Consider the following 57671-nt stretch of genomic DNA (forward strand, 5'->3'; position numbering starts at 1 on the left):
CCTGCTGATGCGGGACGCCGTCGTCGTCCTCGACGATCACCGTGCGCAGGACCTCGTGCCGGTCGATGACATCGCGGAGCGCCGACTCCAGTGCGGCCACGCTCAGTTCACCGGTCAGCCGCAGGGCGAAAGCGCCGTTGTAGGTCGGCGACGGGCCTTCGAACCGGTCCACGAACCACAGTCGACGCTGCGCGAAGGACAACGGGATCATTGCGTCTCCAAATCGGCGGAACCACGAGGGAGCAAGTCGTCACTCAGCTCAGGTCGAGCAGGGTCAGGAGTTCGTCGTTGTAGAAGTCGTCGATGGAGCACGCCCCCGACAGCGTCGAGAAGTACCGGTCGATCTGCTCCTGGTGTCCGACCAGTTTCTGCAGCATCTCGACCCGCCCCTCGGGCTTGAGCTCGGCCACATTGAGCGCGCCCTGGTATTGGCTGAGGGCTTCGCCGCTCAGCTTGTTCTCGTAGCGCCGCAGCGCCGCCTTGAGCGCGGCGTCGTCGTGCAACTGCTCCCCGATGTACTCGGTGAGCGACTGGGCCTGGACGAAGGCTTCGGTGATACCGCGGGCGGTGATGGAGTCCTTGTGGTTCACCGCGTCACCGACCAGCACCCACCCGGGCCCGTAGGCCTTGCGGAAGTAGTTCTCCTGATGGCCCGTGCCGTACAGCTGCTCCACGCGCCGGCCGGACCGCATCCGCTCGTACAACTCGGGCACCGTGGTGCGGAAGGCTTCGAGGTAGGCGGGTTCCACCGCCTTGCGGACCTCGTTGAACTCGTCCTGCGGGAAGTAGGCCATGAGCAACGTGAGGTCGTCGTTGGTGGGGATGGCACCGATCCACCGCCCTGGCCGCTCGTACAGCTCGAAGTGCGTGGGAACGTCGGCCCAGTAGCTGTAGTAGGTGGTGGTCATCCGCGGGTGCTCGATGACGTTTTGCGCGCCGACCTTGCGGGCCACCAGCGAGCGCATGCCGTCCGCGCCGACGACGAGGCGCGCCCGGTCCGTCGCCTCGGCGCCGCCGGGCGTCGTGTACTGCACCCCGACGACCCGGTCGCCCTCATACACCAGATCGTTGACCGCGCAGCCCTCCCGGAACTCCACGCCGGCCGCCACGGCACCGTCCGCGAGGATCGGGTCGAGCACGTACCGCCTCGGCGCGTACGTCTGCCGCAGGCCGTCGATCGGCAGGGAGAAGCCGTCGACGCGGACACCGGGGCCGCCGTAGGTCTGGTGGGTGATCGGCTTGCAGCCCGCGTCGCGGAGCTTGTCGAGCAGCCCCCATCGATCGAGCAGCGCCACGCCCTGCATGTGGATGTAGTGCGAGGACAGCGTGTCCTGCGGGAACCGCGCTTTGTCCAGGAGCAGGACGCGATATCCCTGCTGAGCGAACAACATGGCCGCCGGCGAACCCGCGCAACGGGCACCTATGACAATTACGTCGTACATGGCGCCTCTCTTACCAGGTGATTTTCGGATCCCAATGCGGCCGCAGCCGGAAATGTCACTGTTCTTGCGCGCGCCATCGATGCGGCGGACGGATTATCCGCTGCCGAACGCGTATGAATTCGCCTGACGCTACCGGGCCGCCGCATTCAAGGATTCGATGTACGCAGAAATCGACGCCACCGTCGGATTGAGGAACATCTGATCCACCGGGACCTCGACGCCCAGCTCCTCGATGAAAGCACCCTGGATACCGGCCATAATCACGGATTGGCCGCCCAGGGCAAAGAAGTTGTCGTCGACCGATATGTCGTCGAGCTTGAGTTCCCGGCACCAGATGGCGCGCACCCTTTCGGCAATCATCACAGTCCTCTCGGTTGTCATCAAGGTCCGTCGACTATGCCGTCGTGCCGCGGTCGGCGTACCGCTTTTGGCACGCGTCGACCAGCGCCGCCCGGTCCACCTTGCCGTGCGGACTCAACGGAATCCGCGGGATGTTGACGAATCCGGCCGGAACCATGTTCCGCGGCAATGTCTCCAGGAGGCGGGCGCGCACGTCGTTCTCGGCGAGGTCGTCCCCGGTCGGGACGATGAACGCGATCAGCTCGGTCTCGCCGGAGTCGGTGTACCCGGTCACCACGGCGGCCTGCCGGACCCCGGCCAGCCTGCCGAGCGCGCGTTCGATGTCGGTGGGGTCGATGCGCATGCCCCGCACCTTCACCTGCGCGTCCATCCGGCCTACGACGACGAGGTCCCCGGCCTCGTTCACGTGGCCGCGGTCGCCCGTGCGGTACAGCCTGCGCGGTTCGCCGTCGACCACGATCGTGGTGAACCGCTCGGATTCGGGACCCGTGCCGTTGAGGTAGCCGGCGCCGACACTGGTCCCGGCGATGCAGATCTCGCCGTACTCCCCCGCCCCGACACCGCGCATCCGCTCGTCGAGGAGGTGGAGGTCGGTGTTGTAGGCCGGCCTGCCGACCGGTGCGATGTCGTGTTCGCCGGGCCGGTACCCGGCGAGGTCGTAGGACGACGCGACATCCGTGCACTCGGCGACGCCGTACTGGTGCAGGAGGGTGCACGTGTTCCCTTCGCGCCGCGCCCAGTCGGCGATCCGTTCGATGTGCAGCGGCTCCCCGCCGAAGAGCACGTAGTCCAGCCGGGTCAGTGCCTCACCGCCGCGTGCGGTCTCCCAGTCCACCAGCAGGTACAGCGTGCTGGAGGCGCAGTGCACCGTGCGTATCCCGTGCCGGCTCAGCATGCGGTACGCCATCGCGGCGTCGAAGTTCCGGCTCGCCATCAGGTACTGCGTGGCGCCACAGAACAACGGCATCATCAGGCTGCGCTGGGAGAGGTCGAACCCGAAAGCGCTGACGACCAGGTTGTTCGATCCGGGATGCAGGCCGTACTCGAGCATCAGCCAGTTCAGCAGGTTGAACCAGCCCTCGTGCCGCACCGCGGTCAGCTTCGGCGTACCGGTCGACCCGGACGTGAAGACCGCGTAGCACACGTCGTCCCCGGTGACCGGGACGTCGGGACCGGTCGTCGGGAGAGCGTCGAGATGATCGGCCAACTGCTCGAACACGACGACCCGGACGGCCGCCGACTCGACCAGCCCGACCGTCACCGGGGAGGCCACGATCAGGGCGAGATCGGGGACCTGCCCCAGCAGCAGCCGCAGCCGTGCCGCCGGGTAGGACGGATCCAACGGTACGTAGGCCGCGCCCGCCTTCAGCGTGCCGAGGATGGCGACGACCATGTCGATCGAGTAGTCGAGGCAGACGCCGACCTTCGCACCTCGGCCGTGGCCGCGCGCGGTGAGGAAGTGTGCGAACCGGTTGGCCTTCGCGTTCAGTTCCGCGTAGGTCACCTGATCTCCGGCGCAGCAAACGGCGACCGCGTCGGGGACGGCTTCGGCGTGTGTCTCGAACTGCTTGTGCACGACGGGCGCCGAGGGCAGGGCAACCCGCTTTCCCTGAAGGATCATCAACTGACTCCCATATGACGGGTGTGCGGTCGGGGGAACCGCCGGCGCACCACGGGAAACGGGGGTTGGTCCGGCGGCTCTAGACCTGTCGTTTCGCTTCGCTCACCCTGCTCATGTACTCCGCGGTCTCCCGCTGCGTGCCGGACCCCTCCTGGGCGAAGTGGCTGCACACCCGGTCCCGCGTCTCGCTGCTCTGCTCCTGGCTGAGCTTGAACATCGCCTCGGCCCGGGTGATCGTGAACCGGAACGCGCCCACCGCGGGCAGGATTTTGCGGAAGTAGTCGATCGACTCGGACATGTCCCAGCCGTATCCGAACCCGGACTCCAGGTCGCGCACGGTGGAACGCACCACGGACAGCGTCTCCTCGACGGATTCGATCTTGTCGATCACCCCGCGCACTTGCGCGGCCGTGAAGTTCCAGGTCGGCGCCGCAGGGGTGAACCGGTAGATCGCCGGCGATACATAGGTGTGCGGGCCCGCGAAACTCAGCACCGCGGGCATCGCGGGCCGCAACGCCTTCCACTGGGGGTTCCCCCGGTTCATGTGGCCGAGGAGCGTCGCCCCCGTCAGGTCCGCGAGCCCGTCGACGGCCGACTCGGGGTCCGGGATGACCGGCAGGTGCGTGCCGTACGGCCCTTCCGTGTCCCCGCCGTTGGTCATGAGCAGCGCCAACGGATTGCGCCGCATCAACTCGACGATCCACTGCGCATCGGGCTCTCGGTACATGCGAGGTACGAACATGGTGATCCACTCCTCCGGAGAATCCGACCGGCGTTCAGTTCGCCGCCATGGCCTCCCGCAGGCTCTTCGGGCGCAGGTCGGTCCAGTTCCGCTCGACGTACTCCAGGCACTCGGCCCTGGACGCCTCGCCGAAGACCACCCGCCAGCCCGCGGGAACCTCGGCGAACACCGGCCACAGGGAGTGCTGCTCCTCGTCGTTGACCACGACCTGGAAACGGCCGTCCTCGTCGTCGAAGGGGTTCGTGCTCACCGGCACCGTCCTTAATCGTCACGTCGTAACTCGGGATTGAAAAATGCCAGGGCCTGGCAGCCCCCGACCATCACGGGGCAACTCGGGATTGCAATTCGCCGGGGCCTGGGCGCGGGTTCGCCGTTCGGCGTCGTCCTGTCGACAGGACACCCGGCATCCGCAGCCGCCTTGGCGTGCCGACGCCTCACCGTATGACTCGACCGCCGACGCCACAATGGCGGCAGGATCGCCGACGTCCCGGTGATCCGTCCGGGCCTGTACCGCACCGACTTCTGTGCCACCATGACCGAGCATCGGCCCGTGAACGGGCCTGCTCGAATTCCGGTTTGGTCCGCGATTGCCTGCGCGTGGACACCGGTTCCGCATTCCCGCCCGTGTTCCCGCGTCCGGCCGCCGACGTGTGGCTCGCCTTCGACGGGAGGGCTCTCGGGGTGTTTCGTGCGGCACGACGACGACAAGCTCATCGACGAACCTACGACTGGTGATCAATGGTCTCGAAGTCAGAATCCGAGTACGAAACACATCCAGACGACGGCACACGACGGTTGTTGTTGCGCCACATGCTGGTGGCGAGAGGCGTCGACGAGGAGGCCCGTCAGCTCCAGAAGCAGGGCGTGCTCGACCTCTGGCTGTCCTGCCAGGGGCAGGAGGCCGCGCAGGTGGGCTCCGCGCTCGCCGTGGGCCCGACCCCGACCGTCTTTCCCAGTTACCGCGAGCACGCGGTCGCCCTGCTGCGTGGCGTGGCACCGGACGAACTGGTCGCGCAGTGGGCCGGCCGCACGTTCTGCGGATGGGATCCGCGCCGGCTGCGGTTCTTCCCCTACACGCTGGTCCTGGCCGCACAGACGCTGCACGGCGTCGGCTACTCGATCGGGCAGCGGTTGCAGGGGCGGGAGGACTTCGTCGTCGTGTACATAGGCGACGGCGCCTCCAGTGAGGGCGACATGTCGGAGGCGATGAACCTCGCCGCTGTCGAGTCGGCGTCCGTGCTGTTCGTCTGCCAGAACAACGGCTGGGCCATCTCCAAGCCGGCCGACGAGCAGATGCGCACCACGCTGGCCGAGCGCGCCCGGGGTTTCGGGATCGAGTCCGTCCGGATCCCGGGTCAGGACCCGGAAACCGTCTTTTCGGCCTGCTCCCGGGCCGCCGCCCATGTCCGCGGGAAGCGGGCGCCCTATCTCGTCGAAATCCGTGTGGGACGCATCCACGGTCACTCGACCTCCGACGCCCAGGAGGTGTACCGCAGCCGCGACGACGTCGCGCGAGCCAAGGCCGCGGACCCGGTGACCGCGTATGCGTCCCGGCTGACCGACCTGGGCCTGGTGGACGCCGCGTGGCTGGATGACGTCGACGCGGAAGTGCGGGAGTTGCGCGATCGGTTGATGAAGGAGTACGCGTGATGAACACCGTGCGACCCGCCGGCCTGGCTCAGTCGATCAACGCGACCCTCGCCGACCTGCTGGAACAGGATCCGAGAGTGCTGCTGCTCGGCGAGGACATCGGACGCCTGGGCGGCGTGTTCCGGGTGACCCGGGGCCTCGGGGAACGCTTCGGCGCGGACCGGGTGCGCGACTCGCTGCTGGCCGAGGCGACCATCATCGGCCAGGCCGTCGGCATGGCGATGAGCGGGTTGGTGCCGGTCTGCGAGATCCAGTTCGACGGGTTCACCTATCCCGCGGTGAATCAGCTGGTGACCCAGGCGGCCCGGATCGGCGACCGGTGGAACGGACAGGTCAGCCCGAGCCTGGTGGTGCGGATCCCGACCGGCGGCGGGGTCCGGGGCGTCGAGCACCACAGCGAGTCCAACGAGGCGCTCTTCGCCCGCGTTCCGGGCATCTCGGTGGCGTGTCCCTCGACGGGAGAGGACGCCGACCAGATCCTGCGGTACGCGGTGACGCTCGGTTCACCCGTGGTGATGTACGAGCCGATCCGCCTGTACTGGCGGCGGAACACCCCCGCCCGGGACCCCGAGCCGGCGAGGTCGCCGACTGCGGCCCGGGTCGTGCGGCGTGGCACGGACCTGACGATCGCCACGTTCGGCGCGGTCACCCACGAGGTGCTGGAAGCGGCGCACGCGCTCGGCTCCGATGTCGACGTCGAGGTGGTGGACCTGCGCTGGGTGGCCCCGCTCGACATGGACACGGTCCTGGAGTCCGTCGCCCGCACCGGGCGGCTGCTGATCGTGCACGAAGGGTCGAAGGACGTCGGCATCGGTGCCGAGATCGCCGCGTCGGTGGCCGAGCACGGCTTCGACGCGCTTCGGGGGCCGGTCCGCCGACTGGCGCCCGACCGCCGCGCCTATCCCCCGGCGGACTTCGAGAAGGACTACCTGATCGGTGTGCAGGAGATCAAGAACGAGGTGCTGGTGATGACGAAGTGAGTGACTCCGCGGTGGACATGCGCGTTCCCGGCTTCGGACACGGCCTCGGCGAGGCCCTGTTGATCGAGTGGGTCGCCGGTGTCGGCGACCGCGTCGAGCGGGGGGACGTCATCGCGGTCGTCGAGACCGACAAGGCCGGCACGGAGATCGTGGCGGAGCGGAGCGGTCGGGTCGCGGCCCACTCCGCGACGGTCGGCACGATCCTCGAGTCCGGTGCGGTGCTGTACCGGTTGGCGGCCGACTAGCTTCCCACGCCCCGAGATCCACGGATCCGGTCACTTGAACGGAGAAGGAACATGAGCGACATCGAAAGCCGTATCGCGGACACCATGCTGGCCAAACTGCGCGAGCGCGACCCGGCGTTGGGCCCCGACGACCTCACCCGGCCGGTCGCCGACCTCGACCTCGACTCCCTCGACCTGGTCGAGCTGCACCAACAGTTGGAGCGCGATCTCCAGGTCAAGGGCGACCTGAAGGAGACCGCCGGCTTCGCCTTCCTGGAGGAGTTCACCACCTACTTCGTGAAACTGGCGAGCCGGGGATGAGCGCGGGCATCGTCGACATCGCCACCGCGAAGCCGGGCCGCACCATCGACAACGAGCACTTCGCGTCGATCGGTCTCACGGACGAGTGGATCCGGCGCCGCAGCGGCATCGCGGCCCGCTCCTGGCTGCCGGACGAGACCCCGCTGACGGAGGTGGCGGCGGAGGCCTGCGCGCCGATCGTGACCAGGATGCACGACCCCTCCTCGATCGGCGCCCTGATCGTCGTCAGCACCTCGGTGCGGCAGCGGGTCCCGGGTATCGCGCAGAAGGTGGCGCAACTGGCCGGACTGGGGCCCTCGGTGCTGGCCTTCGACATGAACGCGGCCTGCTGCGGCTTCGTCTACGGGCTGGTCACCGGGCTTTCGCTGTGCGACGCCGGACAGGCGCGGTCGGTGCTGGTGTGCTCGGTGGAGGCCATGTCCCGGCTGGTGGACCGCGCGGACCGGCAGACCGCGTGCATTTTCGCGGACGGCTGCGCGGCCGTCCTGTTGGAGGACCGCGCGGACTTCGCGGGCTTTCGCCAGGTCGCCGGCTGCGACGGCGCGCAGGAGGCGCTCATGCGGGAGACCGACGCCGGTGGTATCCATCTCGACGGGATGCAGGTGTACGACCGCGCCGTGCGCCGGATGTCGGAGTCGGCGCAGTACCTCTTCGACCACGGCCCCGCGCCGACCGTCCTGGTCGGCCACCAGGCGAACGGCCGCATCCTGGAACAGGTTCGCAGCTTCAGCGCCCATCTCGACGTGCCCTTCGTGAACCGGATCCAACACTGCGGGAACACGTCGTCCGCCTCGATCCCGCTGGCGTTCGCCGAGGAGTTGCACTCCGGTTCCCTCCCCGCCGCGGGCCGGCTCGGGGCCGTGGCCTACGGCGCCGGTGAGGCGTGGGGCGGTGTCTCGGTGGACTACCGGACGCCGTCCGTCACGACTCCCTGACCGCGCCGGCGACCCGGGAAATACTCGATCACAGGAGGTTGTCATCTACTCGCCAGAAGCCTGGGTCCTGCACTCGGGGGCGGTGGCCGGTCGGCAGGACGCCGGACCCGGCGGCGCGCTGCGACGCGATCGGTTCGCCTTCGGCCCGCTGGAGGAGGGCGAGGCCCTGGTGGAGCCGATCCTCGGCTCCTGGGAGGCCAACGTCGACCACGCGCTGGCCCGTTCCCCGATCGACGTGTGCAGCAGCCGCGGCGAGGACACGGTGGTCCTCGGCAATCTGGGCGTGGTGCGCGTGCTCGACGTGAACGCGGGGAGCCGCGAGGTCCGGGTCCGTGAAGGGGACCTGTGTCTGCTCCTGCCGTTCGGCAGACTCGACCGCTTCGGCTACGCCGAACTCGCCTACGCCTACGACGCCCCCGGCACGATCGGCCTGCTGGCCAAGCGGTCGAAGATGGACGTACGGCTGCTCCTGCCGATCCCGGACGGCACGGCCTACTCGCTGCCCCAGTGGGCCACGTACGGGCGGTACTTCACCGCCTGGGACAACTGGCGGAAGGCGTACGGGTGTTGGCGGACGCAGGTGGTCGACGACGATCCGGCGAACCACCTGGTTTTCGGCTGGGGCGGCGGTGTGGCCTACGCCGAGCTGATGCTGGCCAAGCGGGCCGGGTTCCGGGTGGCGATGACGGCAGGCTCGGACGAGCGGGTCGCCTTCCTGCGGGAGAACGGCATCACTGCGGTGGACCGCCGCCGATTCCCCGACCTCTCGCTGCCCACTCGGCACGAACGCGCGGACCGGAACCGGCACCAGCGGCGCCGGAGGTCGGTCGAGGACTTCCTGAGCGTTGTCGAGGGCCTCAGCGACGGCCACGGGGTGGCGATCTTCGTGGACAACATCGGCGAGCCCCTGTACGACGTCACCCTGACGGCGCTGGCCCGCGAGGGGGTCGTCACCACGTGTGGCTGGAAGGCGGGGATGCGCCTGTCGCATCTGCGCGGGGCCGAGTGCATCAGCCGGCACATCCACGTGAACACGCACGTATGGCGGCTCCAGGACTCACCGGGCATCCGGGACTTCCAGGAGGCCGAGGGCTGGATGGCGCCCAAGGAATCGCACGTGATCTACGACTTCGACCGGGTGCCGGAACTGGCCGACGACTACGCGAACAACAGGATCGGGTCGTACTTCCCGATGTACCGCGTAAACCCGCTCTGACCGGCCCGAACGGCGATGTGACGACGTCAAAAGCGCAGTGACACGAGGGGGAAGCGACGTGGGACACACCGACTCCGACACGGACGTGGTGATCGCGGGCGCCGGGCCGACGGGCTTGATGCTCGCCTGCGAACTACGGCTGGCGGGCGTCGATGTGGTGGTGGTCGAGCGGCTCGCGGAGCGGACGGGCGAGTCGCGAGCCGGCGGCATGCACGCCCGCACCCTGGAGGTGCTGGACCAGCGCGGCGTCCTGGACCGCTTCCTGGCGGTCGGCGAACTACAGTCGGTGGGCCACTTCTCCGGGCTCTGGCTGGACTTCGACGAGTTCGAGTCCCGGCACTCCCGCCCGCTGATGATCCTGCAGTCCGCCATCGAGCGGCTGCTGGAGGAGTGGGCCGCCGAGCTCGGCGTGCGGGTGCGCTGGTCGTCCGAGGTGAACGGGATCCACCAGGACGAGGCCGGCGTGACGGTCGAGCTGCGGACGGCGGAGGCGGCATCCGCGACGGTGCGCGCCCGCTATCTGGTGGGCTGCGACGGCGGGCGCAGTTCGGTGCGCAAGCTGTCGGGCATCGACTTCCCCGGCACGCCGGCGACGATGACCGCGCTGATCGGTGACGTCGAACTCCCCGATCTGCCCGAGGACTACATCTGGGTGCGGCGCCGCCCGGGCGGCGACTTCTCGGTGATCGCCTTCGAGCCGGGTTGGTATCGGGTGATCACATCCGATTACGGCCGCGTCGCGGACCGCGACGAACCCGCGACGTTCGAGCAGCTCCGGGAATCGCTGGTCAGGCTCGCGGGCACCGACTTCGGCATGCACAGCCCCAGGTGGATCTCCCGGTTCGGCGACGCGGCGCGGCAGGCCTCCCGATACCGGGAGGGCCGGGTGCTGCTCGCGGGCGACGCGGCACACATCCACTTCCCGGCCGGCGGGCAAGGGCTGAACGTGGGAGTGCAGGACGCGGTCAACCTCGGCTGGAAGCTCGCCTCGGTGGTGCGCGGCCAGGCGCCGGAGGGCCTGCTGGACAGCTACCACGCCGAGCGCCACCCCGTCGCTGAGCGCGTTCTGCACAACACCCGGGCGCAGGCGGCCCTGGCCCGCCCCGGCGTCGAGACGGACGCGCTGCGTGAGGTGTTCGGCTCGCTCATCGCGCTCGACGACGTCAACCGGTATCTGTGCGGCATGCTCACCGCACTGGACGTCCGGTATCCGATCGAGGGCGACCACCCGCTGGCGGGCCGCCGGGTCCCCGACGCCGACCTCAAGACGTCCGACGGCGCCACCCGCGTCCACGAGCTGCTCCACGCCGCCCGCCCCGTACTGCTCGACCTGCGCGGCAGCGCCAAGGTGGCGGCGGCGGCCGAGGGCTGGGCCGATCGCGTCGACCTGGTCGAGGCGCGGAGCGAGGACGACCACTGGCCCGTTCCGGGTGGCCGGGAGATCCCCGCTCCCGCCGCGCTGCTGATCCGCCCGGACGGTCATGTCGCCTGGGCGTCCGCCGGCGGGGCGCCCGACATCTCCGCGCTCCGGACCGCCCTCGGCACCTGGTTCGGCCCGGCCCGGCCGGAGTGAGACGCCGCACGGCCACCGCGCTCGTGTCCCGACTCGTCCCCGCCCGTGCCCTCGCCACGGCCGACGGACGACGCACGGACGGGCGACCTGCGCCGCCGCCGACGAACCGCACAAGAACGACGTACCGCCGAATACAGACGACTCTCGGGAGCGAGAAATGACGATACGCAAGAGATCGAGGGCCGGCGTGGTCGTTCTGGCCGCGGTCGCGATGGCGGCCACCGCCTTCACGGGACCCGCCCAGGCGTCGCGGGACACGGCCGCCGCGGCGGCCGACCACGAGGCGACGCAGCGCGCGATGGACGCGGCCGTGACGGCGGGTGTCCCCGGCATCACCGCCCAGGCACGAGACGCCGGCGGAGTCTGGAAGTCGGCATCGGGCGTGGGCGACCTGAGAACGGGTGCGCCGCGCGGCAGGAACGACCGGTTCCGCGTCGGCAACCTCACCAATACGTTCGTGGCGACCGTCCTGCTCCAGATGGAGGCGGAGAAGAGACTCGATCTCGACGACACCGTGGAGCACCGGCTGCCCGGCGTGGTGAGAGGCAACGGCAACGACGGCCGCAAGATCACCGTACGGCAGCTTCTCAACCACAGCAGCGGCCTGTTCGACTACCTCGCCGACAAGGAGTACGGCGAGACGTATCTGGAGGGCGACGGCTACCTCCGACACCGGTACGACACCCTGCGGCCCGAGCAGCGCGTAAAGGTGGCTCTCTCCCACGACCCGCTGTTCGAGCCCGGCGCCAGGCACTCGTTCTCCAACACCAACGACGTCCTGGCCGCGCTGATCATCGAGAGGACCGGCGGCAGGCGGTACGAGGACGAGGTGCGTAACCGCATCATCAAACCGCTGGGGCTCAAGGCGACGTCCAACCCCGGCAAGAACATCCACCTGCCCGAGCCGAGCAGCCGCGGCTACTCGAAGTTGTTCCCGTCGGCACCGGACCGGATCGACGACGTCACCGAGATGAACGCTTCACAGGGCTGGGGCAACGGCGACATCATCTCCAGCGCGGACGATCTGAACCGGTTCTACGGGGCCCTGGTGCGCGGGAAGCTGCTGCCGGCGGCGCAGTTGAAGGCGATGTTGACGACCATCGACAACCCCGACTTCCCGGGCGCGAGCTACGGGCTCGGCATCGAGCGGTTCACGCTGGGCTGCGGCACCACCCTGTGGTATCACGACGGGGGCACCATGGGGTCGATCGCCTTCGCCGCCACCACCGAGGACGGCCGCCACCAACTCGCGTTCGACTACAACGGCACCTGGGGGGCGGAGACCATCCTCCCCATCCTGAACGCCGAGTTCTGCGGCGCACCTGCCGGCTCGCGCTGAGGCAGCCACGAAAACGCCTTACCCGCGCGAGGCGTCCGGCTCTCGATCCACCGGACCCGGCAGCCGGGGCGGCCATCCTCACTTGTTGCGGTAGCGGGCCACGGCGAGGGGGGCGCAGATGGTCGCGATGCCCACCGTCCAGGCCAGGGATTGCCAGGCGGCCCAGCCCGCGTCGGTGCCGCCCAGCCAGGCACGCAGGGTGTCCACCACCACCGTCACCGGGCTGTGCTCGGCGTACGGCCGGAGCCAACCCGGCATGGAGGAGACGGGTACGAAGACCGAGCTGATGAAGGTGAAGGGGAAGAGCCATGCGGTGCCGCCGGCCTGGGCGGCCTCGGGGCCACTGACCGCCATGCCGATCAGGGCGGCGAGCCAGGAGAAGGCGTAGCCGAAGGCGAACAGCAGCAGGAACGCGCCCGCCATCGGCATGGGTTCGCCGTCGAAGCGGAACCCGACCAGCAGTCCGACCACGATCATCACCACGACGGCCACGAGGGTGCGGGCCAGTTCGGAGAACGTCCGGCCGGCCAGTACGGCCGATCGGCTCACCGGCATCGACCGGAAGCGGTCCATGATGCCCTTGCTCATGTCGTCGGCGACTCCGACGGCGGTGCCCGCGACCGAGCCGAACAGGACCATCTGCACGAAGATGCCGGGCAGCAGGAACTGTCCGTAGTCGCCGCCCGGAACGTCGATCGCGCCACCGAGCACGTAGCGGAACAGCAGGATGAACATCACCGGCTGGATGAGCGCGTACATCATCAGGTCGGGCGTGCGTCGAAGGTGCTTGAGGTTGCGCAGCGCCATTTCCCCGGCGTCGGAGAACCACCAGGAGATGCCGCCGCCGGGGTTCCCCTCGCGTACGGCGGGCCCCGCCGCGGGCGCCTTCGTGGTGCTCGTGGTCGCCGTCTTGGCGGTCTTCGTGGTGTTCGTGGGCTTGGCGGTCGACATGCCGCTCATCGCTGGTCCGTCCTTCCGGCCGTCACCGCGTCGACGTGTTCGGCTTCCGGGGGCGCCGGCGCCGGGTCGGCGTCGGAGGACGGGCTCTCGCCCGGCTCGGTCAGCGCGAAGAAGGCGTCGTCGAGGGTGGGGCGGCGCACCGCCAGATCCGCCACGATCACCTCCGCCGCGTGCAACTCCCGTGCCAGCTCGGGCATCAGCAGCGCCCCGCCGGCGATCGCCACGGTCATCCGTCCCTCGCCGTCGTGGCTGCAGAGGCTGTCCCGGACAACCCCTCGGATCACCCGCTCGGCTCGGTCGTACTGGCCGGCGTCCTGCAATCGGATCTCCAGTCGCTCGCCGCCCACCCGGTCCTTGAGTTCCTCCGGGGTTCCCCGGCCGATCACCGTGCCGCGGTCCACGACCACGACCATGTCGGCGAGTCGATCCGCCTCCTCCAGGTACTGCGTGGTCAGCAGCACGGTGGTGCCGGCGGCGGACAGGTCGGCGACCACCTTCCAGATCGCCGTCCTGCTCCTGGGATCGAGGCCCGTGGTCGGCTCGTCCAGGAAGATCACCTCGGGGCGGGCGATCAGGCCGGCCGCGAGGTCGAGCCGGCGGCGCATGCCGCCCGAGTAGGTGCGGACCAGGCGCCCGGCGGCGTCGGCGAGGCCGAATTCCGCCAGCAATTCGTCGGCCCGGGAGCGGGATTCGGCCCGGCCGCGCCGAGCGAGTCGGGCGAGCATGCGCAGGTTCTCGAAGCCGGTCAGCTTCTCGTCGACCGCCGCGTACTGGCCGGTGAGACCGATCAGAGGTCGTACACGTTCGGGCTCGCGCAACACGTCGACGCCGCACACCCGCACCGATCCGGAGTCGGGTCGCAGCAGCGTCGCCAGGATCCGCACAACCGTCGTCTTGCCGGCTCCGTTGGGACCCAACAGGCCCATCACGGTGCCCTGTTCGACGGTGAGGTCGAGGCCGTCCAGGGCCCGCACGTCGCCGTATCCCTTGTGCAGCGCCTCGACGGCGATCGCGTCCGGCATGGCTCCACGGTCCTTTCCAGTGCGTCGACGCCGTGGACGACGTCGATGGGTGCGGGCGGGTCAGGGGGAACCGGCAACGATCGCGGTCGCGCCGGCCACATCGGTGACCAGCGTGGCCAGCAGGGCGCGGCGGGCGCTGTGCAGGAAGAAGTGGTCACCGGGCAGTACGTGCAGCGCGAAGTCGGCCGCGGTCTGCTCGCGCCAGCCGGCCGCGGACTCCGCGTCGGCCTCCGGATCGGCGTCGCCCACGAAGGCGCTGATCGGGTGGGTCAGCGGGGCCTGCGGCGTGTAGTCGTAGTCGTCGACCATGGTGAAGTCCGAGCGCAGCACCGGAACAACCAGCTCGCGCAGTTCGGGATCGGCGAGCACCTCGGCCGGGAGTCCGCCCATGCCCTCCACGCGGGCGATGAACTCGTCGTCGGGCAGGTCCGAGTCGCGGATCGGCGCGGGTGGCCACTGCGGCGCCGGACACCCGGACGCGAACAGCCGCAGTGGGGTTGGGCAACCCAGGACACGCAACCTGCGGCACAGCTCGAAGGCCAGCCGGCCGCCGATGCTGTGGCCGAAGACCGCGTAGGGCCGATCGACGCTCGCGGCGACCTCGGCGGCCATCGCGTCGACGTCGATGAACGGGTGCTCGCGCAGCCGGTTCTCCCGTCCCGGGTACTGGATCGGGGCGACCTCGTAGGACCCGATCGCGGCGAGCGCCTGGGGCCAGTCGCGGAAGGCGGACGCGCCCGCGCCCGCGTACGGCAGGCAGTACAGCCGAATCTCGGCGTCGGGGCGTGGCTGGGGCAGGGTCACCCACAGTCCGCGGCGTGCCTTGGTCCTCACGTGGTCCTCCCATCCGCGAAAGCCCGGGCGGTCGAGCCGTCGGCGCGATCCGAACCGTCGGCGCGGTCGCACGCACCGGCGCGATCGCATCGACCGGCCCTCTCGGTACGGCCCCCGCCGCCCGCTCGGCCGCCGCCGCTCCCGGGCGAGCCTTCGTCGCCGCCCGCGCGCCGCACCGCGGCCACCGCCGCGTCGAGAGCGGGTTCGTAGCCGTTCCAGCGCTGCCGCAGGGCGCGCAGCAGGCCCAGTTGCTCGCCCAGCCGGCGTCGGGTCGTGCGCAGGCAGTCGTCGAGCGCTCGCGGCCCCGGGCCCCCGCCGTACTCGGCGGTCTCGGCCACGGTGCGTGCCGAGGCCGTCAGGTCGGTCCGGCCGCCCGCCTCGGGCAGTCGGGCCAGCGCGTCGGCCAGCGGTTCCCCGCCGTTCGCCATCGATTCGCGCACCGCCCCCGCGACCGCGGCGTGCGCGGCGCGGAAGCCGAGGCCGGTGTCGAGCGCGAGCCGATTGGCGGCCTCGGTCGCCGCCGTGTAGCCCGCCTCCGCGCGGGCCGTCATCCGCTCGGCATCCGGCTGCGCGGCCCCCACCACCAGGCGCAACAGCTCGGCGGCCTGCGCCAGTTGGCGCGCCGCGTCCTCGACCGGACGCATGCCCTCGGTGTGCACCGCGATGGAGTTGCTGAACGGGGTTTTATGCATCGCGGTCGCGGCCGTGACGAAGGCGCCCAGGGGGGCCGCCGCCTTGCCCGCGACGTGTTCCAGGACGAAGACGTTGCGCTTTTGCGGCATCATCGAGCTGCCGCTGGTCAGGTTGTCGGGCACGGTCAACAGTGCGCTGTCCGAGGTGGTCCACACCGACAGGTCGGTGGCCACCCGGCCGAGCAGCACCCCCAGGACGGCGCCGGCCGCCGACAGCCGCAACCCGGCGTCCCGGGCGGCGACCGCCTCGACCGAATTGGCGCGCGCCCCGGCGAAGCCGAGCAGCGCGGCGGTGCGGGCCGCGTCGATGGGCACCGTGGTGCCACCCACGCCGCCCGCGCCCAGCGGACTGCGGTCGAGGTCCTCCGCGACCCGGGCCAGCGCCTCGATGTCGGCCGCCAGCGCCACCGCGACGCCGCTCAGGTAGTGGCCGTAGGTGATCGGCACGGCGGGCTGGTGGTGGGTGAACGCGGGCATCACGGTGCGGGCGTGCCGCCGGGCCGTGCGGGTGAGTGTGCCGAGCAACCGCAGGGCCTCCCACATCAGGTCCAAGTACGGTTCGCGCAGCTTGAGTTGCTGGAGCGTCGCGGTGAGGTCGTTGCGGGAGCGTCCCAGTTGCAGTTGGCCGCCGACGTCGGGGCCCAGCCGCTCGGTCAGGAACAGTTCGTACATCAGGTACCAGCCGCGCGGGGCCGGGCGTTCGCGCAGCGACGCGAAGTTCTCGGCGCGCAGCGCGTCCACGGCGCCGAGCAGCCGGGCGGCGGCGGCCGGCGGCAGGATGCCGCGCTCGGCGAGCATCACCACGTGGGCTCGGTCGATCTGCGTGGTCAGCGCGAGGTCGCCGGCGAAGGCCGCGTCCACGCCCGGCTGTTGGGTCAGCGCCTGGACCCGCGGATGCAGCGGGACACGCCCACCCGTATGCGCCCGGCCGTCGTTCGTCGCCGCAACCGCCGCGGTGGTCCGCGCGGGTTCCCCGGTCACCGCGTCCTCCCGTCCGCCGTCGTGCGCACGGTGAGCGTGCGCAGCGCCCGGTCGGCCAGGGCCGCGGCGGTCGCCGTGTCGCGTGCCGTGGTCAGGACCGAGCCGATCCGGTCGCGGAAGTCGCCGTGTCGCGTCAACGGGGTGCCCGCCACGACGCCGACCTCGACTCGTCGCACGCCGGGCAGCCGGGCCGCGTCCGCGGTGCCGTCGACGCCGGCGAGCACACCGCTCGCGGGCGCGAGGAGGAAGCGTACGGCCGCCGCGCCCGCGACTCCCGCCGGACGCGGCGGCACCGGGCGGCCCAGGGCCGCAGCCAGGAGACCGTCGATCAGGTCCACGCCCCGGGCCGCGAGCACCAGTTCGGGAATGTGGCCGCCCGCGAGGCGCGGGTTGACCTCGATCACGACCGGTCCGGCCGGTCCCACCCGCAGTTCGACATGCGCCGGCCGACCGGCCAACCCCAGGGCCGTGACGGCGGCCACGGCCCCGGCCCGCAGCGCACCGAGCAGGTCGGGGTCGGCGACGGCCGGAAAGTCGTGTCCGGTCTCCACGAAACGCGGCAGGGCGCCCAGGTGCTTGGCGGTGACGCCCACGACCCGACCGCCGACCAACTCGACGGAGAACTCGGGGCCGGGCACGTACTCCTGAAGCAACACCCCGGTCGGTACCGCGAGTCCGCGCTCGTTGACCGCCTCGGCCAGGAGCGGGCCCGCGTGTCGGCGTACCTCGTCCGCGTCGGAGCACAGTCGCACCCCCACGCTGCCGCTTCCGGTGACCGGCTTGACCAGGAACGGTCCCGTGCCCAGCCGACGCCGAGCGGCGTCGACGCACGAGAGTTCGGTGACGGTGACACCCTTGGGCACGGCCACCCCGGCCGCCGTCAGGACACGGCGCTGCCGGCCCTTGTCCCGGCACATCGCGACCGCCTGCGGGTCGGGCCCGGGCAGGCCGAGTCGGCCGGCGAGCGTGGCGGCGGGCTCGATGTAGTGGTCGGAGGTGCTCGCCACGCCCACCACCGGGTCGCGGAGCAGCCGCACGGCCTCCAGCAGCGCTTCCGGCGAGCCGGTGTCGGTGACCACGACGGGCACGTCGTCCGCGCGGACGTAGTCGTAGCGGTCCGGGCGGGCGCACAGCAGCACCGGCCGCAGACCCGCGCGGCGGGCGGCTCGTACCAGGGCTCGTCCGTTGCCGGTGGTGTTGCTCTCCACCAGGACCAGGGTCGCGGTCATCCGACGCGCCTCCGCTCGTCCGCGGGCCGGGTGCAATCGGGCACGGGGCGCCGGCACCACGCCATGTGGTCCCAGTGGCCGCGTACTTGGTCGGGGTCGGTGACGGTGTGCGGTGCGGTGGGCAACGTGGGCAGGTACAGCCCGTGTTCGCGCCGCCAGTTCGGGTCCCCCGAGGTGGACTGGTAGCGGTGCCCCTCGTCGGCGAACAGGGCCAGCACGGTGCGGTCGGGGTGACGCCGGGCCTCCCATCGGGCCACCAGGTAGGCCGCGCCGCTGGTCGGGCCCATGAACAGGGCGTGTTCGCGGTGCAGCCGGTCGGTGGCCTCGAACGCCTCGGCAGCGCCCAGCCAGTGCACGTCGTCGAAGGTGTCGTGTTCGACGTTGGCCGGCATCAGGCTGTTGCCGAGTCCGCGCAGTGTCCTGGGGCCGTCGGGCAGCCCGAACAGCACGCTGTGGTGCGTGTCCACGGCCACCGCGCGGGTCTGCGGACGGTGGCGGCGCAGGCCGTGCGCGGTGCCGCACATCGAGCCGCCGGAGCCGACACAACCCACCAGGGTGTCCACGGGGCCGATCCGCTGCCGGACCAGCTCGGCGACACTCGCATAGGCGGCGGGGTTGAGCGGGTTGTCGTATTGGGAGGGCACGAAGGCGGGTTCGCACTCCTTGCGGATCGTGTCGAGCCGGTCGAGGCGGGCGCGTTGGTGGCCGCCGACGGCGGCCGGTTCGGTGACGATCTCCACGCGTGCGCCCAAATCCTCCAGCCTGGCCTTGAGCGGTGCGTCCAGGACCGGGTCGCTGACCAGGACCAGGGGGTATCCGCGCAGCGCGGTCACCATGGCCAGGCCGAGTCCGAACGTGCCCGAACTGGTCTCCACCACGGTCATCCCCGGGCGCAGTTCGCCGCGTCGGATGGCGGTGTCGAGGATGTAGCGGGCCGGAAGCAGCTTCATCACGGTGAAGCAGGCCGCGTAGAGGTTGTGGTCGAGTCGGACCAGGCGGGGCATCTCGGTGGCGGCCACCGCGTCGCCGACGGTCCTCGTCCGGCGGCTCGCGGCTTGCTCGTTCGCCGCCTGTGCGATCGCCGCCTGTCCGATCGCCGCCTTCCCGGTCGGCATCCGCTCGTTCATCGCCTTCCCGTTCGTCGCACGCCCGTGCATCGCCCGCCCGTCCGCCTCCCGCTCGTTCACCGCTCGCTCGTTCACCGGCTGCTCCGGCGGCGGTGGAATCGCATCGGCATGGACGTGATCCCGTTGATCCAGTTGGATCGCAGGTGGGTGATCGGTCCGGCCGGTTCGACGCCTTCCAGGGCGCTGCCGAGTTCGTCGAAGAGCATCCCGAGTGCCATCCGGCTCGACGGTGCGCCGATGCAGTAGTGCGGTCCGCCGCCGAAGGCCAGGTGCGGGTTGGGGGATCGGGTCGGATCGAAGGTGTACGGGTCGGTGAACACGCTCTCGTCCCGGTTCGCCGAGGCCACCCACGCGCACACCCAGTCGCCCTTGCGCAGCGTGGTGCCGGCGATATCGGTGTCCTCCCTGACTCGCCGCACCAGGTGGTTCGTGGGCGTCGTCCAGCGCGCGCCCTCCTCCACCAGCAGCGTGGTGCTGCTCGGGTCGGCCAGCGCGGTGTCCCACAGGTGCGGGCGTTCGGCGAGCGCGAGCAGGGTGTGCGAGGCGACGTGCGGCGTGGTGGAGTTGGCGCCGAGCAGGAAGCTGTAGCAGTTCAGCGCCACCCGCAGGTCGTCCAGCGGGGCGCCCTCGGTCTCCAGCGTGATCAGCGCGCTGACCAGGTCCTCGCCCGGGTGGGCCCGCTTCGCGTCGATGATCTCGGCGAAGCAGGCGAAGAGTTCGTGGTGGGCGCGGCGCAGCGTCTGGTGGCTGCTCTCGCCGCTGACGTATTCGGGATCGTCGGGAGCGATGCTCGCGGTGGTGTAGTGGGCGATGGTCTCCCAGTAGTCGTCCGGGATGCCCATGAGTTCGCCGATCACGACCATCGGCAGCAGTCGCACCAGCTTCGCGAAGTCGTGGTCGCCGCCGTCGAGGCAGGGTTGCGCGAGGGTGCGGACCCGCTCGCGGATCCCGGCGGCGCGTTTGCGCACGACCGAGTGGCCGAGCGTGCGCATGGTGGGGCGACGGATGTCGCCGTGCAGTGGCGGGTCCATCAGCGTGATGGTCCGGCCACCGGCGCTGTCACCGACGCCGACGGAGGCCAGGATCGTGCCGTCCTCGGAGCCGAAGACCCGGTGGTCCTTGACGATGCGGTCGCATTCGGCGTACCGGGGGAAGCCCCAGAAGACCTCTCCCGTGGCGGGCGCGGTGTGTCTGGTGACCGCCGTGTCCGCGCGCATCGCCCGCCACCTGGCGTGTTGGCATCCCTCGTAGACGCCGGGGTCGGTGACGTCGACGTCGTCGAAGCGCACGGGCGGGCCGGGTGGCGGTGCGGTGATCTCCATCAGCTCGCGCCGTTTCGCTCGCCGCCGGTCGCCTCGGCCAGTTCCGCGATCGTCTGGTGGCGGAAGAACGCTCCGGCCGAGCAGGCGATCCCCAGCAGGCGCAGCCGCTCGATGGTGTCCACGCTGAGGATGGAGTCGCCGCCGAGCTCGTAGAAGTTGTCGTCGACGCCGACCCGGTCCAGGCCGAGCACCTCGGCCCAGACGTCGGCCATCAGCGACTGGGCCTCGCTCTGCGGCGCCCGGTATTCGGGCAGTTCGCCGAGTCGGTCGCGGCCGGACCACGGGGCGGTCAACGCGCCTCGGTCGGGCTTGCCATTGGGGTCGTGCGGCATCTCCTCCAGCACCAGGCAGGTGCCGGGCACCATGTGCGCGGGCAGCCGCTCACGCAGCCACGTGCGCATCGTGGAGGCCGTCACCCGGGCGTCTCCGGCCGGTACCGCGTAGCCGACCAGTCGCTTGCCGTCCGCCTCGGTGCCGAACACGGCGACCACGGCCTCGGCCACCTCGGGGCGGGCGTTGAGCACCGCCTCGATCTCGCCCGGTTCGATCCGGAAGCCGCGGATCTTGACCTGACGGTCGGTGCGACCGTGGAACTCGAGCGCGCCGTCCGCGCGGCGCCGAGCCAGGTCGCCGGTGCGATACATCCGGCTCGACCGGCCGGCCGCGAAGGGGTCGGGCAGGAAGCGTTCGGCGGTGAGCGCGGAACGCCGCAGATAGCCACGGGCGACCCCGGCGCCGCCGAGGTACAGCTCGCCGCTCTCGCCGGGCGCGACCTCGCGCAGGTCCTCGTCGAGGACGTACATCGTGCGGCCGCGCAGCGGGGTGCCGATCGGTACCCGGTCGCAGGTCTCGTCCGGATCGACGGCGTGCAACGACGCGAACGTGGTGGTCTCCGTGGGGCCGTAGGCCGCCAGGACCCGAAGTCCCGGCACGGCGGCGGCCGTTCGGACATGCTGTGGGGACAGCACGTCGCCCCCGGTGATCAAGGTGCCAACCGGTTCCAGTGCGTGCGGCGCGTGGTCGGCCACGACGTGGAACAGGCCCGTGGTCAGGAACAGCCAGTCCGGGCGCCGCTTGGCGAGCTCGGCGGACAGATCCTCGACCGCGACGGGACCGCCGCGCAGGATCTCCACCCGACCGCCTCGGCACAACGCGGCCCAGATCTCGAACGTCGAGGCGTCGAAGGCCATCGGGGCATACTGGGCCACCGACTGGCCGGGCCGCACCGCGATGCGGTCGTCGTCCAGGGCGAGCGCCACCACGGCGGCGTGTTCGACCACGACGCCCTTGGGCACACCGGTGGAGCCGGAGGTGTAGATCACGTAGGCCGCCTGGTCGGGTGCCACTCGGCCGGCCGCGAGTCCCGCGAGCGGATCACTTTCGGCGGGGTCGGCGGCGGCCTCGGTGTCCGCGAACAGCACCGGCACACCGTCGTCCACGAAGTCGGGTATGCCGCCGCGTTCGGCGACCACGGCGGCCACCCGGCAGTCGCGAACCATGAAGCGTTGTCGCTCCAGCGGGAAATCCGGGTCGATCGGCACGTACGCGGCACCCGCGCCCAGGACACCCAGGAAGGCCACGATCGCCGTGGGAGAGCGCGGCACGGTCACCGCGACGCGATCTTCGTGCCCTACCCCGGCCGCGCGCAGACGGGTCGTCAAGTCCCTTGCACGTGCCTGGAGTTCACCGTAGGTGAGGGTATCGCCCTCGATCGAGACGACCGCGGTCGCGTGGGGGTCGCGCAGCGCCTGATCCTCGACCAGCTCGTGCAGTACGACCGACTCGCGCTCGATCGCCTTCGCCTCGGAGGCCGTCGTATTCGTCGTTGTCATCGCCTTCCGCTCCGCTCCGCCTCGCCGAACAGCCAAAGGAATGGCTTTTCGACAATCGACCGGATGCGGTGTCCGGTCAATGCCGGCGAAGGAATTCGGAAGGTAGTCGGGATGGTCGGCGAGAAGGTTTCACGCGACGGGAAACATCCGGGAAAGAATCATGGCGCCGCGGCATTTCACCGATAGACATGACGGCACCGTGGACGGGTGGAGTGGATACGACTCCTACGACACCCATGACTCCTACGACACTTACGACACCGTGGATGGCACTGTGGATTCGGCCACGTGGGAAATCTCGAAGACGCCGGCGGACAGGGCGGTTCTGGTCACGGGTGCCGGCTCCGGTATCGGCGCGGCGGTCGCGGTGCGGGCCGCTTCGGCCGGGGCGTCGGTGGCCCTCGTGGGCCGGCGCGTCGAGGCACTCCAGGAGACCGCGGCACTGGTCCGACGGGCCGTCGGCGCGCGGGCCCGCGTCGCCGTTCTGCCCGGGGACGTGCGCACCGATGCCGGTGCGGATGCCCTCGTCGGCGCCGCGATCGATCGGCTGGGCCATATCGACGGTCTGGTCAACAACGCCGGAGTGGCCCGCTTCGCGCCGTTGGAGACTGCCACGAGTGAGGATCTGGACGCCATGCTCGACACCCACGTGCGCGGCCCGGTCGCGCTGATCCAGGCCTGCCTGCCCACGCTGCGCGCGCACCGCGGCAGCGTGGTCAACGTCTCCTCCGTAGGTGGCGCCCTGGCCATGCCGGGGCGCTCCCTGTACGGCGCGAGCAAGGCCGCGCTCAACAGTCTGACCCGTTCCCTGGCCCGGGAGCTGGCACCCGACGTGCGGGTGAACGCGGTGCTGCCCGGGCCGGTGGAGACCCCGATGTACGACGACCTCGGCCTGGACGGGCCCGCAACGGCGGCTTTGCGCGCGGGCCTGCTCGCCGGCACACCCATGGGGCGCTTCGGTACTGCGGACGAGGTCGCGTACTGGGTGTGCGCGCTCCTGGACGCCGAGAGATCCGGATGGGTCACCGGCGTCCTGCTGCCGATCGACGGCGGCCGCACCGCATAGCACGGCCCCGCCCGCCGCCCCCGCCGGCGCTCGGCACGCGTATACCGCGCACCGCACACCCGACACCCGAGTCCCCCACCGAGGCCCCAAGATCCCTGGACCCGACACCCACCGCACCACGGACCGCACCTCACCGACAGCGCAGGAGGACCGACCGTGACCACCACCGAGGACACCACGACCGTTTACGGGCGACCCGAGTTCGCCGACATCGACATCGGCGACACGATGCGCCACGGCCACCCCGACATCACCGACGGCGACCACCTGATCGTGGACCTGGTCGCCCGCCGCGCCCGGACCCTGGGCCGCCCGCTGACAGTGATGGACGTCGGCTCCGGTTCCGGCGTGGTCTCCGCGATGCTGGCCCATCGCCTGCCGGGACACCGCGTGATCGCCAACGAGATCGAGCCGCGGTTGATCGGCCAGGCCCGCTCGCGGCTCGCCGACTTCGCCAACGGCGAGGTCTTCGACCGGCCGTTCCAAGAGTGGAAGGAGCCGCTGGACGTGATCATCTCCTGGGGCTCGCACCACCACCTGCCGAACACCTATCTCGACCATGTACGCACCCTGCTCGTCGACGACGGCGTGCTGATCATCGGCGACGAGTTCTGCCCGGAGTACTGCGACGACGGCGACGCCGCCCGGGTGACCACCGCCGAGGTGATCCACCTGGCCGACGGCCTGGTGCTGACCACGCGGCGCGAGGTCGACGCCTATCGCGCGGAGGGCGTCGTCCCGCAGTGGTCGCGCGACCTGGAGGCCAAGCGCCGCCGCGCGCTGTGGCACTGGTACAAGTTCGTCGTCGACTACGCGATGGCCAAGGACAACTGGACCGTGGTTCTGGCCGAGTTGCAGATCACCCGCGACGACCTGACCACCTCGTTCGACGAGGAGCACAAGCTCTCGCCGCTGATCGTGCGCCGCGACCTCGAACTCAACGGGTTCCGGCCGCTGTCCACGAACGTGATCGGCAACCGGTCTGCGGACCTACAGAGTTTCCACCTCTACGAGTTCGCGCCCCGGCCGAGGTCCTGACCCCGGTCCCGAGCCCGCCCCCTCGCACCGACGCGACCCGTGGGGGGCGCCGAGGACTCGTCCGATCGCCGTGGCCACAGCCGTATCGGCGGAAAGAGAGCCATCATGTCGACCTTCGAGGTGAGCGCCGCGCCGGTGGCGCTCTCCCGCGCGGCGTCCATCCCCCCGTCGTGTCTGCACGACGTGTTTCGCTCCGCCCAGGCGTGGGAGCTGGTCCATCGTCGTGCCCCCATCCGACTGCACGTGGGCGAACCGGCGTTCGGGCCGCCGATCGAGGCGGTCGAGGCGCTGGGCGCGGCGGCTCGCGAAGGGCGCGCCGCGTACACCTCGGCCGAGGGCATGACCGAGCTGCGCGAGGCGCTGGCCGCGAAGCTGGCGAGCGAGAACGGCCACGCCACCCGGCCCGACCGGGTGTTCGTCGCGCCCGGCTCGTGTCAGGGCCTCGCGGCGTTGATGCAGTCGATGGCCGAGCCCGGCGACGAGATCCTGCTGCCGGAGATCCACTGGCCCATCCATCTCCAACAGGCCCTGCTGGCCGGGCTGCGACCGAGGTTCTATCCCCTGGACCGCGACTTCCGCCCCGACCCGGACTCGCTGGCCGCCGCCGGCGGCGAGCGGACCCGGCTGATCCTGGTCAACTCCCCCGCCAATCCCGCCGGTGTGGTGCTCGACGAGCCGTTCCTGCGCGCGGTGTTGCACATCGCCCGACGGCGGGGCTGGCGGATCATCAGCGACGAGGCGTACGAGCACTTCGTGTTCGAGGGCGAGCACGTGTCCATGGCCTCACTGGAGCGCGATGTGCCGGAGCGGGAACGGCTGGTGCATTCGGCGTTCAGCTTCTCCAAGAGTTACGCGATGACCGGCTACCGACTCGGCTACATCGCCGTCCCGGACGCCCGGGCGGCGAGCGCGCTGCGCGTGGTCCAGGAGGCGAGCATCGTGGCGCCGCCGACCCCCGTGCAGTACGCGGCACTTGCCGCGCTGGGCGTGCCGCAGGCGGCGCTGCGCAACCGCGAGGCGGTGCGCGCGAACCGGGACCGGTCGCTGCCGAGCCTGGTGGCGGCGGGCCTGTTGGGACGGGTTCCGCCGGGCGGGTGGTACGCGCTGCTCGACCTGGCCTCGGTGGGCCTGGACGCCGACGTGTTCGCGGCCGAGTTGCTCGCCGAGCACGGCACCGCGGTGGCGCCGGGCCGGGGCTTCGCGCTGCGGCCGACCGTCGACGCGCAGTGCCGGGTGACCGCCATCGAACCGTCGCCCCGGTCGCACGGGCTGCTGCGGATCGCCTTCTGCGGCGACGGCGACCTGCTGGCGGCCGGCGTCGAACGACTGCTGGCCGCGGCCTGCGGCGGCCGGGCGTGAACGGCTCCGCGGCCCCCACCTCGGCCCCGCACGAAAGCACGGCCGACGGCGCCGCCGAGCCGACCTATGACGGATACCTGCGCCTGCCGACGATTTTGACCGCACAGGCGCCGACCACGGCGGAGAGCGACCGGTACACGCACGCCGCCGAGCACTTCTTCATCGTGGCGCACCAAAGCTGCGAGTTGTGGCTCAAACAGGCGCTCTTGGACCTGAACCTGGCCGCCGACGCGGTCCGCTCCCGGCCGCGCGACCTGGGGCTGTGTCTGGAGCAGGTCCGGCGTGTGACGCACGTACTGACCATGATCGCCGAGCACTTCACCGTCCTGGAGCGGCTGACCGTCGCCTCTTTCGCCCGATTTCGCGGTGCGCTCGGCCGGGCCAGCGGGGCCCAGTCCGGGCAGTTCCGCGCGCTCTACCGCGCGTTGGGCCTGTACGGCGCGGACAGCGAGCTGTTCCGGGGGTTCCTGAGCGCCCTGGCCGAGCGCGATCTGACGGTGGCCGAGGTGTACCGGCGGGCGCCGCATTCCGGGCTGTCGTATCTGCTGGCCGAGGGTCTGGTCGATCTGTCGCAGGCGGTTCGCCGCTGCCAGTTGGCGCACGTCGAGGTCGTGGTCCGCCAGATCGGCGCCCGACCGGGCACGGGCCGCACCACGGGCGCCGACTTCCTGGCCCGGCGACTCGCGGTGCCCTTCCCCGAACTCTGGGAGGCACGGACGGCGTTGCACACCCCCGGCGGGGTCGACTCAGTCGGCGTCGGCGTCCAGTACGACCGGTAGGTCCACCAGACCGCGGAAGAACGGCGCGGGCCGCCAGCGCAGATCGCTCGCCGGCACGGCCAACCGCATCCGGGGGAACCGGCCGAGGATCCCGCCCAGCGCCAGGCGCGCCTCCATGACCGCCAGCGGCGCGCCGATACAGCGGTGGATGCCGTGGCCGAAGCCCAGATGCGAACGCTCGGCCCGGTCGATGCGGAAGGTGTCGGGATCCGGGAAACGCTCCGGGTCCCGATTCGCCGCGTGCCACAGCGCCGCGGTGACCGCCCCGGCCGGCACCACGCCGCCGGGCAGTTCGACATCGCGCCGGGCCACCATGAACGCGATGCCGGCCGGCCCGTCGTAGCGCAGGATCTCGTCGAGCGCCGCCGGCAACAGCGAGGGCTCGGCGGCCAGTCGGGCGCGCTCACCCGGGTGGGTCAGCAATAGCATGATGCCGGTCGCGATCAGGTTCACCGTGGTCTCGTGGCCGGCCACCAGCAACATAAAGGCCATACCGACCAGTTCGGCCTCGGACAACCCTTCGTCGCCGTCTCGGGCCTCGACCAGGGCGCTGAGCAGGTCCCTGCCGGGCCGGGCGCGCTTGCGCCGGATCAGGTCGAGGAAGTACGCCAGCAGGTCCTCCTGAGCCTGCCGCAGCAGCCGCTGCGAGTCCGGACGCGCGCTGGAGACCATGCCGTCCGTCCACGCGCGAAAGTCGTCGCGGTCGGTCACGGGCACCCCGAGCAGCTCGCAGATGACGGTGATCGGCAGCGGATGGGCCACGGCCGTGATCAGGTCGAACGGCCGGGTACGCGGGGCCGCGTCGAGCAGTCCCGCGAGGATGCTCTCGACTCGTTCGGCCAGCAGGTTGACCCGGCGGGTGCTGAACGCGCTCTGCACGAGCTTGCGCACCCTGGTGTGGTCGGGTGGGTCGAGGGTGAGCAGGTTCCGGTTCATCGCGCTGTCCGGATCACCGGTCAGCGCGGTCGCCTCCGGCGGGGCCAGGTGCAGGTCACGGCTGAACCCGGGGTCGGTCAGGCCGGCGCGGACGTCCTCGTACCGGGTCAGCAGCCACATGTCGAAGCCCTGCGGCGTCGCGATGCGGTGCACCGGCGTGGTCCGCCGCAGATGCGCGTAGGTGGGATAGGGGTCGGCCAGGAAGGCCGGGCTGAACAGCGGTGGTACGAGGGGTGCTTCCTGTTTCATCGCTTACCCGTTCCGGTGTCTGCACGGGGGCATGGGGGCATGGGGGCATGGGAGGCATCGGGTCCGTGGACCCGCGGGTCCGCAGGCCCACGGGCCCACGGGCCCACGGGCGCCCGCAGGCTCACGCTCAGGAGGCGGCGGCGTCCGGCGGCGCGGCCGGCGCGGGCAACGTGCAACTCGCCCCCCGATCGGGCAGGCGGCCGGACCCGAGGTAGGCCGCGATCGCACCGTCGACGCACGCACTGCCCCGGCCGAACGCGGTGTGCCCGTCGCCCTTGACGCTCAACAGCCGCGCTCGGCCCATGGTTTCGGTGACGTCGCGAGCCCAGGCGAGCGGAGCGAGCGGGTCGCCCTCGACGCCGATCACCAGCGCCCGGTCCCGGCCGGTGTAGCGCCACGGGCCCTGGAACCGGTGGTCGGCCCGGACCGGCCACAGCGCGCACTTGAGTTCGCCGTAGCCGTACAGCCGGCCGAAGTGCGGCGACACCGCGGCCGCCGCCGTGAAGTGCCGGTCGTGTGCGCGCAGGTCGGTGGGGACGTCCCGGTCCAGGCAGGAGTTCGCGAGCTGCTGGGCGGTCACCTCGTCCGGGCCGGTGGGCGGCTCCGTCGTGGGCACGTCCTGGGCGGCCGTCGCGGACAGGTACGCGGCGAAGCGGGGCCAATCGGCGGAGTTGATCAATCCGCCGATGACCTGGGTGAGCAGCAGGCCACCGGTGAGGATGTCGTGCCGACCCGGGTACGCGAGCCGGTTGCGCTCCAGCTTGTCCACCAGGGCGTCGAAGGCGCCCGCCGGGTCGCCGGCGCCGAACGAGCACATCGCCGGCGTGGCCCGGCACCAGTCGAGGAAGCGGCCCAGCGCGAACTCGCTCGCGGCGAGCTGCTCCCGGTCGAAGCGCAGCGGATCCGAGACGTACCCGCGGCCGTCGATCGCCCCGTCCAGGACCATCGAGCCGACCCGGCGCGGATAGCGCGCGGCGTAGATCTGTCCGAGCACCGTCCCGTACGACTGGCCCAGGTAGTTGAGCCGGTCGTCGCCCACCGCCCGGCGCAGCAGGTCCAGGTCGGCGGCCGAGTCGGCGGTGCTCATGGTGCGCAGCAGGGCCGGGTCGGTGTTGCGCCCGCACGCGCTGGTCAGCGCCTTGGCCTCGGCCAGTTTGGCCGGGCGGTCGGCGAGCGTGGGGTAGGCGGGCAGCGGCTCCTCGATCTCCCGCTCCTGCTCGTAGGTCATGCAGTGCGCGCTCGGCGAGCTGTTCGACTGGCCGCGCTGGTCGAAGCCGACCACGTCGAACCGGTCCGCGAGCGCGGCGAAGGGCGCCGTGCGGGTGCGCAGCAGGGCCACGCCGTTGCCGCCCTGGAGCCCTCCGTTGACGAAGAGCGAGCCGATCCGGTGCGCCCGGTCCCGGGCCGGGATGCGGATCAGGGCCAGGTCGGTGGTCCGGCCGTCGGCCGTCGCGCCCGGTTGCATGGGCACGGTGGCGGTCGCGCACTCGAAGCCGCCGCCGCAACCGACCCAGGTCAGCTTCGGCACCTTGGGCGTGGGGGCCGCGACGGCCGAGGACGGTACGGCGAGCATGGTCGCCACGGCGGCCAGGACGGTGACCGTGGACACGAGCCACGAGCGGCGGCGGGACGTGGTCGGTGGTCGCGACTGCGACTGCACGGTGGTCTCCTCGCGATCGGGCGCGCCTCGCCCGACTGGTGGGCGCGCGGTACGACGGGCGCCACCACATGCTCGAACATCACCCGCCCGGCCGCGCGAGATCTTTGCCGGATCTGTCGCGATCGGCGCGCGGTACCGGCGGGCCGGGCGGGCGAGTCGGTTGCGGCGGGCGATCGACTCCGCCCCTCGGCTCCCGGCTCAGTCCGCGAACGCCGTCTCGGCCTTCGCGCAGCCCCGGAACGGCGCGATGTCGGCCGCGAGCTTCTCGATGCCCTCGCGATCCGCCTTGCGCAGTGCGCGCACCGCCTCCACGGTCAGCCGCAGCGTCCGGCCCTTCTTCTGCGCGCGCCAAAGCGCCGCGAGTTCGCCGTCACGCAGGACCACGCCGGGGTTCCCGGTGTGCTTCCACACCTGCTTGTGCAGCTTGCGGTCGGGGACGGCGGTGGCGCGGTCGCGCAGGTGCAGCCATGGGTCATAGGCCGGCAGCACGCGCAGTCCGCGCACTTCGGGCGGCGCGATGAGCGCCTCGTGGTCGTCGCGGTGGATCCACGTCGTGCGCCCGTCGAAGCGCACCTCACGCAGTTCGTCGGCCGCCGCCTGCCACGCCTTGGCCGCGACGGTTTGCGCGGTGCCCGCCCACTCCGCGAGGTGTTCGGGCGTGGAGGGCCCGTACGCACGCAGGTATCGGCGGACGAACTCCTTGCGGGCGGCCGCCGCCGACCGGTGCGGCGGCTTCTTGCCCAGCCACTGGTCGGTACGCACGAACGATGCCTCGCGGCCCTCGCGCGGCGCGATCACGAACAGGCCGGTGAGCGAGACGGCCCGGGCCAGGATGGCGGTGAAGCTGCTGAAGGTGTCCGGCTCGAACCAACCGGAGAACTCGTCGGGCATCCGCTTCCCCAGCGCGACACCGAGCTCGCGCTTGGTCAACACCTGTCCGTCCAAGGCGTCTTCGATCGCCACCCGGGTCAGCTCCACGACCTCCACCGCCGAGCGCTTGGTCCCGTCGAGCATCGGGACGAAACCCTGCACGGCCACCCGCCAGGACTCCTCGTCCTCGGGCAACATCGGCCGGGTGAACACGGGCAGGTCGCGGGTGGGGAACAGGTACGGCGACTGGCGCACCGCCCACGCCTGGAGCAGCGACTTGTCCTCGGCCAGCGCCCGATCCACCTCGGCCGCGGTCAGCCCCGGGGATCGGGCCAGGAGCGCGAGCGGGCCGTTGCCGGGTGGGGTGTTCTGCGCCCCGGCTGCGGCCGCCGCGGCCGACAGGTCGGGGGCCGGTTCCGCGTCGGTCAGATGGTGGCCGGCCGCGCGGAACGCGAGCACCTGTTCCCGGTCCACCTGTTCGCTGTCGACTTCGCTCACGAGCGCACCTCTTCGTTCGATCGCCTTCTCGGACGGTCGGGTTCTCGGACGGTCGGTCGCCTTCGGGTCGATCGCCTTCTCGGACGTTCGGGAATGCACCACGATGCTACGCGGATATCCGTCGGCGCCCGGAATTTCAACGGATTCCGTACAGAGACGCGACAGAATCTTTGCGGCCTTCGCCGATCCGAGGTAATCGTGCAGTAATGCGATTGCCCCGGGAAATGAGGCGCGTGCCGAGTCGCCTCGGAACGGATGACGATGCCTGTTCCTGATCGCGAGAGCAAAACGAGTATCACCTGCGCCGAGCCGCCGATCGTGTCCCTTCCGGATTCGGTGGCCATGGTCGCCCGCCGTTCGCCGGACCTGACGGCCGTCTTCGACGCCGGCGGCGAGACCTCGTTCGCCGCACTGGACGCGGCCGCGGACCGCTGGGCGGCGGCGGTGGCCGATCGGGTCGCCCCCGGGGGGTGGGTGGCGGTGTGCGGACGGCGCGGGTCGGCCCTGGTGGCGGCGGCGTTGGGCTGTCTGCGGGCCGGCCGGGTGTATGTCCCGCTGGATCCCGCCCACCCCGGCGAGCGGATCGCGCTGACCCTGTCGGATGCGCGCCCCGAACTCGTGCTGGTGGACCGGCATGCGCCGGCGGCGGTCGTCGACGCGGCCCCGGCGCTGCGCCTGGACGCGGAGCCGCCGGGCGGCACGGCGCGTCCGGTGCGGCTGTTCCGTTCGGATCCGGCGTATGTGATCTACACGTCGGGCTCGACCGGCACGCCCAAGGGCGTGGTGGCCACGCACGGCGGACTGGCGACCCTGGTCCGGGCGTTGTCCGCCCGGGGGCCGGCGATGGCCGAGGGCGACGTCGTGTTGTCGGTGGCCTCGATCGCGTTCGACATGTCCATCACCGACGTGTTCGTTCCGTTGGCGGCGGGCGCGTCCGTCGTACTGCCGGCCGATGATCGCACCCGCGACCCCGACGTGCTGCTCGACCTGATCGACCGGCACCGGGTGTCCACGGTCCTGGCCACGCCGTCGCTGTGGCGGATGCTGGTGCTCGCGGGGCTGGGGACGGACGGCCGGCATCGGGTGCGGGCGTTCGGCGGCGGCGAGAAGCTGACCGAACGTCTCGCCCGCGAACTCTTGGCACGAACCCGGTCGTTGCACAACGGCTACGGCCCGACGGAGACCACGGTCTACGCCACGTTCGCGCCGATCTCGGACCCGACCCGGCTGCCGCTGGGTGATGCCATCCCGGGCACTCGGCTCTACGTCCTGGACCAGGACGGCGAGTTGCTCCCGCCGGGGCCGCGCGGCGAGTTGTACGTGGGCGGCCTCCAGGTGTCCTGTGGCTACCATCGGCGACCGGCGCTGACCGCCGAGAAGTTCGTCCCGGACCCGTTCTCCGGCGTGCTCGGCGCGCGCATGTACCGCACCGGTGACGTGGTCCGGCTGTCCGCGGACGGCGATCTGCATTTCCTCGGGCGCACCGACGACCAGGTCAAGATCCGCGGCCATCGGGTCGAACCCGGCGAGGTGGTGGCCGTGTTGGAGAAGGCGGCCTCGATCCGCCAGGCGGCGGTGCTGGTACACGCGGACACGCTCGCCGCCTATCTGGTGGCCGAGCCGGGGCACGCGCCGAGCGTGGCCGACGTCCGCGCTCATGCCCGCCTGTTCCTGCCGGAGCCGATGGTGCCCGATCGGCTGGCGTTCCTGCCCGCGCTGCCGATGACGGGCAACGGGAAGGTGGATCACGCGGCGCTGCTCGCGTGGCAGGAACCCGGCGTCCCGGGCGAGGGCGAAGAGGGGGACGAACGTGGAGCCGGCGCCGACGACGGCGAGGCCCCACAGGGTCCGACCGAGACGGCGGTGGCCAAGGTCTGGGGCGAGGTACTGGGCCTGACCGAGATCGACGCCCGGACCAGCTTCTTCGACTTGGGCGGACACTCCCTGCTCGCCATGGAGGTGGTCTCCCGGCTGCGCACCGAGTACGAACTCGAACTTCCGGTGTGGGAGTTGTTCGCCGAGCCGACGGTGCGCGCCTGGGCCGCGGTGGTCGATCGCGCGGCGGCTTCGCCGGCGACCGGCGAGGCCGCCGACCACAGGGTCGCCCTGTCGCCCGAGCAGCGTGCGCTGTGCCACGCCGAACGACTGGTGCCCGGGATCACCTCTCCCGGTCTGACGGTTCGGGCCAGGCTGACGGGCGCGGTGGACACCGGCCGGGTGGCCGAGGCGCTGACGGCGGTGGTGCGACGCCAGGAGTGTCTGCGTACCCGGTTCGAACCGGTCGCCGAGTACGGCAGCCAACTGATCTCGCGCTACGTGGAGTTCGATCTGTTCGAGGAGGATCTGCGAGGCGCCGCGGCGACCGGCGCGACCGGGCTCGACGAGGCGATGGAGGCCCCGTTCGACCTGGCCGAGGGGCCGCTGTTGCGGGCGGCACTGCGCCAGTTCGAGGACGAGCGGTTCGAGTTGGAGATCCGCGTACACGACGCGGTGGCCGACGCGGCATCGCTCGCGGTGATCGTGTCGGAGTTCGCGGACGCCTATGCCGGCGAGGTCGCGGCCGAACCCGTCGGGGGGCGCTTCGCCACGCTTGCCCAGGCTCGGCGCGAGGCATCGTCCGGGGTGGCCCTGGCGGACGCGGTCACCGCGTTCCGGGCCTCGCTTGCCGACACCGTGCCGGTCCCCGAGGGCGGGTACGACACGGGCCTGGTGCCCGTTCGGCTCGACGCGGCGGCAGTTCGTGTGTTGTCCGACCTGGCGCCGGCGCGCGGCGTCTCGGTGGAGTACGCGCTGACGCGGGCGCTGCTGCGGGTGCTGCCCCGGGAGTGGGGATCGTCCGTCGTGGTCGGCAGGGTCGAGCCGGGCCGTTCGGCGGATACGCGCGATCTGGTCGCCCCGCTGTCGACCCTGACGTTGTCGGCGGTGCGTCGGGCCGAGGACGCCGAGGACGCCGAGGACGCCGACGGTGTCGAACCGGCCGATCCGGTCTCGGCGGTGGGCGTGACCGGACGGGCGGCGAACGGCTCGGCGATACCCGCACAGGCCCTCCTGGACGCGGGCGTGCGCAGCGGGGCGCCGGAACTGCGCCGGGCCCTGCCGTGGGTGGCCCTGACCCTGCGCAAGTCGTTGCCGGCGCCGCGTGAACTCGCCCGCGGGGTGTGGCTGGAGCCGGTGTCGCCGGAGTCGGGGGCCGTGCCGGCCGAGGGCGCCCAACGCACCGCGCTGCCGGTGTCGATGGACCTGTGGGCGGACGGCGAGGACGTGGTGGGTCTGCTTCAGCACCGCGTCGACCTGCTCGACGCGGACGCCGCGGGTGAGCTGGTACGGCGCTTCGCCGAAGCCGTCGGGGCCAAGCGGTCGACCCTGGCCTGACCGCACCCCGGAAGACCGACACGTGCCGAGTGCTCTTGGCCGTGAACGGCTCGCCCGCCCAGCCGCCATCTCGGTGGACCAGTTCGAGCCCGGCCAGTTGTGCCATCAGGTCCAACTCGCTGGGCCACACGTACCGGATCTGGCTGGGGTAGAGGCGGATGCCGCTCTCGCTTACGATCACCACCTGGGTCCGGATCCGCTGACGCAGCGTGTCGTGCATCGTGGCCTCCAGGAAGACCCGGTCACGCTCCACGCTGCCGGTGGCCAGCCGCTGGCCGTCGGCGTCGGTGCGCCGGGGGTCGGGCACGTACATCTCGGACACCAGCGTGCCGTCCGGCTCCAGGTGCTCGGCCGCGTTGCGCAGGCAGCGCACCTGGTCGCGCTGGTCGAGCAGGCACAGGAAGGTGTTGAAGACGATGTAGATCAGCGAGAACGTGCGGTCCACGGCGACGTCGGCCATGTCCCCGAGAATGACCGGGAACGCGTCGCCGCCGGGGCGCAGTTTGAGCTTGTCGATCATCTTGTCGGCGCCCTCGATGCCGATCACCTCCAGGCCCTTGGCGGCCAGCGGCAGGGCCACCCGTCCGGTGCCGACGCCCAGCTCAAGGACCGCACCGCCGCCCGCGCGCCGGGCCAGGAACTCCACGGTGGCGGGAGTGTCGGGCAGCGGGCCCGTCCATTCGTCGTACACCTCGGCGACGGCGTTGTACGCACTGGCGCTCGATGGGGCCATGGTCCTCTCCTCGACGCTCATCGTGGTCCGGCGATCCGATCCGGCGCGGGCAACTCCGCCCGGGAGAGCCCGACTTCGAAGTATCTGCGGGCGAGCTGCTCGTCCAGGACCGGGCAGCGCACGTCGAGTTCGGCCAACTCGGCGTCGGTGCGGTCGGAGGCCACCTCGGGGATCACGGCTGCGGTGCCGGCCGAGGCGTCGGGCAGGGTCGCGGCGATCTGCCGCAGTTCGTCCCGGGCCGAGGTCACCGACGCGTCCAGGACCCGCTGCCGCCAGAGCGTGAAGTCGACGGGTCGCAGCCGGTAGCCGAAGCGGCGCAGCCAGGAGAACAGCGTGGTGTAGCGGGTGTGTTCGGGGGCGATCAGGTGGTAGGCGGGCGGCGCCGATCCCCCGCTCGCCCGGGTCAGCCGCACCACGGCGCGCGCCGCGTAGTCGACGGGCGCCCACTGGAGCGGGGAACCCGCCAGTGGGGCCGCCCCCATCGCGGCGCACGTGCGCAGGAACAGCCACGCGTAGTCGTTGGGGTTGGACACTCCGGTGCGGGTGTGCCCGGCGAGGGTGCCGGAGCGGAACACCAGGGCGTCCACGCCGCGTTCGCGGGCCTGGGCGACCAGGCGTTCGGCCACCCACTTGCTCAGTCCGTAGCCGCCGAGCGCACCGGCCGGCCCCAGTTCGGTGAAGTCGGCGACCGCACCGGGCCCTTCCTCTCCCTCGGGACGGTTTCCGTAGAGCACCGAGACCGTGGACACGTGCGCGAGCCGTTTGGGTCGGCCCTCGCACACCAGGCGCAGCACCTCCACGGTGCCCGCGACGTTGGGACCGCGCAGCGCCTCGTAGGGGTAGCTGACGTTCACGCCCGCGCCGCAGTGGTGGATCGTGTCGACCTCCTCGTGCACGAGCCGCCGGTCGGCGTCCCGCAGGCCGCATCCCGGTCGGGCCAGGTCGCCCGCGAGGGCGATCACCCGGCCCGACCACGCCTGGCTCCACAGGTCGAACCCGCGCAGCGCGGCCTCGATGCGTTCCTGCGCGGTGCCGTCCTCGGGGCGCACCAGGCAGTACACCCGTTGCTCGGTGTGCTCCAGCAGTTCGGCGATCACGGCGGCGCCGAGGAACCCGGTCCCGCCGGTCACCAGGGCGGCGCCGGGTTCGACGAAGGGCACGGGCGTGTTGTGCGGCACCACGTCGGCGGGCAGCAGCGCGTCCTGCTCGACGGCGCTCATCGCCAGCTCCACAACGGCGAGGGCCCGTCGTCGTCCCAGCCGTCGCCCTCGGCGGCCCGGGCGGGCGCGTCGCCCACCGGGCCCGCCGCATGGGGCTCGTCGGGCGCGGGTCCGGCGGGGCGCGCCGGTGCTGCCGGCTGCTCCGGGGCCAGGATCCGTAGGTCGTCCTGCGTCAGCAGGATCGGGATCGATGTCCTCACCACCGCTCCTCACGGTTGTCCGCGTCGCGCGGCTCGACCGGCCCCCCGGTCGCCGCGGAATCGGTACGAAACGACCACACGCGCTGTATTCCGACAGCTCGCAGCCGCCGGCGGGCGTCGGCCACCCGCGCGGCGAGCCCGGCGCTCGCCGGGTCGAACAGGACGGCCATCACCCGGCCGCTGTGCGCGACCTGCACGCCGACGCCGGCGCCGGCGCGGCAGATCCGTTCGGCCAGCGGCAGCGCGGCCTGGGGCAGGAAACGCTGGTTGAGCCGGGCACTGGCGGTGGCCGTGCGCGCCAGCAGCGCGCAGTCCTCCTCGGCCACCGCTCGGCGCACCATCACCCGCAGTTGCCGCAGTTGCTCGATCTCGCTCGGACGGTACTCGCGCGGGGGCTGGGCGATCGTGTCCACGTCCGGGCCGCCGACGTCGAAGCCGAGCACTTCCAATGCCGGGAGCGGGCCGCCGAGGTCCTCCAGGACGTAGCCCGCCCGGTTGGCGTACAACACCGCGCGGGGTCCGAACATCACGCCGTCCGAGGCACCTTCGGCGCGCACGGCGAGGGCCGCGACGTCCGCCTCGGTCGGCGTCCTGCCGTACGCGCGGGCCACCGCCCGGATCGCGCCGACCACGTCGGCAGTGGAGGAGCCCATGCCGCGTTCGACGGGAATCGAGCTGTGCACGCTCAGCCGCCCGCCCTCGCGTACGCCCAGCCAGCGCAGCGTCTCCCGGGCGGCCCCCGCGGCCTTGGTCTTCCACGCCGGGCTGACCGTGACGCCGAGGGCGCGGACGGGCACGAAGGTGGCGTGGGCGTGCAGTGCGGGCAGCGGCAGCGAGACGACGGCATGGGCCAGTGCCCCGTCCTCGCGTTCGAAGACGCCCTGGAGGATCTCGCCGTGATGGGCCATGGCGCTGCCTCGGGCCGGGCCGGGCCGAGCGGGCGCCCCGAACACGGTGAGTCGGCCCGCACGGCCTCGGTCGAAGGCGTCGGGATCGACGGCGGCCGCCATGTCAGGCGACTCCCGTGGGGCGCGCCGGCAGGGCGCCGTCCGGATGCTCGATCAGCGCGACCAGGGCCGCTTCGCAGGCCCCCACGAATCGCTCCACCGAGGCGCGCTCCCACAACGCCGTGCGGTACTTGACGTCGAGGAGCAATCCGTCCTCGACGATCAGCGTGGACACCTCCAGGTCGGTACCGGCCCGCCCGTTCGCCACGATGCGGCCCTGGTGGGTCCGGCAGCCGGTCAACGCGAAGCCGGATTCGGCCTGGAACACGTTGAGCGTGACATACGATCCGCGCCCGCTGAGCACCAGCGGGTCGGCGCCGGCGGCGCGCAGCGCGTCACCGGCCGGGCAGGACTGGTTGGCGTAGGCGCCGGCCACCGTCTCGCGGGTCCCGGCCAGGTGTTCGCGCCAGGTCGTGCGGGTGTCGAAGTCGTCGAAGCGCAGCACGAGCAGGTTGACGAACGCCCCCATCACGTCCGCCGCGTCCAGGTCGAGGCGGTTCTCGCACGGCGTGAGCAGTTGCACGTCGTCCTGCCCGGACCACTGCCGCAGCACGGCGGACAGCGCGGCGGCCACCACCACGAACGGAGTCACCCGCTCCCGCGTGGCGAAGGTGTACACCGCGTCGCGCGCGGCCGGCGGCAGCAGGCGGTACACGACGTCCCCGTCGAAGGACGGCGCGTCGGGGCGGGGGTGGTCGGTGGGCAGGGTCAGCTCGCGCAGGCCCGCCAGTCGACGCCGCCAGTAGCGCCGGTGCTCCTGTGCCGCGGTGGTCGTCGCACGCCGGCGCTCGGCGGCCACGACGTCGCGGAAGGTCGTGGTGCGCGGCGCGGGCAGTTCGCCCTCGCCGGTGGTGCGCCACCGGTAGCAGGCCGCGATCTGTGGGAACAACACCTTGGTCACCGCCCAGTAGTCCATCACCAGGTGGTGGCAGGTCAGCAGCAGGTCGCGGGTGCCCGTGTCCAGGCGGACCACGGTCAGTCGGATCAACGGCAGTTCGGACACCTCGAAGCCACGATGCGCCTGCTTCGCGGCCACCTTCGCCGCGGCCTGCTCGCGCTCCTCGGCGGGCGTGCGGCGCAGGTCCACCACCTCGATGGTGAACGGATGTTCGTCGTGCACTCGTCGGCTCGGAGCGGCGGCGCCCTCGGCCAGGTGGTAGGTGGTGCGCAGGATTTCCTCGCGATCGACGGCACGCCCGAAGGCCCATTCCAGCGCCCCTTCGTCCAACGGGCCCTCGACCCGCAGCGAGAGCGTGAGCGTGTTGACGGCGCTGCCGGGGACGAACTGCTCCATCAGCCAGAACGGCTCCTCCGCGGCGCCCAGCGCGGTGCTGCGCTCGCTCGGCGCGGGCGGGTCCTCGGGCGCGCATTCGTCGGGCTGCTCGGGCTCCTCGGCGAGTGCGCCGATCTCGTCGTCGGTGAGCGTCTCCAACTCGGCGAGCGCGTCGGCCACCGCCGGATGGCGTGCGGCGATCGCGGCGGCGAACTCGTGCAGTTCGGGGTTCTCGAAGACGAAGAGCAGCGGGACGTGCGCCCCGAACTCGTCGGAGAGGGTCTGCGCCAGGCGCGAGGCGATCATCGAGTGGCCGCCCACCGCGAAGAAGTCGTCCGCGCCGGTGATCGAGTCGTCCTCCAGGAGTTCGCGGCACAGTTCGACGACCCGCCGCTCGACGGCCGGGGCGCGCCGCCGGCTCACCCGGGCGGGGTCGGGTCGCCGGTGCTCCGCCGTTCCGTCGTCTCGGCTCGGGCCCACGATCCGCCACAGCAGGCGACCGTCCTCGATCCGGCGTACACGCAGCGCGCCGCCGGGCACCGGGACGGGCACCGCGGTCCCGTCGACGTGCAGCGCGCCCTCCAGGCCGCACGGCGCGAGCGCCCCGGTGGGCTCCCGGACCTCGGCGAGGCCGGGTACGGCCGACACCTCGCCTCGGTCGCCGCCGGGCCGGGACGGATCCGGACTCAGGAGGACCGGTCCGGAGGGGGTGTGCAGGGTGTACCGGACGTCGCCGTCCGCCGAGCGCTCGGGCGGCGGGAAGTCGGCGACCGGGGGACCCAGTTCGAGAGTGTCCAGGGTCGCGTCGGGGTCGGCCGTCGCCGACTCCACGGCCGCCGCGAAGTGATCGACGAGCCGCTTCACGGTGGCCGCCGCGAAGATCGCGGTGTCGTACTCGACGGTGGCGACGACGTCGTCGCCATGCCATTCGAGATTGAACAACAGGTCGAATCGGCAACGCCCGCGCGGTACATGCACGACGCTCATGGTCAGGTCCGGGAAGGTGTCCGGGCGAAAGTGCAGCGGTGGCGCGTTGAAGACCACCTGGACGAGCGGCGAGTGGGCGGGATCCCGGCTGACCAGGCTCTCCCGCACGACCTGTCGGAACGGGATGAACTGCCGGTCGTACGCGGTGAGGGTGGCATCGCGAGCGGCGGTCAGCAGGTCGGCGAACGGCAGATCGCCCGGTGCCCGCATGCGCACCGGGATCATGCAGGACATCGGGCCCACCACGTCGGGATACTGCTCGGGCCTGCCGTCCCCGCAGATCCCGAGCACCATGTCCTCGGCGCGGGTGTGGCGGTGCAACACGGTCGTGAACGCCGCGAGCAGCGCGTGGAACGGAGTGACCCGATGGCCGGCGGCGAACCGGCGCAGCCGGGGCACCATGCCGGCCGGGAAGGGATGAATCGCCAGCGCGCCCCGGTTGCGCTTGGTGGCCGGCCTCGGGGCGTCCTCCGGCATGCGCAGCACATGCGGGGCGTCCGCCAGTTCGGCCACCCAGGCGGCCCGCTCGGCGTCCAGTTCACCGCTGTCCAGGAGTTCGCCGTGCCACCGGGTGAAGTCGCGGTAGTCGGCGGTCACCGGGGGCAGCTCCGCCCGCCGGCCGGCCAGGTGGGCGGTGTAGGCCACGGCGAGTTCGTCGAGCAGGTGCGCGGCGGCGCCGGCGTCCATGACCTCGTGGTGGAAGGCGAGCACGAGCAGGTGCTCGCGTGGGCCGAGCCGGGCCAGGCCGAAGCGCACCGGCGGGGTCACCGCCGAACTGTACGGCTCCTCCACAAGCGTCCGGGCCCAGTCCGGTGCGTCCTCGCGGCGACCGGTGAAGTCGAGCGGCGGATCAAGCCGCACCGACCATGGGGCCACCACGGATTGGCGCAGCCGGCCCTTGTCCACGGGCAGGATGGTGCGCAGCGCCGTGTGCCGTTCGACGAGCAGGTCGAATCCGGCTTCGAGGGCGGGTACCGACAGCGGCCCGACCAGTTCGAAGACCAGATGTTCGTTGTACACGGCCGCGTCCCGGTCCATCTCGTCGACCAGCCACATCTGTTCCTGTACCGGTGTCGCGGGCAGCGCTTCGGTCGGGGTGGCCGTCACGACCGGGTCACCTCCTTCGCCCTCGCCGGCTTGGCTGCGCCGGAGCGCGGGTGGGCCGTGATCGGCAGCCGGGTGAGTCCGTTGATGAAGTTCGAGCGCAGATGGATCGGCTCCCCGGCCAGTTCGAACCGGTCGAATCGGGTGACCAGTTCCTCCAGCAGCACGGTGAGCGCCACCCTGGCGGCGGGCCCGCCGACGCAGTAGTGCGGGCCGATGCCGAACGCGATGTGCGGGTTGGGCGTGCGGTCGATCAGGAACGAGAACGGGTCGGTGAACACCCGTTCGTCGCGGTTCGCGGAGGCGACCCAGGCCACCACGAGCTCCCCCGCGCCGATCTTGGTGCCGGCGATCTCGACCTCGGTGCGGGTGCGGCGCATCAGGTGGTTGGTCGGCGTGGACCAGCGCAGCGACTCCTGCACGGCCGCCGCCGCCCGCTCGGGGTTCTCCTGGACGCGGCGCCAGACCTCGGGGCGCTCCAGCAGCGCGAGCAGCATGTGCGTGGCGGTGTGTGGTGTCGTGGTGGTGGCGCCCATGACGAAGCTGTAGCAGTTGAGCAGGACCAGGCTGTCGTCCATCGGCGCGCCGTCGAGCTCCACCCGGGTCAGCCGCGAGACCAGGTCGTCCCGGGGTTCGCGGCGGCGGTCGGCGATCAACTCGCTGAACATGGCGAACAGGTCGTGGTGCGCCTCGCGCAGCGTCTCGGCGGTCTGTCCCTTGGCGAACTCCGGGTCGTCGGGGGCGACTCCCGCCATGGTCCAGCGGGGGATGTCGGCCCAGTACCGGCGAGGGATGCCCAGGATCTCGCCGACGGCGGCCATCGGCAGATCGAACATCGAGCGGGCGAAGTCGTGCTCGCCGCCCACCGTCAGCGGCTCGATGATCCGCAACACGTGCGCGCGGATATTCTCCGTGCGCCGGGCGAGGATGTTCGTCGTCATGGTGTGGAACGCGGGTGTGCGCACCGCCGTGTGGCGCGGACGGTCCATCAGGTTGATGGTCCGTCCCCCGGCGCTGTCCCCGCCGGTGACGTCGAGGATCGTGCCGTGCTCGGAGCTGTACCGGCGGGCGTCCTTGAGGACGCGCACGACGTCGTCGTAGCGCGTGACGGACCAGAAGCGGGCGCCGTCGGGGGTGTACTGGGCCCATACGGGCGCCACCTCGCGCAGCGTCGCCAGGGCGACGTGTTGCGGATGGGTCTGGAATCGGCGTGGATCGAAGAGATCGATCGAGTCGAGCGGCACTCGCTCGTCGGTCCCGGGGCCGGTCATGAGCATCGCGGAGTTCTCCCGTCCTGCGTCCAGGCGCACTCGGTGCGGCGCACGCACAGTCCGGAACGTATATCGGCTCGCGAACCTCGGCAATGATTCTTTCCCGACCACGAAAGGAATCACCGGGACACGTCCGCGAACTTCTTTCCGAAGTCTTTCGATAAACCGTCGACGCCTTTTCGTCCGACCCTTCGGCGACTACCGTGTCCGGCGTGAATACACCTGTGCAGACCGGGAAATGGTTGCTCCGAAAGCCGCCGGAAGACAGCGAATCACTGCTGTTCTGCTTCCCGTACGCGGGGGTGGGTGCCTCCTCGTACCGGCAGTGGCCGCAGACGCTGCCCGACGGCATCGCCGTGTGCGCGCTCCAGCCGCCCGGCCGGGAGAATCGCTTTCGCGAGAGCGCGCCGGCCGACCACGCGGGCTTCGCTGCGGACCTCGTCGCGCAGCTCGCGCCGCTGCTCGACCGGCCGTTCGCCTTCATCGGGCACTGCGGCGCGGTGCCGTTCGCGCTGGAGACGATCCTGACCCTGGAGGATCGGGGGCTGCCACTGCCCGAGCGGCTGTTCGCGTCCAGTTGGGGCGCACCGCATCTGGGGCTGTACGGCGCGCTGAACTTCGTCGACCCGGACACCGCCGACCTGGCGGCGGAGGTACGGCAGCGGTATCGGCAGACCGGCCAGGGCGAACCGCCGGACGAGATGGCCGAACTGGGCGCCCGGGTCCTGCGCGAGGACCTGGTGCTGCAACGGCCCTACCGCTACGACGTCGCCCGCAGGCTGCCCTGCCCGGTGACGGTGATCTCGTGGTCCGAGGACGACGTGGTGCCGCCGGAGACGGTGGCGCCGGGCTGGGCGGAGTGCGCGGACGTGCGCGTGGTGGCGTTGGCGGGCAGGCACCTGGATTTCCTGCGCTGCCCCAAGGCTCTCGTGGAGGTCGTGACGGAGGATCTCGCCCGCGCCGGGGGAACCGACTGACCATCCGGATCCGACCCGGACGAGGGGCGGCGCCCGACCGGAGGCATCGGTCGGGCACCGCCCCTCGTCTCGTCGTGGCGATCATGTCGCCGGCCCGGCCCGGCCGGGCCGAGGCATCCGGGTCCCGTCGCCTGCCCGGCCGAGCCGGGCCGAGCCATCCGGTCCCGGCGCCGGCCGTCCCGAGTCGAGGTGCCCGGGAGTTGCTCAGGCCGACCGGGCCAGCTCGCGGGCCAGTTCGGCCGGTGTCGGATTGAGCATCAGCGCGCGGACCTTGAGCGCCACGCCCAACCGCTCGGCGATCAGCCGCACCGCTCGCCCGGCGCTCAGCGATTCGCCGCCGAGCAGGAAGAAGTCGTCGTGCACGCTCAGGTGTTCCCGATCCAGGACCTCCTCCCACACCCGCACCAGGGCCTCCTCCACCGCCGTGCGCTGCTCACCGGCGCCGGGGTGCGCGCCGGTCACGGGCGTCCAGTCGGGCATCGGCAGGGCGTTGCGGTCGATCTTGTCGCCGGAATTGAGCGGCAGCGCGTCCAGCCGCAGAAAGAGCTGCGGCACCATGTGGTCCGGCAGCACCCGGGCGAGTTCGCGGCGCAGGGTGTGGGTGTCCAGGCCATCCGACGCCACCAGATAGGCGACGAGGCGCCGGACGCCCCGGGGGTCCTCCGGTGCCGCGACCGCCGCCGCGCGCACGCCCTCGGCGGCCAGCAGCGCCTGTTCGACCTCGCCCACCTCGACCCGCATGCCGGCGATCTTGAGCTGGTGGTCCGCCCGGCCCCGGTGTTCGAGGACTCCGTCCGCGCGGAAGCGGACCAGGTCGCCGGTGAGGTAGAGCCGACCACCCGGCGCGGCGCCGAACGGGTCCGGCACGAAGCGCTCGGCCGTCTGCCGGCCGGTCAGGTATCCGCGCGCCTGTTCGGGCCCGGAGACCGCCAGTTCGCCGACCACGCCGGGCGGGGCGAGCCGCAGCTCGCGATCCAGGACGTACAGCCGGGCGCCGGGCCATGGGCGCCCGATCGGCGGCGGCAGGGTGCGGTCGCGCGCGGTCGCGGTATGCGAGGTGATCGGCCGCTCCCGGGGGATCAGCGGCGAGGTGACGATGTTGACCTCGTTGGCGCCGTACCAGTTGCCCACCTCGAACGGCAGCTCCGCAGGGGCCCAGCGGCGCACCCGGTCGCTCCCGGTGAGCAGGGTGCGCAGGGGGGTGCGGGCGGGCCAGGCGATCCCGAGCAGCGCCTCCGCGAGCGGGGCCACCACGAACACCTGGGTGATCCCCCGGGAGAGCAGCCAGTCGCGCAGGTGCTCCGGTGTGCACAGGTCCCGGTCGGCGGCGATGTGCAGCGGCGCGCCGGCGACCAGGTGGGCCCACACCACGACGGTCACCGACACGTTGGTCTGTGGCGGGAAGGTCCAGCCGCCGCGCTCCCCCGCCGTCACCCCGTGGGCCCGGATCTGCGCCAGGGCCGCGTGCGCCACACCGCGGTGGGTGACGACGACCAGTTTGGGGGTGCCGGTGGACCCGGAGGTCTGCACCAGGAACGCCGGATCCTCCGATGCCGGCTCCGGCAGCGGCCGTTCGGGCGCGGCCGGGCCGGCGACGCGGCCGGTCGGCGCGAGCACCAGCACGTCCTTCGCCTCCGGAGGCAGGGTGCGTTCGAACCGGCTCGTGGTCACCACGAGCCGCGCCCCGGCCTGCTCGACGAAGCGGCCCAGGTATGCGTCGGGCGCCTTGGGATCGAGCATCAGCGCGGCGGCGCCCGCGCGGTGCACGGCGAGCATCGCCACGACCAGTTCGGGGCAGCGGGGCATGCACAGGCCGACCACCGCGCCCGTCGTGGTCCCGCTCGCCAGGAGGCGGTGGGCCAGGGCGTTCGCGCGCACGTCGAGTTCGCCGTACGTCAGCGTCTCGTCTCGGTACGCGAGGGCCACCGCGTCGGGCGTGGCCGCCGCCCGGTCGGCGAGCAGCCGTCCGAGCGGGCGCGGCACGTCGGGGATGTCCGGCGTGGCCCCCCAGGTCCGCAGCAGCGCGTGGTCGTCCGGGCCGAGCAGGTCCAAGTCCGCAACGGGCGTGTGGGGGCGGCGGGAGATGGCGTCGAGCATGCGCAGCACGTGCCGGCCGAATCGTTCGGCGGTGTCGGCGTCGATCAGGTCGGCGTCGTGGGTGATCTCCAGGTGTGCGGCGTCGCGATCCGCGTCCCGATCGAGGGTGAGCGTGAGTTCGGCGACGCCCGCCCCGGCGGGCCCGGGTCCGCCGACATCGGCGTCGCCCGCCCGCTCGGGCCCGAATCGGCCGAAGCCCGCGGCCGGCCCCCGGGACGGTCCGGTACGACCGGCCTGCGCCCGTCGTACCCGAAAGCCCGCGGAGTGGCGCGCGAGTCGGTCTGCTCCGATGACGTCGCCGGCCTCCCGCAGCCGCCGGTCCGCCTCGGCGACCAGTCGGGCGCCGGTGTCGCGCGGAGCACAGGTCAGCCGGATCCGACGGGCGGCGGGACGGGTGATCCGGCCGGTGCCGGCGCGCTCCGGATCGGGCGCGGCGTCCGGCGTCCCGGCATCGTCCGGCTGCACCGCCGCGTCCACGGCGATCACGAGGGAACGCGAGCCGGTGTACCGCTGGAGGACGGCGACATAGGCGGCGAGCACGGCGGCCGGCGTCGGTCGCCGGCCCGGCCCGGCGTCGGGGACGGCGACCATGTGCGTGCGGGTGCGCAGCACGGGGCCGTTGCCCCGGGCCGCCTCCATGGGCAGGTCGAGCAAGGCCGTCGGAGCGTCGTCCCCGATCCGGTCCTCGTGGGGCGGCGGGTCGGCGGGGCTCTCCCCCATCAGTCCACGGCCAGGCGCTCGCGGACACTGCGCGGTCGCATGTCGGTCCACACGCGTTCGATGTGGTCGAGGCACTCCTGCCTGCTGCCGCCGGTGCCCTCCGCACGCCACCCGTCCGGCAACGCACGATCGGCGAACCAGATGGAATATTGCTCCTCGTCGTTCACCACGACGTTGTAGACGCGGTCGTCCGCCTGCTCCTCCATCGAAGTCTCCTTTGTTGTCCGGTAGGTTCCGCCGGTGGTCCTCGTCGGGTCCGGCGTATCGATCCGGAGCCCATTCCACCGCGCCCAGAATTACCCATCGGGTCCGGATCCCGGAAGGGTGCGGGAAATACTCCGGAAAGGGCCGACGGGTTCCTGAAAGATAATCGGCAACGGGTCGGATTCCGGCGCACGATGCCGGTTCGGGGCGACGCGCGCCCTCGTCCGGCGACGCGTGCCCTCGTGTCCGTCGTGCCATGACGCGCGCGACGGTGTCGATCGCCCCGAGCAACCCGAGGAGGCTTCCGGTGAGCAATTCCGCGCCCGTGGATCTGCGCTCGGACACGGTGACCCTGCCGACCGCGCGGATGCGCGAGGCCATGGCCACGGCCCGGGTCGGCGACGACTTCTACGGCGAGGATCCCACCGTACGCGCCCTGGAGGAGCGGGCCGCGCGGCTGATCGGCACCGAGGACGCGCTGTTCGTGGTGGGCGGCACGATGGCCAATCTGGCCGCAGTGATGGCGCTGGTCCCGCCCGGCCACGAGGTGCTCGCGGAGGCGGACTCCGACCTGGTCCGCTGGGAGTCGCACTCCACCTGCGGCCTCGCCGGCGTCCAGCTCACCCCGATCCGGGGGCACCGGGGCATGTTCGGCACCGAGCACATCGCCGAGTTGCTCGCCCGCGACGACTGGCGGGCCCCGCGTACCGGCATGGTCGCGGTGGAGAACACGCACAGTGCGAGCGGTGGTTCGGTATGGAACCTGGATCGCCTGCGCGAGGTCTCGGCGGCCTGCCGCGCGGCCGGTGTCCCGGTGCATTGCGACGGCGCCCGGCTGTTCAACGCGTGCCTGGCGGGCGGATACGCGCCCACCGCCGTCGGAGCACTGTGCGACACCCTGACGTTCTCTCTGTACAAGGGCCTGGGCGCGCCGATGGGTTCGTTGTTGTGCTGTACGGCCGAGGTGCGGGTGCGTGCGGCCGACATCCGGCGTCGCCTCGGCGCGACGCTGCGGCAGATCGGCATCGTGGCCGCAGCCGGCTCGATCGCGCTGGACGGAATCGACGAACTCGCCGCCGATCACCGGCGCGCCGCCGAACTCGCCTGCGGATTACGGGAGGTGCTACCCGAGTGGGCGGCGCCGGATCCGCCGCGCACCAACATCGTGACGATGCCGATCGGCGACTCGGCGGCCCCCTTCGTGGCGGCACTGGCCGAACACGGCGTCCTGGTCACGGAGGTGGTCCCGGGCGTGGTCAGGTTCGTCACCCACCGGGACGTGTCGGACGCGGGTGTGCGGCGAGCCGTGGCCTCCGCCGCCCGGGCCGCGGGCACACTGGTCGGATCGGCGGTGCCCGCATGAGCGCCGCCGAACCGGCCCCACCCCGGATCCCGGTCGTCCCCGTCGCGAAGCGTCCCGCGCCGCTGTCGACCGCGCAGGCCCGGCTGTGGTTCGTGCACACCAGCAGGCCGCCGACGGCCGAGTACAACCTCCAAGTCGCGCTGTTGCTGCGCGAAAAGCCCGATGTCGACGCGCTCGTCGGCGCGATCCACCGCCTCGTGCGCCGGCACGAGCCGCTGCGCACCGTGGTCGAACCGCGTCCGAGCGGGCCGCCGGTACAGCGGGTGCTGGACGAGGGTCCGCCCACCGTGGACCATCGACCGGCCGGGCCCGGCGCCGACGCGATGGAGCGCGCCGTCGCGACGGCGACCGAAGAGCTCCGACACGTCTTCGAGCTGGAACACGAACCCCCGCTGCGGGTGCGACTGGCCGGCCTCGACGACGCGGACGGCGCCGTCGTACTGGTCCTGACCCTGCATCACCTCGCCTTCGACGGCTGGTCCACCGCGATCCTGCTGCGCGAACTCGCCGAGGACCTGCGTCGGGGCGGCGGCCCGGAGCTGCCCGCGCCCGAGGTCTCCTACAGCGACTACGCCTGGTGGGAGCGGGACACGCTGGAACGCGAGCGCGAGTCGCTGCTGCGACACTGGCGCACCGCACTGTCGGGCGTACAGGAATTGGAACTGCCCACCGACCGGCCCGGACACGGGGTGGGCGGGGCGATGGGTACCGTGCAGCACGAGGTGTCCCCCGCGACCGTGCAGCGCCTGCGCGCGGTGGCCGCGCGGGCCGGGGCGAGCGCGTTCGCGGTCGCGCTGGCAGCGTGGTTCGCGGTGCTGGGCCGCTACAGCGGTCAGCGGGACTTCGTGGTGGGCACACCCGTCAGCGGGCGCACGGATCTGGCCCTGGAACCGCTGATCGGCTGCTTCGTCAACACGCTGTGCCTGCGTTCGGCGCTGCGCCCGGACGAACCCTTCGTCGAGCTGGTGCGCCGTACCCATCTGACGCTGGCCGACGCGCTGGCCCATCAGGCTTTGCCCTTCGAGGAGTTGGTCCGCGCCCTGGGCCCGGATCGGCGCAACGATCGCAATCCGCTCTTCCGGGCCTTCTGCTCTGCGGTGGACGCCCCACCCTCACTCGAACTCGACGGCTTGGAATGCGAGTTCGTGGCGCCTGAATACGAGCTGAGTCGGTTCGACCTGAACGCCACGTTCCTGCTCGGCGGGCCCCGGCCGATGCTGCGCCTCGACTACAGCAGGACCCTGTTCGACGACGCCACCGGCGCGGATCTGGCCGCCCGGCTGGGCGTGTTCCTCGACTGGGCGGTGAGCCGACCCGATCGCGCCGTGCGCGACGTGGCGTGGATGACGCCGGGTGAGCGGCGGCGGATCCTCGACACCCTGAAGGGGGAAGACCTCGAATGACCGGCCCGGGAAGGTTGTCGCCGCAGGCCCGCCGCCGGGCTCTGCGGTCCGTGCTGCGCCGGATCGACCACCAGGCGCGCGGGCGGGAGTTCACCGAGCCCCGCCCCGAGGGTGCCGAGGTGCCGCTCACGCTGGATCAGGAGTGGCTGTACACGGCCGCGTCGGCCGTTCCGGACCTGGCCCGGATGACGGTCGCGGCTCGCCTGGAGACCGGGCACCGGCTCGACCACGAACGACTGCGCGCCGCGGTCGAATCCGTCGCGGCGGCCACGCCCGCGCTGGGCCTGCTGGTCGGCGAACGCGGGGGCACCCTCGTGCAGACGCCGGGTCTCGGTGCCCGGGTGTGCTGGCACGACTCGCCGGACGAGCCCGCGTGGAGCCGACCGTTCGACCCTCGACGCGGTCCGCTGTGCCGAGCGGCGGTCACCGCGTGCGACGAGGGCAGCGCGCTGTCGCTCGCGGTGGCCCGGCATTGCATCGACCGGACCTCCGTGGGGCTGCTCCTGGCCGCCGTCGCGCGTGCCTACCAGGACGGCACGGTGCCGGTGACCGGCGGGTTCGATGTCGCGGACCACGCGTACTGGCATCGCCGTCGGTTCACCCCGAAGCACCTGGCCGACCTGCTCCCCACCGTCGCCGGCCGGCTGGGACCGGCGCAGCCCTCGCTGTTGCCCTACGACCGGCCGCCCGTCGCCGGGCCGCCGTCCGCGGGCGGTGCCGCGCTGCGCCGGCCGGCACCCGTGCCCGTCGACCCGCCGGTCGCACTGGTGGCCGCGGTGGGGGCGGCCCTGCGCAGGTTCGGCGCGTCGTCGCCGCTGCGGCTGGGCCTGGACGATCCCGGCCGGCACACGCCGCAGACCGCCGACCTGGTGGGGCGGCTCGGCACGGCCGGCGTGCTGGCGTTGCCGATCGACGGCGGCGTGGACGCGGCCTCGCTGACCCCTCGCGCCCGGGAGGCGGTCGCGGCGTCCGTACGAGAGCCGTTGCCGATCGCCGCGCTCGCCGACGCGTCGCCACCCACATGGGGGGCGGAACCGCTGCTCCCGGTGGGCCTGGACGCCGTGTCCCTACCGGTACCGCAGTTGGGCGGCGGCCCCGCCCGGATCCGGCTGATGCCCTCGCCCGTGCCGATGTACGACCTCGAACTGGTGCTGGCCGGCGATGCGAGCGGGTCGGCCGAACTGCTCGCCGAATACGACCCCGACCTCTTCGACCGCTCCACGGTCGACGCCCTCACCGCACTCGTCGCACACTTTCTGACCCCGGCGGCGAGCGCCACGTGGGAACCGGCACCGGGCGCCGTGGCGGAGCCGGCCGCAGGCGCCGCGGCCGAGCCGGCGTCGGAAGCCGTGGCGGATCCGGCCACAGGAGCCGTCGCGCACCCGGCGCCGGGCACTGTCGCAGATCCCGCGACTGGTACCGCGTCCCCGCCGCGCGCGGACGTGGTCCCCGCGACCGCGACCGCCCGGGAGGGCACCTTCGGCGGTGTCGACGTCCTCGCGGGCTGGGCCGACCGATCCCCGGACGACGTGGTGATCAGCGCGCCGGGCGGCGCGATGACGGGCGCGCGGGTCGTGGCGGCCGTGCGCGGGTTCCGAGAGGCGTTGGCCGAGGCCGGCGTACGGGTCGGTGACACCGTCGTCCTGCACGCCGACGACTCCGCCGCCGGCGCCGTCGCGTTGCCCGCCGCGCTCGGCTTCGGAGCGGACGTTCTGGTGCGCCGCGCCGAGGACCCGCCGACCTGGTCGGACCGGGTGGCGGACGCGGCGCACGCCCGGTTCGAGTTGTTCCCCGACGGCATCGTCACCGAGATCGCGCCCGCCCGTCGTGAACCACGCACGGCCTTTGCCCGCCTGCCCGAAGGCACGCCGGGCGCACTCCTGGTCGGCCTGCGGGCGTACCCGTCGCCACGCGTGTTGCGGATCCCGATGGCCGCACTGCTGCGCGCGGCGGTGCGGCACGCCGACGACTCGGGGCTGTCCGCCTCGGACGTGTTCGCGCCCGACTTCGAGTGGGCCGGCGAGGACGCGGCGATCTGCGTGCTCGCCGCCGCCGGTTCCGGCGCCACGCTGTTGCTGCCCACTCCTGGGACGGCCGACGCGCGCTTCGACGCGCTGGCCGAGGCCGGCGCCACGGTGGCGGAACTGCCCCGCACGTTCGCCGAGTCCGTCCCGGTGCACCTGTTGGACCTGCACGCCTCGTATCGGCGGCTCACCGAACCCGCGTCACCGGGCGAGCAGGACGACGCCGCACCGCGGCGCCGCTGGTGGTCCGCGGCGGCCCCGGACGCCGTGCTGACCGGCCCGGACCCGCACGGCTCGACCTGCCCGGCGCCGTACCACGTGCTCAACGACGACCTGATGGCCGTGCCCGTCGGCGGCACCGGGACGCTGTGGGCGCGGGTGGACCCCGGCGCGCGCTACCTCGATGAACCAGCCGCCTGTGCCGCCGATTTCCGTCCCGACCCGGCCGGCGACGGCGGTCGGATGGTGAACACCCGCGCGCTGGTCAGGGTCGGCGCCGGCGGCACGCTGCGCCTGGTCCGCCTGCCCGAGGACCGGGTGTGCGCGCATGGTCGCTCGATCCTGGTCGAGGACCTCGCGGCAGCGCTCGCGCAACGCGGTGGCCGGCCGGCCTCGGCGGGTGTGCAGCCGCTCGACTGGGGTTGGGCCGAGCATCCGTACGCGGCGATCCGGGCCGGCCTGCCGGATCCGTCCCCGGAGGACCTGGTCGACCTGCTGCGCCACGTGCTGCCGGCCGCGGCCGTACCCGAATGTGTACTCGTGGTCGAGGGCGACGGCGCGACGGCGGTGCGCACCGGCACCGATCTCGACCACGCCGCACGATCCGCCGCCGAACGCGGCGCCCGGTTCGATTCCCGCCCGTACACGCCGCCCGCGACCGACACCGAGCGCGCCCTGGCTGCGGACGTCCTCGTCCCGATCCTGGGTGTGCCCCGGGTGGGCCGCGACGACAACTTCTTCGGACTCGGCGGCACCTCCCTCCAGTTGATCCAGGTCCTGGCCCGGGTACACGCGACCCACGGAGTGGATGTCGCGCCGGCCGACGTGTTCGCGGCGCCCACGTTGCGCCGGCTCGCCGAGTCGATCGAGCGCGTGCGTGCCGTCGTGCCCCGGGAGCTGGACACCATCGACGCGCTGCTCACCACCGTGGAGGACGCCCCCGACGACGCCCCGGGGCCCGCACCGCAGCACCCGCCCGGGCCCGCACCGGACGGCATGACGAAGACGGATCCGATCGACCCGAATCGACTCTCGTGAGGTCACCGTGGCAGTGGTTACATCCGCAGACGGCCGCTCCGTTCCCGACCGCGTGCCCCTCTCCCCCGCCCGGCAGGACGTGCTCGTCGCGGCAGCCCTGGACGACTCGGCGCGCGGACCCGACCGCCGGGCGCACCTGACCCTGGCCGACGCGTCGGCGGCCGACGTGCATCGGGCCTGGCTCGAACTCATGGCCCTGCGGCCGGAGTTGGCCATCGGTGTGGACTGGTCGCAGGCTCGACCCGCGCTGGTCCGCACGGGCGTCGCGCCGCCGTTCCTGCGGGCCGACGACCCCGCGGCGGACGACCGTGCCGACGGCGGGGAACCCCGGCACGGACTCCCATCGGGGCCGGCGGGCGCGCTCGGCCGACTCTCGTGGTCGGACGCGACCCGCGAGGCCGTACTGACCTACCATCCGCTGCTGGTCGACGAGTTGGGCGCGCACCTGCTCCTGAGCGACCTGGCCGCCCTGGTGCGCGGCGAACAGCCGGTGGATCGGCCGGACGACCTCGTGCTGCGTCCGGACCCTGTGGAGCAGGCCGAGGCGACCGAGTTCTGGCGGCGCTCGCTCGCCGACGTCGACGGCGTCACGCCGCTGTTTCCCGAACCCGCCGCCCGGTGCGGGCGCGAACCCGGCACCGTGCGGGTCGCGCTGTCCGCTCCCGCGACCGTCGCGGTCCGCGCATTGGCCGCGGCCGTGCACTCGTGCAAGCTGCGGGTGGTCGCCGCCGCATGGGCATCGGTGGTGGCCAGGTTCCGTGGCGAACCGCTCGCCGTGATCGGCCTGTCGGTCGACACCCGGCCCCCCGCCCTGCGCGCGTGCCTGAGCCCCTTCGAACGCACCCTGCCCACGCCGGTGCGGCTGGACGACACTCCCGCTGCGGCGTGGATCGCCGAGTTGTCGGAGTGGATGGAAAGGGCCCGCGCACACGGGCAGCTCCCGGGCGCGGTCTTGCACGAACTCTCCGGCGCGGAACGCGGCCCGGCGCTGTACGACTCGGTGGTCGACGCGCGCGACGACGCCTCCGTGCCGGCGCCGGAGCCGGCCGGGCCGGCGCTCGTCGTCGGCGTCGAGGACGACGGTGCGACGCTGACCCTGGTGGCCCGGTACGCCCCGGAGGTCGCCGACGCCGAGCGGGTGGAGCGGCTGCTGCGCTGCACCGCGGCCGTGCTCACCGGGGCCGCCACCGCACCCGACACCCCGATGAGCCGGCTCCCCCTGGTCGACGCGACCGAGTGGGCGGCGCTGAACGCACACAACGACACGGCGGTGGACCATCCGCGCGACAAGTGCCTGCACCGGCACGTCGAGGATCAGGTGGACCGCACACCGGACCGCCCCGCCCTGGTCCACGAGGGCGAGTCGATGAGCTACGCCGAGTTGGACCGCGCCGCGAACCGCCTGGCACACCACCTGATCGAGCTCGGCGTTCGGCCCGACACCATCGTGGGACTGTGCGCGGAGCCCGGGTTCGAGCTCAACGTGGCCATCCTGGCGATCCTCAAGGCGGGCGGCGCCTACGCCCCGCTGGACCCCTCGTTCCCGCCGGACCGGCTGACCTATCTGGCCGAGGACCTGGACTGTCCGGTGCTGCTCGTGCAGAGGCACCTGGTCGCATTGTTGCCCCGGGCACGCAACCCGGTCGTCCTGGACGAGCCGCAGGCGTGGGCCCATCACCCGAGCGATCGACCGCGCACCGGGGTGGCTCCGGACAACCTCGCCTACGTGATGTACACCTCGGGCTCCACCGGTCGCCCCAAGGGCGTCCTGGTCCAGCACGGCGGCGCCGTCAACTTCGTGTGGTGGATCAGTCGACTGTACGAACTCGGGCCGGACGAAGCCGCGTTGCAGTGGACCGCGTACAGCTTCGACGCCGCCGTATGGGAACTGTTCCGGCCGCTGTTCGTCGGTGCGCGAGCCGTGCTCGCACCACCGAGACTTCACCTGGACCTGAACCGCTTCACCGAGCTGATCCGCACCGAGCGTGTCGCCACCCTGCACTTCGTTCCGGCGATGCTCCAGACGTTCCTCACCGCCGAGGACGCCGCCGCGTGCACATCCCTGCGTTTCGTCTTCGTCAGCGGCGAGCCGATCCCGCCCACGCTCGCCGAGCGATTCCACGCGACGCTGGACGCGGACCTGATCAACCTGTACGGCGTCACCGAGGTCTCCATCGACTCCACCTTCCACGTGGTTCCCCGGGAGAGCGGGCTGCCGTTCGTGCGGTCGGGGCGGCCGATGAACAACGAGACGACCCACGTCCTGGACCGGCACCTGGAGCCGGTGCCGTTCGGCGCGCGCGGGGAGGTGTACATCGGCGGCGAGAGTGTCACGCGTGGCTATCACGGGCGTCCGGGCCTGACCGCCGACCGGTTCGTACCCGACCCGTTCGCGGGCGGCGGGGCCAGGCTGTACCGCACGGGAGACGTGGCGACCCTGTTGCCGGACGGCAATCTGCATTTCCTGGGCCGCAGCGACCACCAGGTGAAGGTGCGCGGCATCCGAATCGAACCGCACGAGGTGGAGGCGGAGATCGCCGAACACCCCGGGGTCCGCGAGTGCCTGGTCGTCCCGTGGGGCGACGACAGCGAACGCAGCCTCGCCGGCTACATCGTGCCGCGTGCGGACGACTTGGACGTGGCCGAGCTGCGCGCCTTCCTCGCCGCGCGGATGCCCGGCTACATGGTGCCGACCTCGATCTCGCTGCTCTCCGCGTTCCCGCTCGGGCACACCGGCAAGATCGACCGCAAGGCGTTGCCCGCGCCGCAGCGCAGCATCGACGAGCGGTTGACCGCCGGCGTGGCGCCGCGCACCGACACCGAGCGGGAGGTCGCGCGGATCTGGCAGGAGGTGTTACGCGTGCCGAGCGTCGGCGTGCTCGACGACTTCTTCGCCGTGGGCGGCAACTCGCTGCTCGCGACCAGGGTGATCGCCGCCGTCCGCAGCCGGTTCGGGGTGCGCCTGCCGCTGCGCACGTGGCTGGAGTCCAGCGCCGTCGCGGACCTGGCCGCCGCCATCGACCGATATCGCGAGGGTGCGGAGAGCGTGGCCGCGCTGGTCGCCGAGGTCGCGGGCCTGGCGGAGGACGATGTACGAGAGGCGGGCCCGTGAGCACGGACAGCGGCGCGGACCTACGGGCGCGCATGGCGGCGCTTTCGCCGGCCAAGCGCGAACTGCTGACCGCGCGCCTGGCCGAACAGGGGCTCCTGCATCACCTGGACGGCGGCCCCGAGCGGGTCGAGGGAGAGCCGGACGAGGTCACCGTGAAGCAGGAGTCGTTGTGGCGGGCCCATCGGGACGGCGACGACGGCGACTTCCATCACGTCGGCCTGGTGTGCGCTTTTCCGCCGGAACGCGCGCCCGAGGACGTGGCGCGGGCCGTGCGTCGGGCGATCGAGTCGTACGAGGCGCTGCGCGGCTCCTACGTCGCGGCCGGGCCGGACGGCGCGCGGGTGCGCGTGCACGAGGCCGACGAGGTGCCGGTGGAGCGGGTCGTCGCGGCCTCGCCGGATCCGGTGCACGCCTTCCGGGCGGCGGGGCGACTGGCCTTGCGGGACGGGCGGTCGCCGTTTCGGCTGGATCGGCCGCCGGTGCGGATACGGGTGCTGGACGCGCGGCCGGCGGCGGTGCTGCTGACGGTGGTGGCGCACGACATCGCGTGTGATCGGTACGGGCTGCGCACGGTTTTGCTGCCGGCGCTGTGCGGGGTACCGGTGGCCGGCCGGTTGCGTCCGCGCGAGGTGGCGCACTGGCAACGGCGCAGTCTGGTCTCGGGGGTGGTCCGGCAGCAAGTCGAGCGCACCACCGCCCGCTTGATGGGGTCGGCGCCGCTCGGCCTGCCCGATTCGGGGGACCGGACGGGAGCGCGGATACCGGTGCGGATCGACGGTGCCACGGGCCGCGGACTCGACCGCCTGGCGCGGTCTACCGGATCGAGCCTGTTCGCCGTGCTGTTGGCGGCCTGGGGATCGGTGGTGGCCGAGTGTCACAACCGCGCGGAGATCCTGGTGGGGTGTTGCACCTCGGGTCGCCATCGACCGGAACTGGGCGGTGTGCTTGCCGACTTGGCCAATACGGTCGTCGTCCGGGTCCAGGCGCGACCGGCGGCGCGGTGCGCGGAGTCGATCCACCGGACCCGGGACGAGCTGACGGCGGCGTTGGGCGACGGTGACGCGCCCTTCGAGCGCGTCCTGGCCGCCCTCACCGGTGACGACGCGGTCCTGGACCAGGACATCCGGGTACGGCTGACCCTGGACGAGGAGGACGGGACGGCGTCCCTGCCCGGTTGCCTCGGCGTCGAGGACGTGGACTTCGGATACGCGAAGACGTCCTTGAGCCTGGAATTGGGTATCCGGCCCGATCGCGGGCTGGCAGGTGCGGTGGCCCATCGACCGGCGGACGTGTCCCGCGAGGCCGCCGCGGAGTTGACCGGGATGCTGCACGCCCGACTGGCGAGGCTGTCCCGGCTCACAGGTTGAGCGGCCGAGCGGGTACACGTCCTGATGCGCGATGCGCGGGTGGGTCGTCAGTGCCCGTCGGCGCTCGCCCAGACGAGGTCGCCTTCCCTCGGGTCGTGGATGTCGAGCAGATATCCACGACCCCAGGCCGTGCGGATGGACAGGTGCAGGGAGCCGATGCGTCGGCGCAGCCGCAGTATGCGCAGATCCAAGGCGTTGCGCCGCTGGGCACAGTCGCCCGGCCACACTCGACGGACCAGGCTTTCCCGGGACACGACCTCCTGGAACGACTCCACCAGGACGCGCATCAGATCCGCCTCCGCCGGAGACAGCGACAGTCTGCGTCCGCCGAAGCGCAGCACGCCCTCACGGTCGATGCACGGTAGTGCGCCCGCCTGGGCCCTGGCCGCGAGGGCGGCCCGACGGGCCCCGAAGTCCTCCCGACTGATCGGTGGCCTGACCCAGTCCTCCAGGACGTTCAGCCCCGTGGGCACCGAGACCCCGTGGCCCTCCAGGACCAGCAGGCAGGGCAATCCCCGCGACCTGCATACCGCGCGCTTTTCCGCCTCGGACGGCCACCGTAAAACCTTGACTTCCACATGATCACCATTTCGGAATGCTCATGGAAATTTCGGGCTCACGAGCGATGAAGTCGGCTCCGCACGTCATTCACCCACGGCTTTCGGCGAACCTTCGAGTATCGACGCGACCGAACTCGGGCACGTTCGCATATCGGGCCGGGATTCGTAATCAACGAATACGTCCGCCTGCCGTGCGCCGCACCTCACCACGCAAACCTGGTATTTGTATATGTATCCGATGTCGTTCCGTGCCCGTGCCCGTGCCCGACGCTGCGCGGCATTCCCCGGGCGGCGGCCCCGTCCCCGTGACAGCGCGGGCAATACTCGCCCATCGCAGGGTTTCGCACGACCGACTCGCCAACCGCCCCGCCCGATTCGATGCCGAGACCAACCGTTTCCTCGGCTTCGAGACACGAACGTGAACCGGGACCCACCGCCGCGCCGATCATGTCGTACCGCCGACGCCGCGTTACCCGCCGACTGTGAAACCATCTGTCCCGCCGCCATGATGCTAAACACAATTCGCTCGACGCAACCCGCACCGAGCGCTCGTGCCGGCATTC

Annotated in this window: 44 protein-coding genes and 1 pseudogene; 19 read left to right on the plus strand and 26 right to left on the minus strand. The window is 72.1% G+C overall.

Going from position 1 to position 57671, the window contains the following annotated elements; all coding sequences use genetic code 11:
* The 6 genes from ABZS54_RS00005 to ABZS54_RS00030 form a co-directional block, all read right to left on the minus strand.
* Window positions 1-211, minus strand: a 211-nt coding sequence (locus ABZS54_RS00005) for a condensation domain-containing protein (RefSeq protein WP_355528638.1), incomplete at its 3' end; no start/stop codon positions are given.
* 43 nt (window positions 212-254) lie between these two features.
* Window positions 255-1442 carry an NAD(P)/FAD-dependent oxidoreductase gene (locus tag ABZS54_RS00010; RefSeq protein ID WP_355528641.1) on the minus strand — a complete coding sequence of 396 codons (1188 nt, stop codon included), beginning with the start codon at window positions 1440-1442 and terminating at the stop codon, window positions 255-257.
* Window positions 1443-1571: 129 nt separating this feature from the next.
* Window positions 1572-1802 (minus strand): phosphopantetheine-binding protein, encoded by a 231-nt coding sequence (locus ABZS54_RS00015; protein WP_355528644.1) that lies wholly within the window; start codon window positions 1800-1802, stop codon window positions 1572-1574.
* A 34-nt stretch (window positions 1803-1836) separates the two neighbouring features.
* Window positions 1837-3423, minus strand: coding sequence for an amino acid adenylation domain-containing protein (locus ABZS54_RS00020; protein WP_355528648.1), 1587 nt, complete (start codon window positions 3421-3423; stop codon window positions 1837-1839).
* Window positions 3424-3502: 79 nt separating this feature from the next.
* Complete coding sequence (locus tag ABZS54_RS00025; protein ID WP_355528651.1) at window positions 3503-4165, minus strand: FMN-binding negative transcriptional regulator; 663 nt, start codon at window positions 4163-4165, stop codon at window positions 3503-3505.
* Window positions 4166-4199: 34 nt separating this feature from the next.
* On the minus strand, window positions 4200-4415 hold the full coding sequence (locus ABZS54_RS00030) for an MbtH family protein (protein WP_355528654.1): 216 nt from the start codon (window positions 4413-4415) through the stop codon (window positions 4200-4202).
* A gap of 560 nt (window positions 4416-4975) precedes the next feature.
* Between ABZS54_RS00030 and ABZS54_RS00035 the strand changes: the two genes are divergently transcribed.
* From ABZS54_RS00035 to ABZS54_RS00070, 8 genes are all read left to right on the plus strand, one after another.
* Window positions 4976-5815 (plus strand): thiamine pyrophosphate-dependent dehydrogenase E1 component subunit alpha, encoded by an 840-nt coding sequence (locus ABZS54_RS00035; protein ID WP_355528657.1) that lies wholly within the window; start codon window positions 4976-4978, stop codon window positions 5813-5815.
* Window positions 5815-6795 carry a transketolase C-terminal domain-containing protein gene (locus ABZS54_RS00040; protein WP_355528660.1) on the plus strand — a complete coding sequence of 327 codons (981 nt, stop codon included), beginning with the start codon at window positions 5815-5817 and terminating at the stop codon, window positions 6793-6795. The genes ABZS54_RS00035 and ABZS54_RS00040 overlap by 1 nt, the downstream gene beginning before the upstream one ends.
* Window positions 6792-7040: a lipoyl domain-containing protein gene (locus ABZS54_RS00045; RefSeq protein WP_355528663.1), complete on the plus strand. Its 249-nt coding sequence runs from the start codon at window positions 6792-6794 to the stop codon at window positions 7038-7040. Before ABZS54_RS00040 ends, ABZS54_RS00045 begins: the two co-directional genes overlap by 4 nt.
* A gap of 51 nt (window positions 7041-7091) precedes the next feature.
* Window positions 7092-7340, plus strand: a complete 249-nt coding sequence (locus ABZS54_RS00050; protein ID WP_355528666.1) for a phosphopantetheine-binding protein — start codon at window positions 7092-7094, stop codon at window positions 7338-7340.
* A complete protein-coding gene (locus ABZS54_RS00055) occupies window positions 7337-8275 on the plus strand; it encodes a ketoacyl-ACP synthase III (protein WP_355528669.1) in 939 nt (312 codons plus the stop codon). The genes ABZS54_RS00050 and ABZS54_RS00055 overlap by 4 nt, the downstream gene beginning before the upstream one ends.
* 82 nt (window positions 8276-8357) lie before the next feature.
* The gene (locus ABZS54_RS00060) at window positions 8358-9491 is read left to right on the plus strand and encodes a zinc-binding alcohol dehydrogenase family protein (RefSeq protein WP_355528672.1); all 1134 of its coding nucleotides are present in this window, start codon (window positions 8358-8360) and stop codon (window positions 9489-9491) included.
* A 58-nt stretch (window positions 9492-9549) separates the two neighbouring features.
* Window positions 9550-11064 (plus strand): FAD-dependent monooxygenase, encoded by a 1515-nt coding sequence (locus tag ABZS54_RS00065; protein WP_355528674.1) that lies wholly within the window; start codon window positions 9550-9552, stop codon window positions 11062-11064.
* A gap of 157 nt (window positions 11065-11221) precedes the next feature.
* Entirely contained in the window at window positions 11222-12403 is a 1182-nt protein-coding gene (locus ABZS54_RS00070) for a serine hydrolase domain-containing protein (protein WP_355528677.1), read from the plus strand.
* 78 nt (window positions 12404-12481) lie between these two features.
* Here ABZS54_RS00070 and ABZS54_RS00075 read toward each other — a convergent pair whose 3' ends face one another.
* Genes ABZS54_RS00075 through ABZS54_RS00110 form a run of 8 tightly spaced genes read right to left on the minus strand, consistent with a single transcriptional unit; the run spans window position 12482 to window position 22402 of the window.
* The gene (locus tag ABZS54_RS00075; protein ID WP_355528680.1) at window positions 12482-13363 is read right to left on the minus strand and encodes an ABC transporter permease; all 882 of its coding nucleotides are present in this window, start codon (window positions 13361-13363) and stop codon (window positions 12482-12484) included.
* On the minus strand, window positions 13360-14385 hold the full coding sequence (locus tag ABZS54_RS00080; protein ID WP_355528683.1) for an ATP-binding cassette domain-containing protein: 1026 nt from the start codon (window positions 14383-14385) through the stop codon (window positions 13360-13362). Before ABZS54_RS00080 ends, ABZS54_RS00075 begins: the two co-directional genes overlap by 4 nt.
* A gap of 60 nt (window positions 14386-14445) precedes the next feature.
* Complete coding sequence (locus ABZS54_RS00085) at window positions 14446-15219, minus strand: alpha/beta fold hydrolase (RefSeq protein ID WP_355528686.1); 774 nt, start codon at window positions 15217-15219, stop codon at window positions 14446-14448.
* On the minus strand, window positions 15216-16892 hold the full coding sequence (locus ABZS54_RS00090; RefSeq protein WP_355528689.1) for a lyase family protein: 1677 nt from the start codon (window positions 16890-16892) through the stop codon (window positions 15216-15218). Before ABZS54_RS00090 ends, ABZS54_RS00085 begins: the two co-directional genes overlap by 4 nt.
* Window positions 16889-18121 carry an ATP-grasp domain-containing protein gene (locus ABZS54_RS00095; protein ID WP_355528692.1) on the minus strand — a complete coding sequence of 411 codons (1233 nt, stop codon included), beginning with the start codon at window positions 18119-18121 and terminating at the stop codon, window positions 16889-16891. Before ABZS54_RS00095 ends, ABZS54_RS00090 begins: the two co-directional genes overlap by 4 nt.
* Window positions 18118-19323, minus strand: coding sequence for a cysteine synthase family protein (locus tag ABZS54_RS00100; RefSeq protein WP_355528695.1), 1206 nt, complete (start codon window positions 19321-19323; stop codon window positions 18118-18120). The genes ABZS54_RS00095 and ABZS54_RS00100 overlap by 4 nt, the downstream gene beginning before the upstream one ends.
* Complete coding sequence (locus ABZS54_RS00105; RefSeq protein ID WP_355528698.1) at window positions 19320-20570, minus strand: cytochrome P450; 1251 nt, start codon at window positions 20568-20570, stop codon at window positions 19320-19322. The genes ABZS54_RS00100 and ABZS54_RS00105 overlap by 4 nt, the downstream gene beginning before the upstream one ends.
* Complete coding sequence (locus ABZS54_RS00110; protein ID WP_355528701.1) at window positions 20570-22402, minus strand: non-ribosomal peptide synthetase; 1833 nt, start codon at window positions 22400-22402, stop codon at window positions 20570-20572. The genes ABZS54_RS00105 and ABZS54_RS00110 overlap by 1 nt, the downstream gene beginning before the upstream one ends.
* A gap of 160 nt (window positions 22403-22562) precedes the next feature.
* On the opposite strand from ABZS54_RS00110, the gene ABZS54_RS00115 reads away from it, so the two are divergent.
* From ABZS54_RS00115 to ABZS54_RS00130, 4 genes are all read left to right on the plus strand, one after another.
* A complete protein-coding gene (locus ABZS54_RS00115; protein WP_355528704.1) occupies window positions 22563-23468 on the plus strand; it encodes an SDR family oxidoreductase in 906 nt (301 codons plus the stop codon).
* Between the two features lie 156 nt (window positions 23469-23624).
* A complete protein-coding gene (locus ABZS54_RS00120; protein WP_355528707.1) occupies window positions 23625-24506 on the plus strand; it encodes a class I SAM-dependent methyltransferase in 882 nt (293 codons plus the stop codon).
* A 105-nt stretch (window positions 24507-24611) separates the two neighbouring features.
* Window positions 24612-25865: a pyridoxal phosphate-dependent aminotransferase gene (locus tag ABZS54_RS00125; RefSeq protein WP_355528710.1), complete on the plus strand. Its 1254-nt coding sequence runs from the start codon at window positions 24612-24614 to the stop codon at window positions 25863-25865.
* Window positions 25862-26644 (plus strand): tryptophan 2,3-dioxygenase family protein, encoded by a 783-nt coding sequence (locus ABZS54_RS00130; RefSeq protein WP_355528713.1) that lies wholly within the window; start codon window positions 25862-25864, stop codon window positions 26642-26644. The genes ABZS54_RS00125 and ABZS54_RS00130 overlap by 4 nt, the downstream gene beginning before the upstream one ends.
* On the opposite strand, the gene ABZS54_RS00135 is transcribed toward ABZS54_RS00130, so the two are convergent.
* From ABZS54_RS00135 to ABZS54_RS00145, 3 genes are all read right to left on the minus strand, one after another.
* The gene (locus tag ABZS54_RS00135) at window positions 26612-27829 is read right to left on the minus strand and encodes a cytochrome P450 (protein ID WP_355528716.1); all 1218 of its coding nucleotides are present in this window, start codon (window positions 27827-27829) and stop codon (window positions 26612-26614) included. The genes ABZS54_RS00130 and ABZS54_RS00135 overlap by 33 nt on opposite strands.
* A 127-nt stretch (window positions 27830-27956) precedes the next feature.
* Entirely contained in the window at window positions 27957-29489 is a 1533-nt protein-coding gene (locus ABZS54_RS00140) for an alpha/beta hydrolase (protein ID WP_355528719.1), read from the minus strand.
* Window positions 29490-29687: 198 nt separating this feature from the next.
* Complete coding sequence (locus ABZS54_RS00145) at window positions 29688-30857, minus strand: winged helix DNA-binding domain-containing protein (RefSeq protein ID WP_355528722.1); 1170 nt, start codon at window positions 30855-30857, stop codon at window positions 29688-29690.
* A gap of 261 nt (window positions 30858-31118) precedes the next feature.
* Here ABZS54_RS00145 and ABZS54_RS00150 point away from each other — a divergent pair, with 261 nt between their 5' ends.
* Window positions 31119-34229, plus strand: coding sequence for an amino acid adenylation domain-containing protein (locus ABZS54_RS00150; RefSeq protein WP_355528725.1), 3111 nt, complete (start codon window positions 31119-31121; stop codon window positions 34227-34229).
* 292 nt (window positions 34230-34521) lie between these two features.
* On the opposite strand, the pseudogene ABZS54_RS00155 reads toward ABZS54_RS00150, so the two are convergent.
* The 6 genes and pseudogenes from ABZS54_RS00155 to ABZS54_RS00180 form a co-directional block, all read right to left on the minus strand.
* Window positions 34522-34983: pseudogene (locus tag ABZS54_RS00155) on the minus strand (class I SAM-dependent methyltransferase); the annotation flags it as partial.
* Entirely contained in the window at window positions 34980-36182 is a 1203-nt protein-coding gene (locus tag ABZS54_RS00160) for a thioester reductase domain-containing protein (protein ID WP_355528728.1), read from the minus strand. The gene ABZS54_RS00160 and the pseudogene ABZS54_RS00155, both read right to left, overlap by 4 nt.
* Window positions 36179-36382 carry a hypothetical protein gene (locus ABZS54_RS00165; protein WP_355528731.1) on the minus strand — a complete coding sequence of 68 codons (204 nt, stop codon included), beginning with the start codon at window positions 36380-36382 and terminating at the stop codon, window positions 36179-36181. Before ABZS54_RS00165 ends, ABZS54_RS00160 begins: the two co-directional genes overlap by 4 nt.
* Window positions 36379-37392: a hypothetical protein gene (locus ABZS54_RS00170; RefSeq protein WP_355528733.1), complete on the minus strand. Its 1014-nt coding sequence runs from the start codon at window positions 37390-37392 to the stop codon at window positions 36379-36381. The genes ABZS54_RS00165 and ABZS54_RS00170 overlap by 4 nt, the downstream gene beginning before the upstream one ends.
* Before the next feature lies 1 nt (window position 37393).
* Complete coding sequence (locus tag ABZS54_RS00175) at window positions 37394-40756, minus strand: condensation domain-containing protein (RefSeq protein WP_355528736.1); 3363 nt, start codon at window positions 40754-40756, stop codon at window positions 37394-37396.
* Window positions 40753-42081 carry a cytochrome P450 gene (locus ABZS54_RS00180; protein WP_355528739.1) on the minus strand — a complete coding sequence of 443 codons (1329 nt, stop codon included), beginning with the start codon at window positions 42079-42081 and terminating at the stop codon, window positions 40753-40755. The genes ABZS54_RS00175 and ABZS54_RS00180 overlap by 4 nt, the downstream gene beginning before the upstream one ends.
* Window positions 42082-42236: 155 nt before the next feature.
* Between ABZS54_RS00180 and ABZS54_RS00185 the strand changes: the two genes are divergently transcribed.
* On the plus strand, window positions 42237-43001 hold the full coding sequence (locus ABZS54_RS00185) for a thioesterase domain-containing protein (protein ID WP_355528742.1): 765 nt from the start codon (window positions 42237-42239) through the stop codon (window positions 42999-43001).
* Between the two features lie 204 nt (window positions 43002-43205).
* Here the strand turns inward: ABZS54_RS00185 and ABZS54_RS00190 are convergent, their stop codons facing one another.
* Together ABZS54_RS00190 and ABZS54_RS00195 are read right to left on the minus strand one after the other, a co-directional pair.
* Window positions 43206-45818 carry a non-ribosomal peptide synthetase gene (locus ABZS54_RS00190; RefSeq protein WP_355528745.1) on the minus strand — a complete coding sequence of 871 codons (2613 nt, stop codon included), beginning with the start codon at window positions 45816-45818 and terminating at the stop codon, window positions 43206-43208.
* Complete coding sequence (locus tag ABZS54_RS00195; RefSeq protein ID WP_355528748.1) at window positions 45818-46024, minus strand: MbtH family NRPS accessory protein; 207 nt, start codon at window positions 46022-46024, stop codon at window positions 45818-45820. Before ABZS54_RS00195 ends, ABZS54_RS00190 begins: the two co-directional genes overlap by 1 nt.
* Before the next feature lie 305 nt (window positions 46025-46329).
* Between ABZS54_RS00195 and ABZS54_RS00200 the strand changes: the two genes are divergently transcribed.
* The 5 genes from ABZS54_RS00200 to ABZS54_RS00220 are packed head-to-tail and all read left to right on the plus strand — an operon-like array spanning window position 46330 to window position 56548.
* On the plus strand, window positions 46330-47385 hold the full coding sequence (locus ABZS54_RS00200; protein WP_355528751.1) for a GntG family PLP-dependent aldolase: 1056 nt from the start codon (window positions 46330-46332) through the stop codon (window positions 47383-47385).
* Window positions 47382-48788: a condensation domain-containing protein gene (locus tag ABZS54_RS00205; protein ID WP_355528754.1), complete on the plus strand. Its 1407-nt coding sequence runs from the start codon at window positions 47382-47384 to the stop codon at window positions 48786-48788. Before ABZS54_RS00200 ends, ABZS54_RS00205 begins: the two co-directional genes overlap by 4 nt.
* On the plus strand, window positions 48785-52069 hold the full coding sequence (locus ABZS54_RS00210; RefSeq protein WP_355528757.1) for a phosphopantetheine-binding protein: 3285 nt from the start codon (window positions 48785-48787) through the stop codon (window positions 52067-52069). Before ABZS54_RS00205 ends, ABZS54_RS00210 begins: the two co-directional genes overlap by 4 nt.
* A gap of 52 nt (window positions 52070-52121) precedes the next feature.
* Window positions 52122-55181 (plus strand): amino acid adenylation domain-containing protein, encoded by a 3060-nt coding sequence (locus ABZS54_RS00215; protein ID WP_355528760.1) that lies wholly within the window; start codon window positions 52122-52124, stop codon window positions 55179-55181.
* Window positions 55178-56548 (plus strand): condensation domain-containing protein, encoded by a 1371-nt coding sequence (locus ABZS54_RS00220; protein WP_355528763.1) that lies wholly within the window; start codon window positions 55178-55180, stop codon window positions 56546-56548. Before ABZS54_RS00215 ends, ABZS54_RS00220 begins: the two co-directional genes overlap by 4 nt.
* A gap of 47 nt (window positions 56549-56595) precedes the next feature.
* Here ABZS54_RS00220 and ABZS54_RS00225 read toward each other — a convergent pair whose 3' ends face one another.
* Complete coding sequence (locus ABZS54_RS00225; protein ID WP_355528765.1) at window positions 56596-57060, minus strand: winged helix-turn-helix domain-containing protein; 465 nt, start codon at window positions 57058-57060, stop codon at window positions 56596-56598.
* Between the last annotated feature and the right edge of the window lie 611 nt (window positions 57061-57671).

This window comes from Embleya sp. NPDC005575 (genome assembly GCF_040605455.1).
Classification (GTDB): Bacteria; Actinomycetota; Actinomycetes; order Streptomycetales; family Streptomycetaceae; genus Embleya.

What these genes read in the sequence shown, in the direction of transcription:
- ABZS54_RS00105 (WP_355528698.1), bottom strand. Translation starts at nt 20,570, where the DNA reads ATGGAGATCACCGCACCGCCACCCGGCCCGCCCGTGCGCTTCGACGAC.
- ABZS54_RS00195 (WP_355528748.1), bottom strand. Translation starts at nt 46,024, where the DNA reads ATGGAGGAGCAGGCGGACGACCGCGTCTACAACGTCGTGGTGAACGAC.
- ABZS54_RS00025 (WP_355528651.1), bottom strand. Translation starts at nt 4,165, where the DNA reads ATGTTCGTACCTCGCATGTACCGAGAGCCCGATGCGCAGTGGATCGTC.
- ABZS54_RS00115 (WP_355528704.1), top strand. Translation starts at nt 22,563, where the DNA reads ATGGCGCCGCGGCATTTCACCGATAGACATGACGGCACCGTGGACGGG.
- ABZS54_RS00020 (WP_355528648.1), bottom strand. Translation starts at nt 3,423, where the DNA reads ATGATCCTTCAGGGAAAGCGGGTTGCCCTGCCCTCGGCGCCCGTCGTG.
- ABZS54_RS00050 (WP_355528666.1), top strand. Translation starts at nt 7,092, where the DNA reads ATGAGCGACATCGAAAGCCGTATCGCGGACACCATGCTGGCCAAACTG.
- ABZS54_RS00170 (WP_355528733.1), bottom strand. Translation starts at nt 37,392, where the DNA reads ATGGCGGCCGCCGTCGATCCCGACGCCTTCGACCGAGGCCGTGCGGGC.
- ABZS54_RS00160 (WP_355528728.1), bottom strand. Translation starts at nt 36,182, where the DNA reads ATGAGCGCCGTCGAGCAGGACGCGCTGCTGCCCGCCGACGTGGTGCCG.
- ABZS54_RS00205 (WP_355528754.1), top strand. Translation starts at nt 47,382, where the DNA reads ATGAGCGCCGCCGAACCGGCCCCACCCCGGATCCCGGTCGTCCCCGTC.
- ABZS54_RS00095 (WP_355528692.1), bottom strand. Translation starts at nt 18,121, where the DNA reads ATGACCGCGACCCTGGTCCTGGTGGAGAGCAACACCACCGGCAACGGA.
- ABZS54_RS00135 (WP_355528716.1), bottom strand. Translation starts at nt 27,829, where the DNA reads ATGAAACAGGAAGCACCCCTCGTACCACCGCTGTTCAGCCCGGCCTTC.
- ABZS54_RS00110 (WP_355528701.1), bottom strand. Translation starts at nt 22,402, where the DNA reads ATGACAACGACGAATACGACGGCCTCCGAGGCGAAGGCGATCGAGCGC.
- ABZS54_RS00010 (WP_355528641.1), bottom strand. Translation starts at nt 1,442, where the DNA reads ATGTACGACGTAATTGTCATAGGTGCCCGTTGCGCGGGTTCGCCGGCG.
- ABZS54_RS00075 (WP_355528680.1), bottom strand. Translation starts at nt 13,363, where the DNA reads ATGAGCGGCATGTCGACCGCCAAGCCCACGAACACCACGAAGACCGCC.
- ABZS54_RS00015 (WP_355528644.1), bottom strand. Translation starts at nt 1,802, where the DNA reads ATGATTGCCGAAAGGGTGCGCGCCATCTGGTGCCGGGAACTCAAGCTC.
- ABZS54_RS00055 (WP_355528669.1), top strand. Translation starts at nt 7,337, where the DNA reads ATGAGCGCGGGCATCGTCGACATCGCCACCGCGAAGCCGGGCCGCACC.
- ABZS54_RS00125 (WP_355528710.1), top strand. Translation starts at nt 24,612, where the DNA reads ATGTCGACCTTCGAGGTGAGCGCCGCGCCGGTGGCGCTCTCCCGCGCG.
- ABZS54_RS00150 (WP_355528725.1), top strand. Translation starts at nt 31,119, where the DNA reads ATGCCTGTTCCTGATCGCGAGAGCAAAACGAGTATCACCTGCGCCGAG.
- ABZS54_RS00190 (WP_355528745.1), bottom strand. Translation starts at nt 45,818, where the DNA reads ATGGGGGAGAGCCCCGCCGACCCGCCGCCCCACGAGGACCGGATCGGG.
- ABZS54_RS00035 (WP_355528657.1), top strand. Translation starts at nt 4,976, where the DNA reads ATGCTGGTGGCGAGAGGCGTCGACGAGGAGGCCCGTCAGCTCCAGAAG.
- ABZS54_RS00080 (WP_355528683.1), bottom strand. Translation starts at nt 14,385, where the DNA reads ATGCCGGACGCGATCGCCGTCGAGGCGCTGCACAAGGGATACGGCGAC.
- ABZS54_RS00040 (WP_355528660.1), top strand. Translation starts at nt 5,815, where the DNA reads ATGAACACCGTGCGACCCGCCGGCCTGGCTCAGTCGATCAACGCGACC.
- ABZS54_RS00070 (WP_355528677.1), top strand. Translation starts at nt 11,222, where the DNA reads ATGACGATACGCAAGAGATCGAGGGCCGGCGTGGTCGTTCTGGCCGCG.
- ABZS54_RS00210 (WP_355528757.1), top strand. Translation starts at nt 48,785, where the DNA reads ATGACCGGCCCGGGAAGGTTGTCGCCGCAGGCCCGCCGCCGGGCTCTG.